The sequence below is a fragment of the Pseudofrankia saprophytica genome, assembly GCF_000235425.2.
Lineage (GTDB): Bacteria > Actinomycetota > Actinomycetes > Frankiales > Frankiaceae > Pseudofrankia > Pseudofrankia saprophytica.
In genome coordinates, this window is the sequence record NZ_KI912266.1 from 550,273 (window position 1) to 605,454 (window position 55,182).

The 55,182-nt window shown below is 71.9% G+C and carries 54 protein-coding genes and 1 tRNA gene (1 of these 55 only partly in view); 30 read left to right on the top strand and 25 right to left on the bottom strand.

The window, feature by feature from the left end; translation table 11 throughout:
• Positions 1-222 precede the first annotated feature (222 nt).
• The 3 genes from FRCN3DRAFT_RS0202400 to FRCN3DRAFT_RS0202410 all read left to right on the top strand — a co-directional run bounded on the left by FRCN3DRAFT_RS0202400 (position 223) and on the right by FRCN3DRAFT_RS0202410 (position 2,851).
• The gene (locus tag FRCN3DRAFT_RS0202400; protein ID WP_007514313.1) at positions 223-873 is read left to right on the top strand and encodes a hypothetical protein; all 651 of its coding nucleotides are present in this window, start codon (positions 223-225) and stop codon (positions 871-873) included.
• A 165-nt stretch (positions 874-1,038) separates the two neighbouring features.
• The gene (locus FRCN3DRAFT_RS0202405; protein WP_027140182.1) at positions 1,039-1,986 is read left to right on the top strand and encodes an aldo/keto reductase; all 948 of its coding nucleotides are present in this window, start codon (positions 1,039-1,041) and stop codon (positions 1,984-1,986) included.
• 307 nt (positions 1,987-2,293) lie between these two features.
• On the top strand, positions 2,294-2,851 hold the full coding sequence (locus tag FRCN3DRAFT_RS0202410) for an O-acetyl-ADP-ribose deacetylase (RefSeq protein ID WP_007514315.1): 558 nt from the start codon (positions 2,294-2,296) through the stop codon (positions 2,849-2,851).
• A 55-nt stretch (positions 2,852-2,906) separates the two neighbouring features.
• Here FRCN3DRAFT_RS0202410 and FRCN3DRAFT_RS0202415 read toward each other — a convergent pair whose 3' ends face one another.
• Entirely contained in the window at positions 2,907-3,731 is an 825-nt protein-coding gene (locus FRCN3DRAFT_RS0202415; RefSeq protein ID WP_007514316.1) for a class I SAM-dependent methyltransferase, read from the bottom strand.
• A 394-nt stretch (positions 3,732-4,125) separates the two neighbouring features.
• On the opposite strand from FRCN3DRAFT_RS0202415, the gene mshA reads away from it, so the two are divergent.
• Together mshA and FRCN3DRAFT_RS0202425 are read left to right on the top strand one after the other, a co-directional pair.
• Positions 4,126-5,502, top strand: coding sequence for a D-inositol-3-phosphate glycosyltransferase (gene mshA / locus FRCN3DRAFT_RS0202420; protein ID WP_007514317.1), 1,377 nt, complete (start codon positions 4,126-4,128; stop codon positions 5,500-5,502).
• 121 nt (positions 5,503-5,623) lie between these two features.
• Positions 5,624-6,139, top strand: a complete 516-nt coding sequence (locus FRCN3DRAFT_RS0202425; RefSeq protein WP_027140183.1) for a type III secretion system chaperone family protein — start codon at positions 5,624-5,626, stop codon at positions 6,137-6,139.
• A gap of 13 nt (positions 6,140-6,152) precedes the next feature.
• On the opposite strand, the gene FRCN3DRAFT_RS0202430 is transcribed toward FRCN3DRAFT_RS0202425, so the two are convergent.
• Complete coding sequence (locus FRCN3DRAFT_RS0202430) at positions 6,153-6,707, bottom strand: nitrobindin family protein (protein WP_007514319.1); 555 nt, start codon at positions 6,705-6,707, stop codon at positions 6,153-6,155.
• 893 nt (positions 6,708-7,600) lie between these two features.
• Here FRCN3DRAFT_RS0202430 and FRCN3DRAFT_RS0202440 point away from each other — a divergent pair.
• The 5 genes from FRCN3DRAFT_RS0202440 (at position 7,601) to FRCN3DRAFT_RS0202455 (ending at position 10,070) form a co-directional block, all read left to right on the top strand.
• A complete protein-coding gene (locus FRCN3DRAFT_RS0202440) occupies positions 7,601-8,212 on the top strand; it encodes a thioredoxin family protein (protein WP_035925904.1) in 612 nt (203 codons plus the stop codon).
• 112 nt (positions 8,213-8,324) lie between these two features.
• Positions 8,325-8,402, top strand: coding sequence for an Ms5788A family Cys-rich leader peptide (locus tag FRCN3DRAFT_RS57550; RefSeq protein ID WP_425343331.1), 78 nt, complete (start codon positions 8,325-8,327; stop codon positions 8,400-8,402).
• A gap of 116 nt (positions 8,403-8,518) precedes the next feature.
• Positions 8,519-8,938, top strand: a complete 420-nt coding sequence (locus FRCN3DRAFT_RS0202445) for a DUF4395 domain-containing protein (protein ID WP_007514321.1) — start codon at positions 8,519-8,521, stop codon at positions 8,936-8,938.
• Complete coding sequence (locus tag FRCN3DRAFT_RS0202450; protein WP_007514322.1) at positions 8,935-9,768, top strand: sulfurtransferase; 834 nt, start codon at positions 8,935-8,937, stop codon at positions 9,766-9,768. Before FRCN3DRAFT_RS0202445 ends, FRCN3DRAFT_RS0202450 begins: the two co-directional genes overlap by 4 nt.
• A gap of 2 nt (positions 9,769-9,770) precedes the next feature.
• Entirely contained in the window at positions 9,771-10,070 is a 300-nt protein-coding gene (locus FRCN3DRAFT_RS0202455; protein WP_007514324.1) for a DUF1416 domain-containing protein, read from the top strand.
• A 142-nt stretch (positions 10,071-10,212) separates the two neighbouring features.
• On the opposite strand, the gene FRCN3DRAFT_RS54740 is transcribed toward FRCN3DRAFT_RS0202455, so the two are convergent.
• The 6 genes from FRCN3DRAFT_RS54740 to FRCN3DRAFT_RS0202485 all read right to left on the bottom strand — a co-directional run bounded on the left by FRCN3DRAFT_RS54740 (position 10,213) and on the right by FRCN3DRAFT_RS0202485 (position 14,330).
• Positions 10,213-10,425: a hypothetical protein gene (locus tag FRCN3DRAFT_RS54740; RefSeq protein WP_007514325.1), complete on the bottom strand. Its 213-nt coding sequence runs from the start codon at positions 10,423-10,425 to the stop codon at positions 10,213-10,215.
• Between the two features lie 215 nt (positions 10,426-10,640).
• Positions 10,641-11,003, bottom strand: coding sequence for a DsrE family protein (locus FRCN3DRAFT_RS0202465; protein WP_027140184.1), 363 nt, complete (start codon positions 11,001-11,003; stop codon positions 10,641-10,643).
• A 47-nt stretch (positions 11,004-11,050) separates the two neighbouring features.
• A complete protein-coding gene (locus tag FRCN3DRAFT_RS0202470; RefSeq protein ID WP_007514329.1) occupies positions 11,051-11,815 on the bottom strand; it encodes an LmeA family phospholipid-binding protein in 765 nt (254 codons plus the stop codon).
• Between the two features lie 10 nt (positions 11,816-11,825).
• A complete protein-coding gene (locus FRCN3DRAFT_RS42265; protein WP_007514331.1) occupies positions 11,826-12,842 on the bottom strand; it encodes a hypothetical protein in 1,017 nt (338 codons plus the stop codon).
• Between the two features lie 230 nt (positions 12,843-13,072).
• Positions 13,073-13,336 carry a MoaD/ThiS family protein gene (locus FRCN3DRAFT_RS0202480; protein WP_007514333.1) on the bottom strand — a complete coding sequence of 88 codons (264 nt, stop codon included), beginning with the start codon at positions 13,334-13,336 and terminating at the stop codon, positions 13,073-13,075.
• Between the two features lie 7 nt (positions 13,337-13,343).
• Positions 13,344-14,330 (bottom strand): alpha/beta fold hydrolase, encoded by a 987-nt coding sequence (locus FRCN3DRAFT_RS0202485; RefSeq protein WP_106410358.1) that lies wholly within the window; start codon positions 14,328-14,330, stop codon positions 13,344-13,346.
• A gap of 95 nt (positions 14,331-14,425) precedes the next feature.
• On the opposite strand from FRCN3DRAFT_RS0202485, the gene FRCN3DRAFT_RS0202490 reads away from it, so the two are divergent.
• Both FRCN3DRAFT_RS0202490 and mshD read left to right on the top strand, forming a co-directional pair.
• Positions 14,426-15,172, top strand: a complete 747-nt coding sequence (locus tag FRCN3DRAFT_RS0202490; protein ID WP_007514337.1) for a winged helix-turn-helix transcriptional regulator — start codon at positions 14,426-14,428, stop codon at positions 15,170-15,172.
• Positions 15,173-15,304: 132 nt separating this feature from the next.
• Positions 15,305-16,357, top strand: a complete 1,053-nt coding sequence (gene mshD / locus FRCN3DRAFT_RS0202495) for a mycothiol synthase (protein WP_007514339.1) — start codon at positions 15,305-15,307, stop codon at positions 16,355-16,357.
• Between the two features lie 127 nt (positions 16,358-16,484).
• Here mshD and FRCN3DRAFT_RS0202500 read toward each other — a convergent pair whose 3' ends face one another.
• Positions 16,485-16,865 carry an STAS domain-containing protein gene (locus FRCN3DRAFT_RS0202500; RefSeq protein WP_007514341.1) on the bottom strand — a complete coding sequence of 127 codons (381 nt, stop codon included), beginning with the start codon at positions 16,863-16,865 and terminating at the stop codon, positions 16,485-16,487.
• Positions 16,866-17,332: 467 nt separating this feature from the next.
• Between FRCN3DRAFT_RS0202500 and FRCN3DRAFT_RS55790 the strand changes: the two genes are divergently transcribed.
• Positions 17,333-17,926, top strand: a complete 594-nt coding sequence (locus FRCN3DRAFT_RS55790) for a hypothetical protein (protein ID WP_007514343.1) — start codon at positions 17,333-17,335, stop codon at positions 17,924-17,926.
• 112 nt (positions 17,927-18,038) lie between these two features.
• Here FRCN3DRAFT_RS55790 and FRCN3DRAFT_RS0202510 read toward each other — a convergent pair whose 3' ends face one another.
• The 3 genes from FRCN3DRAFT_RS0202510 to FRCN3DRAFT_RS0202520 form a co-directional block, all read right to left on the bottom strand.
• Positions 18,039-18,446 (bottom strand): hypothetical protein, encoded by a 408-nt coding sequence (locus tag FRCN3DRAFT_RS0202510; protein ID WP_007514344.1) that lies wholly within the window; start codon positions 18,444-18,446, stop codon positions 18,039-18,041.
• A 206-nt stretch (positions 18,447-18,652) separates the two neighbouring features.
• A complete protein-coding gene (locus FRCN3DRAFT_RS0202515) occupies positions 18,653-19,360 on the bottom strand; it encodes a pentapeptide repeat-containing protein (protein ID WP_035924243.1) in 708 nt (235 codons plus the stop codon).
• A gap of 56 nt (positions 19,361-19,416) precedes the next feature.
• Positions 19,417-20,112: a TMEM165/GDT1 family protein gene (locus FRCN3DRAFT_RS0202520; protein ID WP_007514348.1), complete on the bottom strand. Its 696-nt coding sequence runs from the start codon at positions 20,110-20,112 to the stop codon at positions 19,417-19,419.
• Positions 20,113-20,696: 584 nt separating this feature from the next.
• Between FRCN3DRAFT_RS0202520 and FRCN3DRAFT_RS0202525 the strand changes: the two genes are divergently transcribed.
• Positions 20,697-21,551 (top strand): TylF/MycF/NovP-related O-methyltransferase, encoded by an 855-nt coding sequence (locus FRCN3DRAFT_RS0202525; protein ID WP_007514350.1) that lies wholly within the window; start codon positions 20,697-20,699, stop codon positions 21,549-21,551.
• A 93-nt stretch (positions 21,552-21,644) separates the two neighbouring features.
• Here the strand turns inward: FRCN3DRAFT_RS0202525 and efeB are convergent, their stop codons facing one another.
• Both efeB and efeO read right to left on the bottom strand, forming a co-directional pair.
• Positions 21,645-22,928, bottom strand: a complete 1,284-nt coding sequence (gene efeB / locus FRCN3DRAFT_RS0202530) for an iron uptake transporter deferrochelatase/peroxidase subunit (RefSeq protein WP_007514351.1) — start codon at positions 22,926-22,928, stop codon at positions 21,645-21,647.
• Between the two features lie 161 nt (positions 22,929-23,089).
• Positions 23,090-25,318 (bottom strand): iron uptake system protein EfeO, encoded by a 2,229-nt coding sequence (gene efeO, locus FRCN3DRAFT_RS50950; RefSeq protein WP_051466110.1) that lies wholly within the window; start codon positions 25,316-25,318, stop codon positions 23,090-23,092.
• A gap of 328 nt (positions 25,319-25,646) precedes the next feature.
• Between efeO and FRCN3DRAFT_RS42275 the strand changes: the two genes are divergently transcribed.
• Entirely contained in the window at positions 25,647-25,901 is a 255-nt protein-coding gene (locus FRCN3DRAFT_RS42275; protein WP_131803354.1) for a hypothetical protein, read from the top strand.
• A gap of 130 nt (positions 25,902-26,031) precedes the next feature.
• Here FRCN3DRAFT_RS42275 and FRCN3DRAFT_RS0202550 read toward each other — a convergent pair whose 3' ends face one another.
• The gene (locus tag FRCN3DRAFT_RS0202550) at positions 26,032-27,729 is read right to left on the bottom strand and encodes a hydantoinase B/oxoprolinase family protein (RefSeq protein ID WP_035924245.1); all 1,698 of its coding nucleotides are present in this window, start codon (positions 27,727-27,729) and stop codon (positions 26,032-26,034) included.
• Positions 27,730-27,790: 61 nt separating this feature from the next.
• Between FRCN3DRAFT_RS0202550 and FRCN3DRAFT_RS0202555 the strand changes: the two genes are divergently transcribed.
• The 6 genes from FRCN3DRAFT_RS0202555 to FRCN3DRAFT_RS57005 all read left to right on the top strand — a co-directional run bounded on the left by FRCN3DRAFT_RS0202555 (position 27,791) and on the right by FRCN3DRAFT_RS57005 (position 35,484).
• A complete protein-coding gene (locus FRCN3DRAFT_RS0202555) occupies positions 27,791-29,242 on the top strand; it encodes a dipeptidase (protein ID WP_007514357.1) in 1,452 nt (483 codons plus the stop codon).
• A gap of 249 nt (positions 29,243-29,491) precedes the next feature.
• Entirely contained in the window at positions 29,492-32,512 is a 3,021-nt protein-coding gene (locus FRCN3DRAFT_RS53815) for a WD40 repeat domain-containing protein (RefSeq protein ID WP_198535929.1), read from the top strand.
• A 201-nt stretch (positions 32,513-32,713) separates the two neighbouring features.
• The gene (locus tag FRCN3DRAFT_RS57555) at positions 32,714-33,460 is read left to right on the top strand and encodes a MerR family transcriptional regulator (RefSeq protein WP_425343316.1); all 747 of its coding nucleotides are present in this window, start codon (positions 32,714-32,716) and stop codon (positions 33,458-33,460) included.
• Positions 33,461-33,592: 132 nt separating this feature from the next.
• Positions 33,593-34,039: a MerR family transcriptional regulator gene (locus tag FRCN3DRAFT_RS0202575; RefSeq protein WP_007514361.1), complete on the top strand. Its 447-nt coding sequence runs from the start codon at positions 33,593-33,595 to the stop codon at positions 34,037-34,039.
• Between the two features lie 5 nt (positions 34,040-34,044).
• Positions 34,045-34,407, top strand: a complete 363-nt coding sequence (locus FRCN3DRAFT_RS0202580; protein WP_007514362.1) for a cupin domain-containing protein — start codon at positions 34,045-34,047, stop codon at positions 34,405-34,407.
• Positions 34,408-34,755: 348 nt separating this feature from the next.
• Positions 34,756-35,484 (top strand): helix-turn-helix domain-containing protein, encoded by a 729-nt coding sequence (locus FRCN3DRAFT_RS57005; protein WP_007514363.1) that lies wholly within the window; start codon positions 34,756-34,758, stop codon positions 35,482-35,484.
• On the opposite strand, the gene FRCN3DRAFT_RS42295 is transcribed toward FRCN3DRAFT_RS57005, so the two are convergent.
• On the bottom strand, positions 35,422-36,057 hold the full coding sequence (locus FRCN3DRAFT_RS42295; RefSeq protein WP_007514364.1) for a DUF6328 family protein: 636 nt from the start codon (positions 36,055-36,057) through the stop codon (positions 35,422-35,424). The two genes, FRCN3DRAFT_RS57005 and FRCN3DRAFT_RS42295, sit on opposite strands and share 63 nt — an antisense overlap.
• An 84-nt stretch (positions 36,058-36,141) precedes the next feature.
• Here FRCN3DRAFT_RS42295 and FRCN3DRAFT_RS0202595 point away from each other — a divergent pair, with 84 nt between their 5' ends.
• Together FRCN3DRAFT_RS0202595 and FRCN3DRAFT_RS0202600 are read left to right on the top strand one after the other, a co-directional pair.
• Positions 36,142-36,624 (top strand): DUF1003 domain-containing protein, encoded by a 483-nt coding sequence (locus tag FRCN3DRAFT_RS0202595; RefSeq protein WP_035924249.1) that lies wholly within the window; start codon positions 36,142-36,144, stop codon positions 36,622-36,624.
• 212 nt (positions 36,625-36,836) lie between these two features.
• Positions 36,837-37,670, top strand: a complete 834-nt coding sequence (locus FRCN3DRAFT_RS0202600; RefSeq protein ID WP_007514366.1) for an SDR family NAD(P)-dependent oxidoreductase — start codon at positions 36,837-36,839, stop codon at positions 37,668-37,670.
• A 64-nt stretch (positions 37,671-37,734) separates the two neighbouring features.
• Here the strand turns inward: FRCN3DRAFT_RS0202600 and FRCN3DRAFT_RS0202605 are convergent, their stop codons facing one another.
• The 4 genes from FRCN3DRAFT_RS0202605 to FRCN3DRAFT_RS0202620 form a co-directional block, all read right to left on the bottom strand.
• Positions 37,735-40,200 carry a [protein-PII] uridylyltransferase gene (locus FRCN3DRAFT_RS0202605; protein WP_007514367.1) on the bottom strand — a complete coding sequence of 822 codons (2,466 nt, stop codon included), beginning with the start codon at positions 40,198-40,200 and terminating at the stop codon, positions 37,735-37,737.
• 231 nt (positions 40,201-40,431) lie between these two features.
• Entirely contained in the window at positions 40,432-40,773 is a 342-nt protein-coding gene (locus tag FRCN3DRAFT_RS0202610; RefSeq protein ID WP_007514368.1) for a P-II family nitrogen regulator, read from the bottom strand.
• A 40-nt stretch (positions 40,774-40,813) separates the two neighbouring features.
• Positions 40,814-42,370: an ammonium transporter gene (locus FRCN3DRAFT_RS42300; RefSeq protein ID WP_084174300.1), complete on the bottom strand. Its 1,557-nt coding sequence runs from the start codon at positions 42,368-42,370 to the stop codon at positions 40,814-40,816.
• 268 nt (positions 42,371-42,638) lie between these two features.
• A complete protein-coding gene (locus FRCN3DRAFT_RS0202620) occupies positions 42,639-43,982 on the bottom strand; it encodes an ammonium transporter (RefSeq protein ID WP_007514370.1) in 1,344 nt (447 codons plus the stop codon).
• A 504-nt stretch (positions 43,983-44,486) separates the two neighbouring features.
• On the opposite strand from FRCN3DRAFT_RS0202620, the gene FRCN3DRAFT_RS0202625 reads away from it, so the two are divergent.
• Positions 44,487-45,542, top strand: coding sequence for a C40 family peptidase (locus tag FRCN3DRAFT_RS0202625; protein ID WP_232793894.1), 1,056 nt, complete (start codon positions 44,487-44,489; stop codon positions 45,540-45,542).
• Between the two features lie 81 nt (positions 45,543-45,623).
• On the opposite strand, the gene FRCN3DRAFT_RS0202630 is transcribed toward FRCN3DRAFT_RS0202625, so the two are convergent.
• Complete coding sequence (locus FRCN3DRAFT_RS0202630) at positions 45,624-45,848, bottom strand: DUF3039 domain-containing protein (RefSeq protein ID WP_007514372.1); 225 nt, start codon at positions 45,846-45,848, stop codon at positions 45,624-45,626.
• 169 nt (positions 45,849-46,017) lie between these two features.
• On the opposite strand from FRCN3DRAFT_RS0202630, the gene FRCN3DRAFT_RS0202635 reads away from it, so the two are divergent.
• Both FRCN3DRAFT_RS0202635 and FRCN3DRAFT_RS0202640 read left to right on the top strand, forming a co-directional pair.
• Positions 46,018-46,707: a metal-dependent transcriptional regulator gene (locus tag FRCN3DRAFT_RS0202635; protein ID WP_007514373.1), complete on the top strand. Its 690-nt coding sequence runs from the start codon at positions 46,018-46,020 to the stop codon at positions 46,705-46,707.
• A 188-nt stretch (positions 46,708-46,895) separates the two neighbouring features.
• Positions 46,896-46,971: transfer RNA gene (locus tag FRCN3DRAFT_RS0202640), tRNA-Arg, on the top strand.
• A gap of 639 nt (positions 46,972-47,610) precedes the next feature.
• On the opposite strand, the gene FRCN3DRAFT_RS0202645 is transcribed toward FRCN3DRAFT_RS0202640, so the two are convergent.
• From FRCN3DRAFT_RS0202645 to FRCN3DRAFT_RS0202660, 4 genes are all read right to left on the bottom strand, one after another.
• Positions 47,611-48,048, bottom strand: a complete 438-nt coding sequence (locus tag FRCN3DRAFT_RS0202645) for a nuclear transport factor 2 family protein (RefSeq protein WP_007514374.1) — start codon at positions 48,046-48,048, stop codon at positions 47,611-47,613.
• A 13-nt stretch (positions 48,049-48,061) separates the two neighbouring features.
• Positions 48,062-48,802, bottom strand: coding sequence for an SDR family NAD(P)-dependent oxidoreductase (locus tag FRCN3DRAFT_RS0202650; protein ID WP_007514375.1), 741 nt, complete (start codon positions 48,800-48,802; stop codon positions 48,062-48,064).
• Between the two features lie 378 nt (positions 48,803-49,180).
• Positions 49,181-50,473: an amidohydrolase family protein gene (locus FRCN3DRAFT_RS0202655; protein WP_007514377.1), complete on the bottom strand. Its 1,293-nt coding sequence runs from the start codon at positions 50,471-50,473 to the stop codon at positions 49,181-49,183.
• 125 nt (positions 50,474-50,598) lie between these two features.
• A complete protein-coding gene (locus FRCN3DRAFT_RS0202660) occupies positions 50,599-51,816 on the bottom strand; it encodes a CaiB/BaiF CoA transferase family protein (RefSeq protein ID WP_007514379.1) in 1,218 nt (405 codons plus the stop codon).
• 256 nt (positions 51,817-52,072) lie between these two features.
• On the opposite strand from FRCN3DRAFT_RS0202660, the gene FRCN3DRAFT_RS0202665 reads away from it, so the two are divergent.
• The 4 genes from FRCN3DRAFT_RS0202665 to FRCN3DRAFT_RS0202680 all read left to right on the top strand — a co-directional run.
• Positions 52,073-53,272: a cytochrome P450 gene (locus FRCN3DRAFT_RS0202665; protein WP_007514381.1), complete on the top strand. Its 1,200-nt coding sequence runs from the start codon at positions 52,073-52,075 to the stop codon at positions 53,270-53,272.
• A gap of 133 nt (positions 53,273-53,405) precedes the next feature.
• Complete coding sequence (locus FRCN3DRAFT_RS0202670; RefSeq protein WP_007514383.1) at positions 53,406-54,149, top strand: SDR family NAD(P)-dependent oxidoreductase; 744 nt, start codon at positions 53,406-53,408, stop codon at positions 54,147-54,149.
• A complete protein-coding gene (locus FRCN3DRAFT_RS0202675; RefSeq protein ID WP_007514385.1) occupies positions 54,146-54,916 on the top strand; it encodes an SDR family NAD(P)-dependent oxidoreductase in 771 nt (256 codons plus the stop codon). Before FRCN3DRAFT_RS0202670 ends, FRCN3DRAFT_RS0202675 begins: the two co-directional genes overlap by 4 nt.
• Positions 54,917-54,995: 79 nt before the next feature.
• Positions 54,996-55,182, top strand: the 5' portion of a protein-coding gene (locus tag FRCN3DRAFT_RS0202680) for a TIGR03621 family F420-dependent LLM class oxidoreductase (protein WP_007514387.1). Its footprint extends 779 nt past the window's final position; 187 of the gene's 966 nt are visible here — the first part of the coding sequence; it begins with the start codon at positions 54,996-54,998; the stop codon falls past the right edge of the window.

Here is a 55,182-nt window from a genome sequence, read left to right on the forward strand (position 1 = left end):
CCGCCGCGGGCGGGCCCGGCGGTGTAGGCGAGGAATCCTCGGGGAAGGCCTCGCCGACGACGGCCCCCCAGCCGTAGCTCGGTGAGCGCCCGGCTCGCCGACGTCCGCCTTCAGATCACGGTGTGTCCCGACTGACCCCGAAAAGTGGTGCACCGCCCCTAGGACGACAACAGCAGACACATACGCGGCGGGACCACCGGTCCTGCTCGCGGAGGAGGTCAGATGGCTACCGAACGGACCACGTCCACCACGTCCACGGCCAAGACCAGGCGCACCAGCACCGCGGCGTCGCCGAAGTCCTCGGCCAGCGGCGGCGCGAGGAGCGCGGGCGGCACGACGCGCGGCACGGGCGCCGGCGCCTCCACCACGACGCGCGGCGCGGGCGCCTCCGCCACGACGACGGCCTCGAAGACCGCGCCGGACCAGCGCCGGGCCCAGCTGTCCGAGGTCCGCAAGCCGCTCTACGCGTACGTCGGCGCGGCGGACCTGGCCGTCGAGAAGCTGCGCGCCCTGCCGGCCACGGCCAGCACGGAGGTGCGTCGGCTGTCCGACCGGGTCGGCGAGCTGACGATCGAGGCGGCGAAGGTCCCGACCCAGGTCGGCACCACGGTCCGCGGTCTGCCGGAGACCGTCGGTGCCCAGCTGTCGGGTCTGCAGGGCCGGGCCACCCAGCTCTACAACGCGTGGGCGAACCGCGGCGAGAAGCGGGTCACCGAGATCCGCCGCAACCCCACCACCGAGGAGGCGGTCACCCGGACGAAGACCGCGGTCAGCCGCACCAAGGCGGCCAGCACGTCGGCTCGCCGGGCGGCGGACGCCGTCAGCAAGGCCGCCGTCAGCCAGGCCCCGCTTCCCCGCCGGACGACTCGCTAGGACGTCCTTGGGGCGAGGCGCGGGAGCGCCTCGCCCCAAGGCTCGCCGGCCTCGTGGGCGGGCGGTGGGCACGTCTTGCCATCCCGAGGCGACGGACGATCGACCGGGGTGGGAATCGCCGGACCGGGCGCCAGGCGGTCGTGGTCCGGGTGTTGTATGGCCGTCATGCGCTACCGTCCCTTGGGCAACTCGGGCCTGTTGGTCTCCGTCGTCGGTCTCGGCTGCAACAACTTCGGGTCGAGAGTCGACCTCAACGGCACCCGCGCCGTCGTCGACGCCGCGATCGAGGCCGGCATCAACTTCTTCGACACTGCCGACACCTACGGCAACAAGGGCGGCTCGGAGACCCTGCTCGGGCACGTGCTGCGGTCCCGCCGGGACGAGGTCGTGCTCGCCACCAAGTTCGGCAACGACATGGCCGGCGTCTACGGCCCGGACTATGGGGCACGCGCCTCGCGCCGTTACATCCGCAAGGCCGTCGAAGGTTCGCTCAGCAGGCTGCAGACCGACTACCTCGACCTCTACCAGCTGCACAACCTCGACGGCGTCACGCCGATCGAGGAGACGCTCGAAGCCCTCGACGAGCTGGTCAAGGAAGGCAAGATCCGCTATGTCGGGTCCTGCAACCTCGACGGCTGGGAGGCCGCGGACGCCGAGTGGACGGCGCGAGCCTCGGGCCGCACCCGGTTCATCTCGGCGCAGAACCACTACAACCTGATGGAGCGTGGCGTCGAGGCCGAGCTGGTGCCGGCGGCGCTGAAGTACGGGATCGGCGTCCTGCCCTACTTCCCGCTCGCCAACGGAATCCTGACCGGCAAGTACACCCGCGACGAGCCGCCGGCGGCCGGTACCCGGATGGCCGGCCGGCAGGACGAGCTGACCGACGAGGTCTTCGACCAGGTCGAGGCCCTGGAGACGTTCGCCAGGGAACGGGACCGTTCGCTGCTCGACGTGGCGATCGGCGGCCTCGCCGCGCAGCCCGCCGTCGCCTCCGTCATCGCCGGGGCGACCAGCGCCGCCCAGGTCCGCGCGAACGCGACGGCCGGCGCGTGGCAGCCCCGCGCCGACGACCTGGCCGTCCTCGACAAGATCGCCCCCACCTACCGGGGGTGACGCTGGTTCGCTCCGCTTCTGGTTCGCTCCGTGCGGGCACGGCGCTGAGCCGCATGGTCACCTCTCGTGTGACCGAGTGACATCGCGCGAGCGCCCGCCGGCTCGTCGGCGGAAAGGCACGCCGGTGGGCGCCGCGCACCACCCAGCCTGCCCACGCCCGGCGTCACGAAGCCGCGTCCACCGGGTGAACCGCCGCGGGCGGCCCCGCGGCGCCGGCCTCGCGACGCCACCCTCGCTGGCCTTGGCCACTCGGTCACGTGCGCGGCGAGAACAATCGAGCCAGGTCCTGATGGGAGGAGCGGCTCGGATGAGCTCGTCGACGGCCAAGGTCACGTTCGTACACGGCGACATCACCCAGCAGCAGGTCGACGCGATCGTCAATGCGGCGAACTCGTCGCTGCTCGGCGGTGGTGGTGTGGACGGCGCGATCCACTGGGCCGGCGGCCCGGAGATCCTCGCGGCCTGCCGACGGCTGCGGGAGACCGAATACCCCAAAGGTCTGCCAGCGGGCGGCGCGGTGGCGACGACGGCCGGCCAGCTACCCGCCAGGCACGTCATCCACGTGGTCGGCCCGGTCTACTCGACGCGTGCGGACCGTTCGACGCTGCTGCGCTCCTGCTACGTCGAGGCGATCCGCGTCGCGGCGGCCCTGGAGGCCCGCACGATCGCGTTCCCGGCCGTGAGCACGGGCGCCTTCGCCTGGCCGTTGGCCGACGCCGCCCGCATCGCGGTCGGGGCCGTTGTGGAAACCCCGTCGTCCCTCGAGGAGGTTCGTTTCGTCCTCTTCACCCGCGCCGCCCTCCGAGCCTTCGAGTCCGCCTACTCCCTGAGCCGGGCCCGGCCCCGGACCCAGACCGGTGAGTGACCTGCCGGTCGCCAAGATCGAGCCGCGGGCTGGCGCTGTCGTTCCCCGCGGCGGTTCAGGCGGCGGGCGGCGGCCAGGGAAGGGTCAGCTCGCCGAGGCGCCAGCGGCGGGGGGTTCGGTGGATCGCCCAGCCATCGGCGCGGAGTGTCGATACGGCCTGGGACCAACGGGTTCGAGGGCCGAACGGGGCATAGCTGGCGGCGCGGTCCCACGCGGCGTCGAGAGCGATGAGCAGCGCGTGGATGGGCTCGCCGGGGGTGTTGCGGGCGATCAGGGCCTTGGGGAGCCGCTCAGCCAGCTCGGACGGGCGTTCGAGGCTCGGCAGGTGCGCGGAGAGTGTCAACGTCCCCGGGCCTTCGGCGGGCAGCGCGAACCAGCAGGCGCGGCGGCCGATCTCGTCGCACGTGCCCTCGACGAGCAGGCCGCCGGGGGCGAGGCGGGACCGCATGGTCCGCCAGGCGGGCTCGACCTCGGGCTCGGCGTACTGGCGCAGCACGTTCATCGCCCGGATGACGAGCGGGCGCCGGCCGGCGAGCTCGAACCCGCCGCGGGCGAAGACGAGGCCGGGCGGACGGGCGGCGGTCTGGGCGGCGGCGACCCGTTCCGGGTCCAGCTCGAGGCCGAGCACCCGCACTGGTGGGCAGATGGCGCGTAGCCGGTCGTAGAGCTCGACGGCGGTGACCGGCGACGATCCGTACCCGAGGTCGACGACGAGTGGGTCGGCCGCGGCGCGCAGCCGCGGCGCCTGGGTTCCCGCCAGCCAACGGTCGACCCGGCGCAGCCGGTTCGGCGCGGTCGTGCCCCGGGTCGGCAGGCCGAGCGCGCGGGCCCGGCCCGCCGCCAGCCGCGGGGGCCGCTGCCCCGGCGCCGTCGCCGTCACCTCCCCACCTTGACAGACGGCACCGGCCCGGTTGGTCGGTACTGTCCTGCCTCCGCCCGCCCCGGGCCGGTACGGGGATGACCACCGGCGTTCAGGGGGATACAGGTTGCTGCTGGCGCCGCGGTCGGGCGATGGACATGCGCCAACGTGAGGAGGATCGCGCCGCCCAAACCAGCGGGAGTACCGGTACAACCCGCCTAAGGTGGGCAGTCGGCCTCGTGGGACGGTCACCGCGGCTGGTCGCCCCGGGCGCCGGGAAAGACCCGGGCATGCCCGGCCAGACACGCACGTTGCAACTTCCGGGTCAGCAATATCCGAGTAACAAAGCGCCGAGACGGTCCTACAGCGGGGCGATGCCCGTCGGCCGGTTCGCGGTACGTGCGTGGAGGTGGTCGTGCAGCTGGTCGCAGGCGGAGGCGAACCGTCCCCGGCCCACCAACGGCACGACCGGTGTCCCGTACCCCGCCGGGTCGCGATGCTGTCGATGCACACCTCGCCGCTCGAGCAGCCCGGCACGGGCGACGCCGGCGGGCTCAACGTCTACGTCGTCGAGCTCTCCCGCCAGCTCGCGGCGCTGGGCACCGAGGTCGAGGTGTTCACCAGGGCGACGAACAGCGGCCTGCCCCCGGTGGCGCAGCTCCATCCCGGCGTGACGGTCCGGCACGTGCCGGCCGGCCCCTTCGAGGAGATGCAACGGGCCGAGCTGCCCCCCTTGATATGTGCCTTCACCGCGGACGTGCTGCGCGCCGAGGCGGAGCGGGAGCCCGGCTGGTTCGACCTGGTCCACGCGCACTACTGGCTGTCCGGCCAGGTGGGGCTGACTGCGGCCCGCCGCTGGGGCGTCCCGCTCATCCACACCGCGCACACGCTCGCGAAGGTCAAGAACCGCTCGCTGGCCGCCGGGGACCTGCCAGAGCCGACGGCCCGGGTGCTCGGCGAGCAGGAGGTGGTCGCCGCCGCGACCCGGCTGGTGGCCTCGACCACGGAGGAGGCCCGCCATCTCGTCGAGCTCTACGGGGCGGACCCACACGCGGTCGACGTCGTCGCGCCCGGCGTCGATCTGGAGGTCTTCCGGCCCGGTGAGCAGGCCGCGGCACGCCGACGGATCGGGCTGCCGAAGGACGGTCACCTGTTGTTGTTCGTCGGACGCATCCAGCCGCTGAAGGCCCCCGACGTGCTGTTGCACGCCACGGCCGAGCTGCTGCGCCGCGACGGCCGGCTGCGTGAGTCGCTCACCGTCGCCGTGGTCGGCGGCCCGAGCGGCAGCGGGCTGGACCGGCCGGACGCGCTGGTCAAGCTCGCCGCCGACCTCGGCATCTCCGACGTCGTGCTGTTTCGCCCCCCGGTGCCACGTGCCGAGCTCGCCGACTGGTTCCGCGCGGCCACCGCCGTCATCGTCCCGAGCCACAGCGAGAGCTTCGGGCTGGTCGCGATCGAGGCGCAGGCCTGCGGCACGCCGGTGGTCGCGGCCGCCGTCGGCGGGCTGCGCACCGCCGTCGCCGACGGGCAGTCGGGGGTACTCATCGGCGAGCGCGATCCGGCGGCCTACGCGGACGTGCTGGCGAGGCTGCTGGCCCAGCCCGGCTGGCGGCGCCAGCTGTCGACCGGCGCCCGGGCGCACGCGTCCAGCTTCGGCTGGTCGGCGACCGCGACGGGCGTCCTCGCCGCCTACGGCGCCGCCCTCTCCCCCGCGCCGGGCGTCCCGGCGCCGATGCCCATGCCGGTGACCCGGTCGCGCGGACGGCGCAGGCTGACGGGTAGCGCACACTGAGCGGCCGGCGGCGCACACTGAGCAACACGCCGAACGTCGAGTGGCTCACGTCCGGCGAAGCACGCCGCTGGCAACGAGGACCGGCAGTATGAGCGGTCGAAACCAGGGAAGGTTCTCGGTCATGACCGTGACATCTGTGGGCACAGTGGGGCGGATCGACGAGGCGGAGCGCGCCCGGCTGGACGGAGTGATCAGAGACGCGCTCGACGATCTGGGGCTGGCCTACGAGCACCCCGGGGTCGGAACGTTCCTGGTCACGCTCGAAGGCGAACACAAGCTGCGGACGATGACCTGGCTCGTCGTCCAGGACCACACGCTGCTCGTCGAGGCGTTCTTCATGCGCAAGCCGGCGGAGAACGTCGCCGGGACGTACGGGTTCCTGCTCAGCCGGAACGCCAAGACCTACGGCGTGCACTTCTCGATCGACCGGATCGGCGACATCTTCCTCACCGGCCAGGTGCCGCTGACGGCGGTCAACGCCGACGAGATCGACCGGCTGCTCGGCTGCGCCGGCACCTACGCCGACGACAACTTCGACCCGGCGATCGCGCTCGGCTTCACCCAGGCGATCGCCCGCGAGAAGGCCTGGCGCGCCAAGGTGGCCGCCGAGGCCCGCGCCGCCCGCGCCCAGGAGTAGAGCGGTCCCGCGGTCAGACCTCGACCTTTTGCAGGCGGGCGGAGAGGTGAGGCTGAAGCGGCTTGCCGCCGGCCTCCATGTCGATCGCGTAGGCGAGGTCGCCGCCCTCGACGATGCCGTAGAGCCGGACCGAACGGGTGACCTCGCGGGCGGTGGCGGTTCGCACGACGACGTTCGAGTCGAGCTCGATCCTGGTGCCGCTCAGCGTGCCGACGTAGATCTCGGCGATGCCGAACGGGTGAGCGAGGGACACCTCGACGATCTTGCTTCCGGGCTTGTCCGGGTCGTCCTGCAGCCGCCAGAAGCCGGTCTCGGTGGCCAGCGGGCTCCCCGGCTCACGGCCGTCCCGCGGCTCGTCGGCCCACCAGGTCGTCGACGCGTAGGCGAGCGCCGGCCGGCCGGTCGACAGGAAGGTGATCTCCTGCTCGTAGCGGAAGTCCGGCAGGTCCTCGTAGCCCCCGACACCCGAGCCGTGCCAGGTCCCAATCAGAAACGCCAACGGCGCGAGGCTGGGATGCAGGTCGGGGACCGACGTCCCGCTCGGCGCCGGGCCGGTCGTGCTCGCCACCTGGTTCTCCTCGCGTCACGGCGCCTGTTGGCGGCATTTCCTGGCCTGCCCTACGGGCAGGATTGCATCCTGTTCGGGCAGGTCAGCGTTGGCCCTGGTAGAGCCGGTAGGCCGCGTACATCGAGCACCACCCGATCAGCAACGCGACCGCCGCCAACAACCCTGTGAACACGTACTGCACCGCTCTACTTTATGGTTCGCTCCGTGCGGGCACGGCACTCCGGCCCCGTACTCGCTTCGCAAGCCCCGGGGTCGGTGCAGAAGGTTGTTCCTGGTTCGCTCCGTGCGGGCACGGCCCTCCGGCAGCCCGCTCGCCTGGCGGCTCGCGGGCTACCTCCGGGCCGTGTCCTCCTGCGCTCACGGGCGCTCCGGCGACCTCGCTGCGGCTTCCCCACTTCGCTTCGCTCGTGGGGAAGCCTCCGCGAGGTGCGCCTCCGCGCCAGCTCGGTTGCGATCCGCTGTACCTCGCCAACCCGAAACCACGGCGCTCGTAGGGGCACTTCGCTTCGCTCGTGCGGTCTTCGCCTCCACGAGCGCAGCGACGTGGCCCCTACAGATGGGCCTGTTGCGGTTTGGTGACGTTCAGCGGCGGGTGACCGTGTGGGCGCGGAGGCGCGCCTCGCGGAGGCCCGGCCCCGGAGCGGAGCGACCGGGGCCGGGCCGCAGCGAGGTCGCCGGAGCGCCCGTGAGCGCAGGAGGACGGCGCGCGGAGGTCCCGTGGGAGCGAAGCGAGTACGGGGCCGGAGCGCGCCGCCCGCACGGAGCGAACCAATGTCACAGCGAACCAGCAACAACCTTCCGCACCGACCCCCGCTGGACCATGTCGACCGGGAACGACGCTCGTACGGGCGTTGCCGGGAATTCGGGTGGGACCGGTGGTCATTGTGGGTGTCGTGACGGGACTGTGGGTGCTGGCGGCGGCTGTGGTCGTCGCGACCGCGATCGGAGTGACGTTGCGGCGCCGCGATGGCCGCTTCCGCTCGTCTCATGCCGCGCGGGTCGACGCGCCGGCGCCGGGTGGGGCGGGTGATCTGGCTATGCCCGGTGGCTCGGAGCGGGACGGGACCGCCCCGGAGCCGGTCGGCCTCGATGCCGGCTCCGCTGTGACGGCGCCTGGCGGGACTGCCGCGGTCGAGGATCAGCCGGTGGAGCCTTCGTCGGGGTCGCTCGCGGCGGAGCTGGCGGCGCTCGGAGGGCGGGCCGGGCAGCGGGCGACGCTGCTGCAGTTCTCCACCGCGTTCTGCGCGCCCTGCCGGACGACCCGGGCCGTGCTGGCCGACGTGGCCCGGATCGTGCCGGGCGTGGCGCACGTCGAGGTCGACGCGGAGGCCAACCTCGAGCTGGTCCGCCAGCTGGGGATTCGCCGGACGCCGACCGTGCTGGTGCTCGACGCCGCCGCACGGGAGATCAGCAGGGCGAGTGGTGCGCCGCCGGGCCGAGCGGCCGTGATCGCCGCCCTGGGCCCGCTCACGACCGGGACCGAGGCCGACACCGCCGGGTGGTGACGACCTCACCCCACCCCCGTGCGATCGCCGCGGTGGTCTTCTGGAAAAATCACTCGATTCGGGCCGCAACCGTTAACACCTGCGTGACGTTCGCTGCTAACGTGGCACCGTTATGTTCTCGACACATCTGATCAAGCGCCGCGCGGTCGACCTGTGCCGCGTGGGCAGCTGCTTGTGTCGACTTTCCTGATTGGGCGTTAGCCCGGGCATGTCCGCGATCGGCCGACTGGCCGGGCGGGCACTCGCCACCGCGCCGGCTGATCTGGCCTCACCCGCCTCTGCCCCGCCTATCAGGAGAAGATCCCTGTGGTTGATCCCAGAGGTCTGCGGTTCGCCGCGACCATCACCGCGCTCGTGCTCGCCGTCGCCCTCATCACCGGCAGTCCGTGGGTGTTGCTCGCTCAGCTGGTCGTCTTCGCCATCGGCGCGGTCGGCGGCGTGCGCCGCGCGCCGTACGCCCTGGTCTTCCGGCACCTGATCCGGCCGCGGCTGGGGCCCCCGGCCACCACCGAGGACCCCGCTCCGCCCCGGTTCGCCCAGGCCGTCGGGGCCGTCTTCGCCGCGGTCGGCGTCGTCGGATTCCTGACCGGGCTCGACGCGCTGGGATATGTGGCGACGGCCTTCGCCTTCGCCGCCGCGTTCCTGAACGCCGCGTTCGAGTTCTGTCTCGGCTGTCATCTTTTCTTGTTCATCCGATCCATCAACGCGAGAGGAGCCCGCGCATGAGCCGCGAGCAGGCGCTGGTTGACGCGACGTGGGCCGAGGCGCACCTGACCGACCCGTCGGTCGTGTTCGTCGAGGTCGACGAGGACGTGTCCGCCTACGACAAGGGCCACATTCCGGGCGCCGTCCGGCTGGACTGGAAGTCCGAGCTGCAGGACCCGATCATCCGTGACTTCGTCAACAAGGAGGCCTTCGAGGCCCTCCTGTCCGGCAAGGGCGTCTCGAACGACCAGACCGTCGTGCTTTACGGCGGCAACAACAACTGGTTCGCCGCATACGCCTACTGGTACTTCAGCCTGTACGGCCACGCCGACGTCCGGCTGCTCGACGGTGGCCGCAAGAAGTGGGAGCTCGACAGCCGCGAGCTGACCACCGAGGTCACGGCCCGGCCGGCGACCCAGTACAAGGCCAAGGAGGCGCGCACCGACATCCGCGCCTTCCGCGACGAGGTCATCGCCGCGATCGGTGAGAAGGCGCTCGTCGACGTACGGTCGCCTGACGAGTTCGCCGGCAAGCTGCTCGCCCCGGCGCACCTCCCGCAGGAGCAGTCGCAGAAGGCCGGGCACATCCCGACGGCGAAGAACATCCCGTGGGCGAAGACCGCCAACGAGGACGGCACGTTCAAGAGCAACAACGAGCTCACCGAGCTCTACAGCGAGGCCGGTGTCGACCTCTCCAAGGAGATCATCGCCTACTGCCGGATCGGTGAGCGCTCCGCGCACAGCTGGTTCGCGCTGCACGAGCTGCTCGGCCTGCCGGGCGTGAAGAACTACGACGGCTCCTGGACCGAGTACGGCGCGCTCGTCGGCGTGCCGATCGAGAAGGGCGCCTGAGCATGTGTGGAGCTATCGCCGGCGGACCGTCGACGGAAGGAATTGACGTGGCCAAGGAAACCGTGATCCAGGGAATCGTCGTCAAGGGCGGCGAGCCGGTGTCGTCCGGCTACGCGCGGCTGCTCGACGAGGGCGGCGACTTCACCGCCGAGGTTCCGCTCTCCGCGACCGGCCAGTTCCGGTTCTTCGCCCGCCCGGGCACCTGGACCGTGCGGGCGCTGGTGCCAGGCGGAAGCGGCGAGCAGAAGGTCTTCGCCCGTCAGGGCGAGCCGGTCGACGCCCGCGTCGAGGTAGCGGCATAACGCCAGGCCGGGCATGAGGCGGCCAGGCCGGTCCTGATTCCGGGTCGGCCTCCTGGCCAGGTTTGTGACGAGAAGCGCGAAGGCGGCAGAGGGAGACCTCCGCCGCCTTCGTCGCGTTTCACGGAAAACCGGCGAAGTTTGCCTAGCTCGGGCGGCGTGGAGCGGGGATCGAGGGTGGGCCGGGCGGGGCGGCGAGAACCATCGGACGGACCGTGAAATGTCGCATCTCGTTGTCGACGGCGAACGTGGCGGCGGCGCCGCGATTGGGAAAGGGCGCGACCACCTGCCGGACGTCCTGGCGTCCGGCGCCGTCGTACTGAATAACCGCGTACAGACTCTGCGCCTCGGACATCATATGATCATCTAACCTCATCCACACAAAGTCACGGGATGAGTACGGAGTGCCCCTGTAGTGGTCCGCGGTCCAGCACGGCGCCGGTCCACGGACACTCGGCGCCCGCCGGTAGCCCAATGCCCACCAGCAGACGAGTGCCCGCCGGGTGCCCGATGCCCCGCCGGGTGCCCGATGCCCTGCCGGGTGCCCGATGCCCTGCCGGTAGACGAGGGCCGTCAGTAGACGAGGGCCTGGGCGCCGTCCTCCATCACCTCGGCCACGAAGGTGGCCGCGCCCGCGATCCTGATCCCGTCGATGACGTCGTCTGGGCCGATCGAGCGGCGGGCCGCGCACTGCGTACACAGCGTCACCCGACCGGCCGCGAGCACCGCGTCGAGAAGGTCGGGCAGCGGTGCCGCTTCCGGCAGGCTGAACTCGGCCGCCCGGCCAGGCAGCGCGAACCAGGCCGACTCACCGGTCAGCCACAGCGACACGTCCACCCCGCTGCTGGCGGCCACGGAGGCGACGGTGAACGCCTGTGAGCAGCGCTCCGGCGCGTCCATCCCGGCGGTCACCTTGATGACGAGCGATCGAGTCATGCGACCAGTTTCCACCGGCGTCGTCCTTGCACCGACGTCGCCGCGCACTAACCCGCTGGCGACGGCGCCGTCGTCGGGGTACCGGTCGGGATCGTCGTCGTGTCGAGGATGACGTGCTCGCCCGCGGCGCTGAAGCGCATGCGGTCGGGCAGGACGTTGACCGCCGTCAGCTTCAGGTTGAAGGGCAGCCCCTCGATCGGGACCCTGATGGTCAGCAGCTTGATGATCTCGTCGTGCCACGCGGGCGGGAGCGCCGAGGTGACGCTGTCGGCCAACTCTCGCGGGGTGAAGGTGAAGGCGGCCGGCTCCACGCCGATACTCGCCGTGCCCTCCACCGGGTAGTCCGTTCCGAACACGTTCGCCGTGCCCTTGATCCGGATTGCCGAGCCCGCCGGAGCGACCGTCAGCTTCATGCCCTGAGTGGCCAGATAGGCGTTGAGGTCGGGGTAGGTCACCTCTACGTCGGCGTCCAGGCTGTCGACCGGGATCTTCTTGACGTCGCCACTGATGACGTCGGACAGCGGGATGTGCACGCCGTCCAGATGCGACCGCACCCGATCGACCCGCAGGCCGTTCTGGACACTGCCGCGCACGTCGATGTCGATGTCCTGGTAGTCGCCGCGCAGGACCTGGGGCAGGAACAGCGCGCCGCCGATGGACACCGACGGTTTCGTCGGCAGGTTCTGGCTGCGTTGCGCCTCGGTCGCTATCTGGCCGGAAACCACCCGGGCCGCGACCCTGTCCCCAATGAACAACAGCACCAGGAGAACGACGACGACACCGACTGTGATCCGAATTGCCCGACTGCCCACCGGATCATCCTTACAGATGCCGTCCGACCAGATAGATGAGCGGTGCCGCGATGGTCAGTGGAGCCACCGCCGCGAGCAGCGCGGTCGCGACTGGCTTGGTCGCGAGCGGGCCGACCCGAACCCCGCCCGACAGCAGCGGTGTGCCTGGTGAACGCAGGTCCGCGAGCGCTCCGACACCGACCCGCCGAGCCCATGCGCCCAAGCCCTCGGACGCCGTGGCCGACCGCGCGGGCGGGTCAGGCCGCGTCTTGTCCCTCGGCGCAACCGCTGCGTCGACCGGCACTGCCGCCGACTCGGATGAGGCGACGACCGCCGAGGGCGCGCCGGCCCGGGCGATCAGCACGCCCATCACCGCCGCGGCGAGCGCGCCGGCAGCGGCGAGCAGCGCGCCCGAGCCGGCCGCCAGCTCGTCCGTATACGCACCGTAGGCCGCGCCCAGCCCGGTACCGGCGGCGAGGCCAAGCCCGCCGGCCACCAGCGTCCCAGCGCCCAGCAGGCCGGTCAGCCACGCGACGAGCACCGCCCCGCCAGCGCCGGCCAGCCCGATGGCGACGAGCAGCTCACCCGGCGCGGGCGCCCCCGGCTGAGCCCGCAGCGCGAGCAGCCCGGCGAGAAACGCCACCAGGGTGCCGCCACCGAGCGCGGCCGCGAGCTCGGCCGTCACCCGGGCCCGGGCCGGCGCGTCCGCCGCCGGCGGCGTGGAGGCGTCCGACGTGGCGGGGATGGCACCGGCGCGGCGGCGGCGGACCAGCTGGTAGACGATCACTACGGCGATCCCGGCACCGACGATGCCGGCGAGGCTGCCGAGGTCATGGTGGGCGGCGCCGAGCACCGCGCCGTCGGCGGTGAGCGCCGCCGCCGCGAGCAGCAGCACCGTCGGCCGGGAGGCCCGGAGCACGGCGACCCAGGCCCAGCCGAACACCAGCTGTTCGACGAGCAGCACGGCAGCCAGGGCCGGAGTGCCTGCCATCGCCGCAGCGGCCGGGAGGGCGGCGGCCAGCGCCGCGCCGAGCAGCGCGGCCGTCACCCACCATCCGCCGTCGCGGGCGGCCCGCTTCGGGGCCCGAGCTGGCAAGGCCGACGAGTCCGGGAGCGGTGGGTTCGATGAGGGCTCGACGCCCGCCGATCCGGCGGGCGCGCAGGTCCGTGGATCGCGGGCACGCACCCCCTCATGCTGTCACGTCACCCGCTGGCAGCCTGCCCGACATCCTCGATGATCATCAGCGGGCGGCGGTTGGCGGCGGCCGGCCGGTACCGTCAGCCACCGGCGAAGGGCGGAAGCGCCTCCACGACGCTGCCCGGGCGCAGGGCCACCGTCGCCGGGTCGCGCCGGCCCGCGGGCTGCTCGTCGACGAGGAACGAGCACCGGGTCAGCACATCGGCGAGCCGCTGGCCGTGCCGGGCGACGGCGGCCTCGATCACCGCGGCCAGCGTGTCGGCCATCAGGCACTCCTCGGTCACTCCAGCCGCGTCCCGCGCCGCCGCCCAGTACCGAACGGTAACTTCCGCCACACCCGACACGATTACCTCACCCATCCGCCATAGGAACGACGCGGTGAGCCGCGCCGTGGTTGGACGGCGCCCCGGGCCGGTTGCCGATATGTTTCACAGGGGTTTCCCAGGGGTTATCGACGCTGAATACGGAGTCCTGCCGGTGGCCGTCCAGAAGATATGGGAGATACCTCCCGACCCGGTCGACGAGTCCTGGCACGGCCCCCGTTTCCGCGTGCCCGAAACCAGGAACGATCCAGAGCCGGGCCCGTGGCCCGGCGGCCGCGGCGAGCGCCCGCGGATGGTCCAGAGTGAAGTATCCGTCCAGATCGCCATGCACGATCAGTACCGGGACCGAGGCCGCCTGGCCGATCAGGTCGACGGGCGCCGACGGACGCTCGGTGGCGAGCGTCGGCCAGGGCCGCGACGAGATCCGTACTCCGAAGACCGTCCTCGCGACCAACCGCCCGGCCCTGGTCTCCGCCATCCAGAGGATGCGCCGAAGCGGAGCGGTGTCACGCACGAACCATCGGCTGGTCGCGCTGATCGTGACCACGGCGTCCGGACGATGGCGCAGTCGATGCCCGTACACGGGCGCTCGCGAGCTCGCGAGCGCCGCCTGCCGGACCACCGCCGCGCCGCCCATCGACCAGCCGACGGTCACGACCCGCTCGTACCCGAGCCGCCTGGCCTCACCGACAGCCGCGTCCACGTCGAAGACCTCGCGGTCGCCGAACGTACAGGCACCCGTCGACCTGCCGTGACCACGCGTCTCGACCATGAGCACGCCCGCGTGCCACCGCAGGCCCTCCGCCACGGACCGTACGGCTGGTCGGCGGATCGTCCCGGAGAAGCCCGCGACCAGCACGACCGCTGTTGGCGGGGTGACGGACCCCACCAAAGAGCCCTGATCGAGAAATGCAGTGGCCAGGATCTCAGCATCGGCCGTCGGAAGAAGCCGGTAGACGGTGGGAGCGCGGTGGAGCACTCCGCTATCCTCCTCACGTACCGATGTGCGTTTCATGCCCATGACGGTCGTGAGACGCCCGGGTTCGGTAACACCGCTCCACTTGGGTCGACGCTGCCCCACCACCATCCGCCGCACATGGAGGAGTCGTCTTGAGCGTCGTCCTTTTGCTCACCAACGCCCCAGGTCCGTCCGCCGAGTCGTTCCCATCGCTGGGGCTGCTCACCCACACCGTGCGTGTCGCCCCGCTGGAGGCCAGCGCCCTGCTCGACGCCCCGCCGGTCGACGTTATCGCCGTCGACGGCCGCCGCGAGCTCGTCATCGCCCGTGGTCTCTGCCGCCTGCTGCGCACCACCGGCCTGACCACCCCACTGCTCGCCCTGGTCACCGAGGGCGGCCTGGCCGCCGTGTCCGCGGACTGGGGCGTCGACGACGTGGTACTCGACACGGCCGGCCCGGCGGAGGTCGAGGCCAGGCTGCGGCTCGCGATCGGCCGGGTGGCCGCCGCCGGCGGCACCGCGGAGGCCGGCGTCATCCGCTCGGGTGACCTCTCCGTGGACGAGACGACCTACTCGGCGAAACTGCGCGGCCGGCCCCTCGAGCTCACCTTCAAGGAGTTCGAGCTGCTCAAGTACCTCGCCCAGCACCCCGGCCGGGTCTTCACCCGCGCCCAGCTGCTGCAGGAAGTCTGGGGCTACGACTACTACGGCGGTACCCGCACGGTGGACGTCCACGTCCGCCGGCTGCGCGCCAAGCTGGGCGCCGAGCACGAGTCGATGATCGGCACCGTGCGGCACGTCGGCTACAAGTTCGTCGCCCCGCCGATCACTCCGTTGCCCGACTCGAACGCCGCCGGGCGCGTCGAGCGCGACGAGCTGCGCACCCCCGAGCGTGTCTGAGCCAGTCTGAGAAAGCTCGCTTCGCGACCGTGGTTTTGGGGCGCGCGGACGTCGCGCGCCCCAAAAGCACGGTCGTCTTAGGTTGCTTGCTCGACGGGTGCGCGGCGCCATCCGGGTGGTTACCGTCTGCCTGTGACGTCTTTGGGCTGGTCGGACAGTTTGACGGCGGCCGAGTCCGCCGAGGTGAACTCGGTCGTCGCGGCCGCGCACGCCGCCGATGGTGTCGGGCCGGTCTCCGATGACGTCGCCCTGACGGTCCGGCCAGGGGCGGGCCCGACGCCAGGCCGGTTCCACCTGCTCGCCACCGATCCGGCCGCTGGCGGGTCGGCCGCGAGCTCGGCCGCGAGCGACGTGACCGGTTATGCGCACCTCGCCCACGCTGGTGACGGCGCGTGGGAGGCGGAGCTGGTCGTCCGCCCGGACCGGCGGCGCCGGGGAGTCGGGTCCGCCCTCGTCGAGGCCCTCCTCCAGCGTGCGGCCGGCGAGTCATCGGCCGAGGTCGCGGCGCCCGCGAGCCCGGCGACCCTGAGCCTCTGGGCGCACGGCGACTCGGCGGCCGCGGCCGCGCTCGCGGCGCGCGTGGGGTTCGAGCGTGGCCGAGTGCTGCTGCAGCTGCGCCGTCCGCTCGTCGCCGACGCGGGGTCCGCCCAGGACGAGCCCGCCAAGGACGAGCTACCCGAGCCGACGTGGCCCGCGGGCGTGACCGTGCGGGAGTTCGAGCCGGGCCGCGACGAGCAGGCCTGGCTCGCGCTCAACGCCCGCGCGTTCGCCAGCCACCCTGAGCAGGGCCGCTGGACCGAGCAGGACCTGCTGCCGCGCGAGGCGGAGCCCTGGTTCGATCCGGCGGGCTTCTTCCTGGCCGAGCGGGACGGCGAGCTGATCGGGTTCCACTGGACGAAGGTGCACGCCGAGGATCCGGCCCCGCCCGGCGGTCGGCCCGGACAGGGCCAGGCGCCTGCGGTCGGAGAGGTCTACGTCGTCGGGGTCGACCCGGCGGGCGCCGGCGGAGGGCTGGGCCGCGCGCTGACCCTGGCCGGGCTGCGCTACCTGCGCGGCCGCGGCCTCGCCACGGTGATGCTCTACGCCGACGAGGACAACGCCCACGCGGTCCGGATGTACGAACGCCTTGGCTTCACCCGTTACGCCGTCGACGCGCAGTACCGCCGGCACGTCGCCGTCAGCTGACCTCCCGGCCGGCCGCCACCAGCCGCGGCGTCACGCCAGCCACGCGACCCACGCAGGCCACGCCAGCCCGGGACGCATGCCAGTCAGGCATGACGGCGGGGCCTTCCCGCGGCGGCGTCCGTTCGGGTTACTCGTCGCGGAAGGCCGCGCGCGACGCGGCGGCCGCGGCCGCTGCCGTCGGCCGCTCGCCCACGCCGCCCTCGACGTCGAGCACCGTGGTCAGGTTCGTCACGTGCAACAGGCGCCGGGCCATGTCGTTGAGGTTGCGCAGGATCAGGCGACCGCCGGTGGAGCGCTGCCGCCGGTGGGCGTAAAGGATGACAGCCAGGCCCTGCGAGTCCAGGAACCCCACTTCGGTGAAATCAACGACGATCTCGCTGACGCCCGCCATCCGGGCATCCATAAGGGCTTCCCGTAGTGGATCGAGGGAGGAGTAATCGACGTCCCCCTCGGGCCAGATCACGATTGCATGCGGACCCGTAACTTCGACTCGCACTCTCAGGATCATTGCTCCCGCCTTAACGTCCATCCGGGACGTCCCGGCGGACACGCGGCCTCGTCCTGGCGGCGCGGGGAGCGGCCGAAACAGCCTCGCGTCGTGCACGCCCGAACAGGCGCGATCCAGCTACCCGCCTCATCAGCTCATCGCCAAGGAACAACGCTGACTTGGCGATAGCAGATCGGCAGAGCTCCTGGCCCGGGTCACCGTAGTCGTGACGGTGATCAGGTTCGGATACCTCGGTCGGTGACGTAGCGGGATGCAAGGCCCGTCACCGAGCAGCGTCGTACCCCTCCTCGACAGGACTCACACCCCGTCAGCGGAGTTCACCCTTCGTTTTGACGCTCGGTGCACGACAGAAGACCAACCGTCAATCCTCCGCGCCCCGGTTTCGTTTCGGCCGGGCGCGGCCGAGCGCGAAAAGCTCCCCGCCGCGCGGGGTGGGATCAGGCGAGCGCGGGTGCGACCTTGGGGCCATGTGCGATGAACAGGCCCTTGCCCCCCGGCCGGGCGCGCCCACGAAGCCGCTCACGCTCGTGAGCGAGCTCGACGGGAGCGCCGTCACGGTCGGCACCCAGCCGGGCATCGACGACGCGACCCGCGTCGTCGTCCTGCGACTGCAGTCGTCGTTGCTGGATGTCCTCAACGCGGTGTACCTGCTACCCGTGGAGGCCCGGCGACTGGCGGAGGCGCTGTCGTCCGCCGCCGTGCTGGCCGTCACCGCCACCCCCGCGCACCCGGACGGCGGCTCGGACCGTCTCCCGGGAGGGAAGCCGGGTCGGCCCAATCTGGCTGGCACCGAGCCCGCGGACCCGGCGGCCGCGACGGCGAGCGGGGACGGCGTCATTCCGGACGAGAACGACAAGAACTACAAGATCGGCGAGGACGGCGAGGACGGCGAGGACGACGGCCTGGCGATGATGCACACGGTCACGGCCAGCGAAGGGGCGAGCGCCGCCGAGCTGCGCGACGCGCTCGGCACGCTGCCGTCATCCGCGGAGCTGGTCGACTTCGGCGCCGACGCCGACGTCGTCCTGATCTTCGCGACGACGCCACGCGCGAACGCATAGCGAGCCCGCGGGATCCCGAGCGTCACCGAGCGGGAACCCCACAGAAGGATCCCGGGTGCCGGACGGATCCCGAGTGCCAAGGACCGGGGGCCGGGGCCGGGCTGGCGAGTTCCTACGCGGGCTTGGCGGACCCGCGGTCCGGCCCCGCCTGGCTCGCGGCGAGCCGGGCGTCGAGCTCCGCGCGGTCGTCGACCCAGTACGGCCCCTCGTCCTCGACGACGTCCGCCATGATCACATGGTGGCGGCCGGCGTGCCCAGCGGGAAGCAGGCAGGTCAGCCCATCCGCCCGACAGCTCGGGTTCACGACGGTCTTCGGCACCGCCCAGAGCAGCCACACCTCGTCGTCGCCCCAGCCCTGCAGCACGGCCGTGTGGTTGCCCTCGTGACCGCCCTCCAACGCGCAGGTCACCTCATCGGGCACCTCATAGGCGGCACCCGGCACGTCACCCAGCCGCTGCACGATCTCCTCCGGCACCCGCTGCCACTCGCCGCAGGCCCCATCGTCCACGGTCTCACCCATGTCCCGGCTCCCTCGCCCTTCCCGGCGACCTCCGTCGGCCCGGCCGTGCGGCCTCGCAACCTCGATGCCCAGCACCGCCGACCCACTCGACGCACCGATATAAGCACGGGGGCCCTGAGGCCTGGACACCGGGTCGAAACGCTCCGTATGGATAAAGTCACCCATCGAACACAAGAAGGACTTTCCGACCGGACGGCGAGCCAGGCCTAGGCCCGGGACGTCGCCGGGTCCGCGAGGACGGTGATGCCGAGGGCAACGGCGAGCGACGGCGCCAGACCCATGAGGCCGCCGGCGTCGATCTCGGCGCCGGCGAGGCCACTCGCGCCCGTCAGCCGGTCGAACCGGCAGTCGGCAAAGCGGGCCGCGGCGACGGTCGCGCCGGTGAAGTCGGCGCCCGTCAGATCGCAGCGGACGAACTCGACATGGTCGAGCCGGGCACGCGTCAGGTCCAGGCCGGTCAGGTCGCAGCCCTCGAACCGGGAGCGGTGCAACCGGCAGAACCGCAGGGTCAGGCCGTCCGCGCGCACGTCGGTCAGCCGCGCGTCGCGGATCTCGCCGTCCACCCAGACGGCCCCCGAAAGCCGGCCGCCGTCGACCGTCACCCTGGTCGCCGCGCCGCCGTCGACGACGGTGCCGGCCAGCGCGACGTCCCGCACCGCCACGTCCCGCAGAGTCACGCCGGCAAGCTGCCCGCCGACCACCCGCAGCGCGGCCACCCGGACGCCAACCAGCCGGAGGTCACGCCCGTCGCCGTCGCCGGCCTCGGCAAGCAGCTCCGCCAACTCGATCGTCTCCGCCAGCCCCCGACCACCACCACCGCCGCCGTCGCCGCCGCCGGCCGGCCGGGTTGGCTCAGGCGGCAGGTCAGGTACCACCGGAGTCCACGGGTCACTGCGTCGCCGCGTGGTCGCCATGGCATCAGCATCCCGGACGCCGCCGACACGTCTCGGTCTGGCCTCCGCCCCGCGACTCAGCCGCGGATCACGTCGATGAGGCTGAGGATCGCCAGGATCACGAAGGCAGCCGCCGCGATCCTCGTGATGACCTTTACCGGAACGACCCGCAGCAGGCCGCGACCACCGGCGATGGCGATCGCCGCCACCGACCACAGCGCGAGCAACGCGCCAAGCCAGACCGTCACCGGCGAACCGAACCGGGCGGCCAGGTTCGCCGTGGAAATCTGAGTCAGGTCGCCCATCTCGGCCAGGAAGATGACGGTGAACGAGGTCGCCGCCACTCGCCAGAAGCCACGAGATGCCGGGCTTTCCCGCTCCTCGGAAGCGACCGCGGCCTCGGTGGGTGCCGGTTCACCGGCCGACGGGCGGACGTCGACGGCGCGGCTCTCCTGGATCGAGCCGGCCCCACTGGTCTGGCCGATCTCGTCGGTCTCGTCGGTCTCGGCGCGGCCCTCGCGGTAGACGAGCACGGCGCCGACGGCGAACAGGACCAGCGAGATCGCGTCGACGACGCGGTGCGGCAGCAGCGTGAGCACGCTGCCGGCGGCGACGGCCAGCGTGACGTGCACGAGGAATGCCGCGGCCACCCCGGCCCAGACGTAGAGAGGCCGGTAGCGGCTGCCCATCACAAGGCTCGCGACCATCGTCTTGTCGGGCAGTTCGGCGACAAAAATGATGCCGAAAGTAACGAACGCGGCGGTAAGGCTCACGGCCTGGTCTCTCTTCTCAGGCCGGGCCGGGGGCGCGAGTCCCTTCGACCCGGCACGTGAACCGGATCGAAGGTCTCGTCCACCCGGTCGACCTCAAGATCGACCGGGCCCGACCGCCGGGCCTGCGTCGCCGAGCCTCAGCCGATCAAGATCGGCCTGGCCCGCGACGCCGCCAGTATGTCGACGGCCGGACTGCCTAGCGCCTTGGCGCCAGGCAGTAGGGCTACTCCCCTTCGCCAGCCACCTTACCGGAGGAGCGGAACCAACACTCCGGATCCACGCTTCCGCCGCGGGTCGCCACCTCCGCCGCCAGGCGTTGGGCCCCGCCGCGTCCGACCGCCGGTCCCGCCCACCGCGGCTCGGCAGGCCCGGCCCGGGCCGCCCAGGACCACCCAAGACCGGCGACAGGTGACAGAACCACCGACCCGGACGAAGGATCTCCGCTTTGGCATCCCGTGCCGGTTCGCCGACAACCGGCTGACAGGACCGCTGGCCGCTATGACATCATCGCTCGGCCGAGCCTGCGCGAATATCGCACGGGGGCGCAGCGAGCGGCGTACAGCCCGTCCGTCGAGGAGAGGCGCATGGCTTCCAAGAAACAAGTAAAGGCGTACGCCGACCAGGCTAAGACGACCCTGCGTAAGGCGGTACAGCAGACTGGCTTCGACGTCGTCCGCCGCCGTCCGGGGTTCGACGCCGCCGGCATGGATGCCCTGGCAGTCGCGACCATCCGCGAGACGTCCCCCTACACGATGACCGACCCGTCGAAGGTCTTCGGTCTCATCCAGGCCGTCCGCTACCTGGTGACGAACAAGATTCCCGGCAACATCGTCGAGTGCGGCGTGTGGGCCGGCGGCTCGTCGATGGCGGCCGCGCGCACGCTGCTGCAGCTCGGGGACACCTCGCGCCATCTCTACCTGTTCGACACCTTCGAAGGCATGACGCCGCCGACCGGTGCCGACGTAGCGCCGGACGGGCAGACCGCCGAGCACCTGCTCGCCAACTCCGACCCGGACGACCCGGCGTCAGCCTGGTCGATCGTGCCGCTGGAGCAGGTCAAGGAGAACATCGCACGGATCGGCTACCCCGCCGACAAGATCCATTTTGTCAAGGGCATGGTCGAGGACACGGTGCCTGCCGGCGCCCCGGAGCAGATCGCGCTGCTGCGCCTGGACACCGACTGGTTCGAGTCGACCCGGCACGAGATGGAGCACCTGTTCCCGCGGATCAGCCCGAGCGGGGTGCTGATCATCGATGACTACGGCTGGTGGAAGGGCTCCCAGCAGGCCGTCGACGCCTACATCGCGACCCACCAGATCCCGCTGCTGCTCACCCGCCTCGGCCCGGAGGGCGGCGCGATCGGCGTGGTCCCAGCGACCGGTGCGCTCCCCGCGCTGGCGAAGCCCACTCCGTCATCCGTTGGCGCCCGGGCCTCCTGACGCCGCGCGCCGGCCCGTCCTCGCCGCGCGAAGGGAGGACGGGCCGCTCCGGCGGCGACGCACCAGCGCAGCGCCCACCGCACCGGACACCGCTCAGGTGAACAGGCCGCGCCCCCAGTAGTCGCCGCCGGTGGCGGCGACGCCGGGCGGGACGGCGAAGATCGCGCTGCCCGTGTGCTCGATGTACTCGTTGAGCGCGTCCGAGTTCGCCAGCCGCGTCTGGAGCGGGATGAACTGTTTGCGCGGGTCTCTTTGGAAGGCGATGAAGAACAGGCCGGCGTCCAGGTGGCCGAGGCCATCGCTGCCATCGGTGAACGAGTAGCCGCGGCGCAGGATCGCATGGCCGCCGTTGGTGTCCGGCGAGGCCAGGCGGATGTGCGCGTCCGCCGGGATGACCAGCTCGCCGTCCGCCGTGTGGCCCTTGAGGTCCACGGCGTCGAACTCACCGGTGCGGCCGAACGGCGCGCCGACGACCTTGGTGCGACCGAAGGTGGTCTCCTGCTCGGCGAGTGAGGTGCGGTCCCAGCGCTCGATGAGCATCTGGATCCGGCGGGTCACCATGTACGACCCGCCGGCCATCCACGCGGCGGCGCTCTTCTCATCGTTGGGGGCGACCCAGACGTGCTCGTCGAGCTTGGCCGGCTGCTCGGCGTGGATGTTGTTCGTGCCGTCCTTGAACCCCATCAGGTTGCGCGGCGTCGCCTGGCTGGAGCTGGTCGACGCCGTGCGGCCGAACCCGAGCTGGGACCAGCGGACCGCGACGACGCCCCGGCCGATCCGGGCCAGGTTGCGCACGGCGTGCACGGCGATCTGCGGGTCGTCGGCGCAGGCCTGGACGGCGAGGTCCCCGCCGCAGCGCGCCGGCTCGAGGGCGTCGAGCGGGAAGGCGGGCAGGTCGACCAGCGCGGCCGGCCGGCGGCTGGCGAGTCCGAACCGGTCGACGCCAGCAGCCGTGGTGAACAGGGTCGGCCCGACGCCGAAGGTCAGGGTGAGGTGGCCGGACGCGAGCCCTTCGGCCTCGCCGGTGTCGTCGGGCGGCGCGTCCTGGGCGCCAGCGACGCCGTCGCCGACCGCCTTACCCGCGGCCATGGCGGCCGCGGCCGCCGTCCATTCCTTGAGTACCTCGACCAGATCGGCGCGGCTGTCGGTGACGACGTCGAACGCGGCGAAGTGCAGCCGGTCCTGCGCTGGGGTGGCGATCCCTGCCTGGTGGGCGCCGTGGAACTCCACGAGCTGTTTCCCCGAGGCGGGGACGGCCCCGGTCCCTCCGCTCTTGTCGTCCGAGCAGGCGGTCAGGCCACCGGCAGTGGCGGCGCCTGCGGCCGCGACTCCAGCCAGCCCGAACAGCCCTCGCCGCGACACCCGTGTCCCAGCCACGTTCTTTACCCCTGCTTCCTGTTCCTGCGTCCTCCCGGACGGTGGCACCGCCCGACTTCTGACTAGGCCGCCAGACGGCGCCTTTGTTACGACTGGTCCAGAAAACGCGGTTGGCCGGACCGGCCGCGGATGCCCACTGGCGGGCCGGTCCGGCCGCCCCGCTAGGCCGCGACCGCCCCGGTCAGCTTGGACAGCGGCTCGGCCAGGCCGTCGACCTTGTCGGACAGTGCTCGGACCTGGGTGTCGCTCAGCGAGGTGTAGTCCGCGTAGCCGTCGCCCGACTTGTACGGCTCCAGCGCCTTCTCGACATCGGTCAGGCGGGCGTCGATGGTCTTCGCCAGCTCCGGGTCGGTGTCCTTCAGAACTGGCAGCAGCGGCTCGTACGCGGCCCGGGCACCCTCGACGTTGGCGGCGAAGTCGATCAGGTCGGTGTGCGAGTACCGCTCCTCCTCGCCGGTGACCTTGCTGGTGGCGACCTCGTTGAGCAGCTCGGCCGCGCCGTTGCCGAGCTGGCTCGGGGTGAGCTTCACGTCGGTGACCAGCGTCTGCAGCTTCTTCACGTCGGCGAGCAACTTGTCGGCGACGGCCGGGTCGGAGGTCTTCCCGTTGACCCAGAGATCCTTCTCGATCACGTGGAAGCCGGTCCACTCGTCCGCTGGGACGTCGCCGTCCCGGGCGTCGATCGCCGGATCGAGGTCGCCGAAGCTTTCCGCGACCGGCTCGATCCGCTCGTAGAAGACCCGGGTCGGTGCGTAGAGGCGCTTGGCCGCCTCCACGTCGCCGCTCTTGACCGCCGCGACGAACGTCTCGGTGGCGGTGACCAGCTGACTGGTCTGGCCCTCCACGTAGACGCGGTACTCGCCGACGGCCTCGTACAGCCGCGGGTCGTAGGCGGCGCCCGGGGCGGACGCACCGGGCGCGGCGATGGTGAGCTTCGAGGTCACGCCGTCGCCAGTGGTACTGGTCGGCCGGCAGCGCAGGGTGTAGTCGCCCTCGGCCAGGTCGACGGTCAGGTTGCGCGACGTCCCCGGGCCGACGTTCTCCACCTCGCCGACGGCTTGGTCGTTCGCGCCGATGAAGTAGAGCTCGATCGCCTTGCCGGTGGTGTTCGAGACCTTGAAGGTGTGGGCGCCCGCGGACAGGGCCGGCCCCGAGTAGGCGCATGTGTCGTCGCCGGCGGTGACCACCGAGGCGCCGGCCGCGGTGCCGCCCGTGCCGCCGTCCGAGCCGCCGTTCAGCGCGAAACCGATCGCCCCACCAGCCACGAGCATGCCCACGACCGAGACGCTCAGGACCGGAACCGTCGTGAGCGTCCTACGCCAACCCATGACCTCGTCCTCCTTGGGAGCTGCTTCCTCGCCGCCGTCGGCGGGCTTGCTGGTGTCGTCGTTGCCGGCGGGCGCCGGGATGTCGCGGTGCTGGCCGCTGGGCGAGTCGGTGCTCTGGGTCGGGATGGCGGCCTCGGCGGCCGGGGCGGCGTCTGTCTGGGCCGTGCCCGGCCCGGCCGGAACCGCGCCTGCCTCGGCCGTCGCCTCGGCCGTGGCGGGGGCCGGGGCGGCCGCCGGCTCGGGGGACCTGAACAGGTAGCGGTAGCAGACGTAGATCGCCATGACCGGGACGAGGTAGCCGAGCCAGACGCCCAGCTGCGCCCACGACCACACCGGGCTGATGTTGAAGATGCCCTTGAGCAGCGCGCCGTACCAGCTGCTCTCCGAGATGTGGTCGGAGAGGTCGAACGCGAGCGCCTCGTGGCCCGGCAGCAGGTCGGCCTCCTGCAGGTCACCGACGCCGTAGGCGGCGACACCGGCGGCGACAACGATCAGCGCGCCACCCGTCCAGGTGAAGAACCTGCCGAGGTTGAACGTGAGCACGCGGTTGTAGAGCAGGTAGCCGAGCAGGATGGCGATCAGGATGCCGACGAGCGCGCCCAGCATCGGGCCGACGGTCGAGCCGTTCGTCGAGTCGATCGTCGCCCACAGGAACAGCGCTGTCTCCAGGCCCTCGCGGGCGACCGCGAGAAACGCGGTGAAGACGACGGCGCCCGCACCGACAGACAGTGCGGCGTCCATCTTGCCGCGCAGTTCGCCGGACAGGTTGCGCGCCGTCTTGCGCATCCAGAAGACCATCCAGGTCACCAGCACGACGGCGACCAGCGACAGGATCCCGCCCAGTCCCTCCTGCGCCTTGGTCGACAAGTTCGCGGAGGTGAACGTGAGCGCGGCACCGAAAGCCAGGCTGAGCGCGACCGCCGCCCCAACCCCGAAGGAGAGGTGGGCCATCCGGTCACGCCGGTCGATCTTGACCAGGTAGGCGGCAAGGATGCTGACGATCAGCGTTGCCTCGAGCCCTTCACGCAACCCGATCAGTAGGTTCGGAACGAAGTTGTCCACGCACTCTCCACTGGGCCCAGGTCCCATCCAGTTAGGACCACCTAACTTAAGGCAGGCCGACCTAACTTAGGACTACCTAAGACCTACACGCAAGGGTCCTCCGAACGAGTGCCCACGAGCACCTCGACCAAGACTCACAACAGCTCGACCAGCGCAGGAACGAAAGGCGCGCGGGCGTCCCCACACCCCCACCTCCAGGCGAAGATCGCCTCCGCCAACGGCTAGCGGCCGCACCCCTCCAGGACAGTCGGAACTCACCGCCGACACGCGACCCGAACGGGCGACCACAGCGTTGCCCTCGTCGAACGCATGTGCGAATGTTGGACGCGTGGAAGTGCGGATCGTGATCGACGGCGAGACGTTCGAGCTGCCGGCCGACACGGACCCGGACGGGCTTCGCCGACGCGTCGCCCAGGCGGTCTTCCGCGGCGAGGTCGAGCAGCTGTACCTGGCCGACGGCCACACGATGCTCGTCAACTGGCGCACGGTCAGGTTCGTCCAGATCCGCACCGGCCCGGCCGTGCCCGACCACTCCGGCATCGACACCGCGCCCGCGGCGACCGGTGACCCGCCGGCCCCCTAGACGGACCACGGTCGTGTGGTGGCCGGGGCGGGACCTACGGCCACCTTCCCCCGCACGGCCGTGGTCCCCACTCTCACTCTGATGTCAAAGAAGCGGCCGTGGCGTCATGCCTCCCGGGCCGGGTTGTCTCTCAGGTGGAAGCTGGCTTTCCCCAGCCGCCGCCGCCTGGGGTGTGGACCGTGATCACGGCGCCGGCAGGCAGCGGTCGGCTGGCCTTGGGCGGGAGCGGGTCGCCGTCGACGTCGGCGCGGCCGACGACGCCGGGGCCGCCGCCGGCCGCGCCCTGCGGAGCGTGGCGACGGCGATCGGCCAGCACCGACAGGGTCGCCGGCTCCAGCACCCGGATCGCGCGGACCAGGCCGGCGCCGCCGGCGTGCAGGCCGGCGCCGGCCGTCGTCTCGTCGAGCTCGTAGCGCTCCACCCGCATCGGGTACTCGAGCTCGAGTGCCTCGATCGGGGTGTTGAGCGTGTTCGTCATCCCGACGTGCACCCCGGACGGGCCCGGCCCGCGCGCCGAGCCCCCTGCCCCACCCGCCAGCGTCTCGTAGTACGTCCAGCCGTCGCCGCCGATCACCAGGTTGTTCATCGTCCCCTGGCCCTGCGCGGGCAGGACCGGCAGCGTCGCCGGGTCCTCTCCCGTCTCGGTCGCCGCCGCCGCCGCGCCCGCGGCGGCGGCGGTAGCGGTAGCGGTAGCGGCGGCGACCGCCTGGCCCAGGGCGGCGAGCACGGTGTCGGCGATCCGCTGTGACGTCTCGACGTTGCCGGCGACGACGGCCGACGGACGACGGGCGTCGACCAGCGAGCCAGGCTCGGTGACGACCGTGAGCGGCGCGTACGTGCCGTCGTTCGCCGGCACGTCGTCGGGCAGCAGCACCCGCAACGCGAAGCAGCACGCCGAGCGGGTCACCGCGCGCGGGCAGTTGACGTTGCCCCGGACGGCCGGCGAGGTGCCGGTGAAGTCCACCGTGAGGCCGTCCCCGGCGATCGTCACCGCGACCCGCAGCGGGATGTCGACGTCGTCCGCGCCGTCGCCCTCCAGCTCGCTGGCCGCCTCGTACCGGCCGTCTGGCAGCAGCGCGACCAGCGCCCGGCCGCGCCGCTCGCCGTAGCGCAGCACCTCGGCGAAGGCGGTGAGCACGGTCGCCAGGCCGTGCCGCGCGGCGAGCTCGGCCAGGCGGGTGCCGGCGAGCCGGTTCGCGGCCGCCTGCGCGCGCAGGTCGCCACGGCGCAGGTCGGGGGTGCGCGAGTTCGCGCAGATGAGGTCGAGGATGTCGTCCTGCCATCCGCCCGCCCGGACCAGCCGGACCGGCGGGATGATCAGCCCCTCGGCGAAGATCTCGCGCGAGTCGGCCGGCATCGAGCCGGGCCGCATGCCGCCCATGTCGGAGTGGTGCGCCCTCGTGGCCGCGTAGCCGATGATCTCGCCACCCGGTCCACCCGGCCCACTCGGCCCACCCGGTCCTTCCGACCCGCCCGCGGAGGCGATCGGCGGGATGGTCAGGGGGCTGACGAGGGTGACGTCCGGCAGGTGGTTGCCACCGGTGAACGGGTCGTTGAGCACCCACACGTCCCCTGGCGCCGCGCCGCGCTCGGCGACCACCCGTACCGACTCGTAGAGCGCCCCCAGGTGCACGGGCACGTGCGCCGCCTGCGCGACCATCCGGCCGTCCGCGTCGAACAGCGCCGCCGAGCAGTCCCGCCGCTCCTTGATGTTCGACGAGTACGCGCTGCGGACCAGCAGCGTCCCCATCTCCTCGGCGATCCCGGCGAGCCCGCTCGCGAGCACCGACAGGGTCACCGGGTCCAGCCCGGCCGGCACCGCGTCCATCTCCCCAGCGTGGCAGCTCCCCGCCCGGCGCGGGCCGTGAGGGCCGTGGTCAGATGAGGCCATGCCAGCCGCCACCCCCGGCGTGCCCGCCGGCCCGTCCACCGGTAGGTCGAACGGTCTGTCCACCCGTGAGCCTCCGGGCGGCGTCTCGGCCGAGCTCGCCGCCGACGTCGCCGGGCGGGTGCGGGCGCTCATGCCGCGTGCCCGCCAGGAGCTCGCCGAGCTCGTCGCCATCCCGACCGTCTTCGACCCCCGGCTCGGGCCGTCGGCCGACTGCGTGCGCGGCGCCGACCTGGTCGCGGACGCGCTGCGCAACGCCGGGCTGCCGGACGTGCGGCTGGTCGAGACGCCGGACGGCTCGACGGCGGCGATCGGCCACCGACCAGCGCCTGCCGGCGCGCCGACGGTGCTGCTCTATGCCCACTACGACGTCCAGCCCCCGGGCGACGAGGCGAGCTGGGACAGCCCGCCGTTCACGCTGACCGAGCGGGACGGTCGCTGGTACGGCCGGGGCGCCGCCGACTGCAAGGGCAACCTGATGGCCCATCTCACCGCCCTGCGGGCGGTCGGGGATGCCCCGCCCGTCGGGATCAAGGTCGTCGTCGAGGGCTCCGAGGAGCAGGGCACCGGGGGGCTCGAGCGGTTCGTCGACCAGAACCCGGACCTGCTGACCGCGGACACGATCGTGATCTGCGACTCGGGCAACGTCGCCGTGGGCGTGCCGACGCTGACGACGGCGCTGCGCGGCCTGGTGAGCGCCGTCGTCCGGGTGACCACCGGCACCAGCGGCATGCACAGCGGCATGTTCGGCGGCCCGACGCCGGACGCCCTGCTGGCGCTGGTCGCGATGCTCGCGACGCTGCACGACGAGGCGGGCGACGTCACCATCCCCGGGCTCGCGACCGACGGGGTGTGGAGCGGCGAGCCCTACCCCGAGGAACGGCTGCGCGCCGACGCGCACGTGCTGCCCGGGGTCGGCCTGCTCGGAAGCGGGACCGTCGCCGACCAGCTGTGGGCCCGGCCGGCGCTGACGGTCATCGGCATGGAGGTTCCGCCGCTGACCGGCGCGCCGTCGGCGGTTCAGCCGGCCGCCGCGGCCCGGCTGAACCTGCGGGTTCCGCCGGGCGTCGATCCGGAGGCCGCCTATGGGCTGCTCGCCGAGCATCTGCGCGCGGTCGCGCCGTGGCGTGTCCAGGTGGAGGTCGAGTTGGAGGGATCCGGCGCGTCGTTCCGCGCCGCGACCGACGGGCCCGGCTACCGGGCGATGACGGCGGCGCTGGCGACGGCCTACGGGCGGCCGGTCACCACGGCGGGGCAGGGCGGCGGGATACCGCTGTGCAACACGTTCGCGCGGACCTACCCGGACGCTGAGATCATGCTGGTCGGCGTCTCCGAGCCAGCCTGCCTCATCCACGCCCCCAATGAGAGCGTCGCCCCCAGCGAGATCGAGCAGATCGCCCTGGCCGAGGCGCTCTTCCTGCTCGGCCATCCAGCGAAAGCAGGGAGATCATGATCGGGGCGGGGCGAATAGCACGATCACCCCGTAAAATGAGCAACCCAGCTCCGCGCCTGGCATCGCACGGTGCCATTCTTGGGGGTCATGGAATCGCGGGGGGATGAGGCCACGTTGGCCATGCCCTCGGAACCCCCGCCGGTGACGGCCCCGTCCGGGGAGCCACAGTCCGCGAATCCCGCGCCCGTCGACCAGTTGTCCGCCCAGCCCGTGCCGCCCGCGCTCGCGCCGGCCACTTCCCCTGAACCCGTGGTGACCGAGACCCCGACGACCGCGACCCCGGCGCCCACGACCGAGCCCGCGACGACCGAGGCCCGGCCCGGCCCGCCGACCCCGCCGGCCGGAACCGAGACCGGAACCGAGACTGAGACCACGCCCGCGGCGCCAGCCCGCCAGCGGGCCCCCCGGCGCGCGCCGGCCAAAACGGCGGCCGCCAAGGGCCCGACCGTCTCGCAGACCGCGTCCACAGGCGCCACGACCACAGGCGCCACGACCACGGACGCCACGACCACGGACGCCACGACCACGGACGCCACGACCACGGAACCGTCGAGGCCGAAGACGACCCGCACCCGGTCGACGCGTAGCCGGACCAAGGCCACACCCGCCGCGACGGCCAGGCAGTTGCCGCTGCCGGACCCCACGGCGGCCGATCCCACGGCGGCGGACCCCACCGCCGCTCCCGCGCCGGACAGACCCGCCCAACAGGCCGGCCCGGGCATGACGAGGTTCGCCGACTCGACGCCGGAGCCGGCCGAGACGCGGGTCTCCCCCCAGCTCGGTCCGACGGGCACGGGGGATCTCAGCGAGCTGATCCGGCTGCTGATCCCGGATGACCCGACGACCGGCCCGGTCCCGATCCCGGCGCCGGCCCCGGACACCGGCCCGCTGATCCTGCCCCCGATCTACGGCCCGTTCCTGATGCCGATGGCCGGCGAGACGGGGTCACACACCATTCCGCTCGCGTACCGGGGATGGGACGCCGAGGACACGTCTGGCTACGCGCCGGACGACGCCACCGCGCCGGTGAACCCGGAAGGCGCGGACCAGGGCAGCCGGGGCACGGCGCCAACCGGTGGGAGCGCCACCGGCGAAACCACCACCGCGGCCGCGGAACGGCCCACCGCCCCAGCCGCCGCGACGCGGGCGGACGGGGCCGCCGAGCCCCGCGGCGTCGCCGAGCCGGACGGGGCCACTGAGCCGGACGGGGCCGCCGAGCCGGACGAGGACGGGTTCACGGTCGTCGGGGTGTTGGCGCACCGGCGGCGCGGATGGCGCTGGATGCGCTGGCTGTTGGCGTTCCTGCCGCTGCCCGCGCGCCGTTCACCGGCGGGGCGGGGGCCGTTCTCGCGGCACTGGCCACGGGCGTTGCGCTGGTCGCTGGACATGAGCTGGGAGCGGGCGTTGCGCCGGCCGGGGCTCCGGCGCTGGCTCCCCGCCGTGGACTGGGAGGAGACCATGGGCCGGCCGCCGGCCCGGCACCTGCTGCCCGCGCTGATCTGGCCATCGGCTCCGCCTGGGCCAGCGGTGCGGCGCTGGCCGACGGTCGAGCGCTCGCCGTCCCGGCCGGGCTGGGCCAGGGGTGACGTCGACCGACGGTTCACGCCGGTATACGCGGTGGCGTTCTCACCGGACGGGCGGCGGCTGGCGACGGCGAGCGGCGACGGCCGCGTCCGGCTGTGGAACGTCGACGACCCGGGCGCGCCCACGCGGCTGTGGGAGGTCTCGACGAGGTTCGCGGCCGGGCCGGTCGTGGCGTTCTCCCCCGACGGCGCGTGGCTGGCCACCGGCCACGACAGCACCAACGCGGTGCTCTGGGAGATGAGCGAGCTGGCCGGGCCCGTCCCGCGCGCGTTGCTCACCCATCCCGGCGGCCTGACCGGGGTGCACTTCTCGGCGGACGGGCGACGGCTGGTCGCCACCTTCGCCGCGGAGGCCGCCCGGATCTGGGACATCACGGACCCCACTCATCCGCGCCCGCTGGGCCGCGCGGGCGACTCGCGCCTGGTGCGCGCCGCCGCGATCTTCCCGGACGGGCGCTGGCTCGCGACCGCGGGCGAACGGGTCGAGTTCTGGGAGGTCTCGGCCACGCCGGTGCGCCGGATGCACCTGGCGGCCGGCGAGGGCCCGCTGTTCGACGTGGCGGTGGCGCCGGACGGCCGGACGATGGCGGTGGGACGCCTCGACGGCACCGTCGACCTCTGGCACACGATCGACCCGTCGGCGCCGGCGCCGCGGGCCTCGATCGACGCGCACGCCGGCTGGATCACCTCTGTCACCTTCGGCGCGGACAGCCGGTGGCTGGCCACCGTGAGCGCGGAGCACGTCGCGCTGTGGGACCTACGGGACCCGACCGCCGCGGTCGGGCGGACGCGCGCGCGCCTGCCGGTGACCGCCGTCGCGTTCGCTCCCGGGCGCGGCCTGCTCGCCGTCGCGAGCCTCGACGGGTCGGTGGCCCTGCTGCGCCCGACGACGCCGGTCTCACTGGAGCGGGACACACGGCCGGCCCAGGCTCATGAGCCGGGCGGCGCGAACGGCCACGCGGCGGTGCGCCCTGACGAGGCATGGGCCGTCGAGGCGACCGACACCGAGAAGACGGAGATCACGGCCGATGTCCGGCCGCTGACGACCCTCGGGCCGACCGGGGACGCGCCGGTCGACGCCGGCATCGACCTGCCGGGCACGCGCCGCCGTGGGCGCCGGACGAACGGCGGGGCGGTGGTGGTCGGGGGGGCCACGATCGGCCTGAGCTGTCTGCTCGTCTTCGGTCACCAGCTTGGGCTGCCTCCGGCGCTGCTGTTGATCGTCGGACTGATCGTCGTGTTGGCGCTGGTCGCTGCGCTGGGGGTGGCGCTGGCGGCGGCCGTCTGGGCGCCGATGGCTGCCGGGCCGCGCCGGGCCGCCGGCGCGGACGGGTCGGTCAGCCGGTCAGCCGGCCGGCGAACACGCGGTGCGCATACCCGCTCGGCGAGCCGGCCGCGCCGACCGGGGTCGCGGACGGCGGTCGACGGCCCAACGACGGCGACGGCGACGGCGACGGCGACGCGAACGAATCCGACGGAGCTGACCGAGCCGACCGAGCAGCGGCCGAGCGCGGGCACGGATCCGCTGAACGCCACGCTTCCGCTCGACCTCGCCGGCCTGGATGACATCGACATGGATGTCGTCGGGACCGAGGACGACGGCCTCGGTGGCCGGGTGGGCGCCGGGTCCGAGGGTGCCGCGACGGCCCCCCAGCCCGTACCCGAACCGACGCGTCCGACGTCATAGGCAACGTTCCCATCACCCAAAGAACCCGGGCCGGCTATCCGGGTCACCTACGCTGCGTGGCTCCGGCGGTTCCTGGCCGGCGGAGCGGCCCGAAGAACCGTTTCGACCTGGCGCGGCCGATGTGCCCGAGCTGAGCCAACTGCCGTAAAGTCACCGGTGAGACCACCGGTCTTCGGCATTCGGATACTCGACAGTGAGGTGGTGGCAGCCTTGTTCACCGCCCGGCGGGATCCGGATGCGTCCGCGAAGGGCACGGCCCAGCGGGCCACAGCGCCCACGGAGGCCACGGCACTCACAGAGGTCGGGACGCCGGCGGAGGCCACGGCGGCCCCGGTCACCGTCCTCCAGATCGGGGACGTCGCTCGGCAGGTAGGTCTGTCCCTGCGCACGGTCCGCTTCTACGAGGAGGCCGGGCTGCTCACCCCGGTCGGTCGGACCCAGGGTGGCTTCCGTCTCTACGACGAGGACGCCCTGGACCGGTTGCTTCTGATCAAGCGTATGAAGCCGCTCGGCTTCACGCTGGAGGAGATGCGCTCCCTGCTCGCGGTACGTGACGAGCTTCGCGTGCCGGACCTGACGGCGGACCGCCAGCACGAACTGCGGGAGCGGCTGAAGACCTGGGCCGTGCTGGCGGAGGAGAAGCTCGCCGATCTGCGGGCGCGTGCCGGGATCGCCGCGGACTTCGTCGCCGGCCTGCACGACGACGCGTCCCGGCTGCCCGAAGTCACGGACGACTCCGATGTCACAGACGACCCCGATGTCACGGACGATCTCACGGACATCGTCACGCGCTCCGGCGCCGTCGACACCGCCCCCATCACCGGGGACAGTGCCACGACCTGCGACGATGGCGGTAGTGGCGGCGCGGCGCGCGCCGTCACCGCCCACCGCTCAACCGCACCCGAGCACGACGCGCCTTCGACCGAGACGAGCCCCGACCGGACCTGACCGTCCGCGCCGCCGGCGCGCCGCCGCGAGCGGTCGCCGATCGACGCGGAACGGACGCCGAGTGCCCGCGCGCTCGGCCAGCGGCACCCGCCGAGCCCACCCGTCCCGCCTCCAGCATCGATAAGGGTTCAGTTGTCCAGCACGCATAGCATCCCGTCCGCCGCCAACGCCGGACGCGAGGTTTACCCGATCGGCGACGTAGCGGACAAGGTCACCCTGTCGTTGCGCACGACGCGCTTCTACGCCGAAGCCGGCCTGCTCGCCGCCGTCGCCGAGGACGGGGCCGGGGCACCGCTGTACGACGAGGAGGCCGTCGACCGTCTCCTCCTGGTCAAGAAGATGAAGCCGCTCGGCTTCGCCCTCGAGGAGATGCGCGCCCTCATCGACCTGCGCGACGAGGCGACGAGCGCCGGCACTCCTCCCGAGCGGCGGGAGGAGCTGCTCGACCGGCTTCACACCTGGGTCACCCTCGGCGAGGAGAAGCTGCGCTCGCTCGAGGAGCAGGTCCGCATCGCGGAGTCGTTCCTGCACGGCCTGCACGACGACGCTCACCGCGCCCGCCGCGCGGCCGGCGAGTAGTCCGCATGCCGACCTTCATTCAGAAGCCGACCATCGTCGAGGCGGCGGGCACCCTACCGAAGATCATCCGGGAGTACGTCGGCAAGGTGAACACCGGTTCGTCCGGTGTGAGCATCGCGCACATGACCAGCCCGGGGGGCTGGGAGGAGCCGGGCCAGCGGCCCGAGTTCGACGAGTACACGCTGGTGCTGCGCGGCACGCTCACCGTGGAGCACTCCGGTGGCGTGATCGAGGTCGGTGCCGGTGAGGCCGTCCACACGGCGGCCGGTGAATGGGTGCGGTACAGCACTCGCGGCGCCGACGGCGCCGACTACATCTCGGTCTGCCTGCCCGCCTTCGCCCCCGACACCGTCCACCGCGACGCCTGAGGCGGCCCCGCGGCAGACGCTTTGCGCCCGCCGCCGGGTACCGCCTGTCGGGCGCTGAGCGCCCTCCCACGTGGTTCCGGGTCGAGGCCTGTGACGGTGGCTGGACCGAGTCGGGGCTGGCGAGGTGGCTTGTTTGGCGCTGCGCTGATGCGCCGTCACCTCCGGTAGCAAGTTGCGCTTACTGGTCTGGAGTGTCGGCGTCGGGGCCGCGGCGGGCAGGGCGCCGACTACGATCGGGGGGAACCGCCGCGGCGCCCTCCGGCCGACCGACTGAACAGCTGGCCGACCGACTGGTTGGATGGCTCCGAAGGGCGAGCAAGACGGGCTGGCGGCGGCGGGAGGCGACGGATGACGGAATCGAGCGAGTCACCGCCACTGCTGCGCCGACTCGTCGGAGACGTGCTGCGCGACTACCGGATGGGCCAGGGTCGGACGCTGCGTGATGTGGCGGTCGCCGCGCGGGTATCCGTCCCGTACCTGTCCGAGGTGGAGCGGGGCCGCAAGGAGGCCTCCTCCGAGGTGCTCGCCGCGGTATGCCGCGGCCTGGACATCCGGCTGAGTGACCTGCTCGAGCAGGTGCGCCGCGAGCTGGTGGAGCGCGAGCCCAGCGCGGAGTCCCGGCAGGAGTCCCGCCAGGAGCCGTCGCGGGTGCCGGTTCGGCCGCTGGCCGGTTCGAAGGCGCCCACTCGCCCGTTGGCGGGCGCGAAGGCGCCGGCCGCCAGGCCGGCCGCGCCGGCGCGGCCGGTGTCCCCCACGGTCCCCAGCCGTCTCGTCCGCGCCGCCGACCAGGCCATCCCGACTCCGCCATCCCCGTCGGGCCCGACCTGCCAGCTCGGTGCCGCCTACACCCCACCGGCCCGGGCGGTCCGCCCGCTTCGGCGTCGTGGCCGCTACGGGCCGCCGGGCGGTCTCGGTCCCCGCCGGGCCCTGGCACCGATCGTTCCCGCGCCGCCGGGCCGGCCGCCCGCCCGGGCGGCCCTGTCCGGACGCGGGCATGCTGCTCGGCCGGCGGGTCTACGCGGTGTCGTCCCGGTCCGCGTGCCCGCCCGCGTCGTGGGGCACCGCGTCTGGCTTTGACGCCGTCTGCATCCGCGTGTCCGCCTGTTTTCTGATGATCCCGGGGATGACGGCCCAGAGCAGGACAAGGACCAGAAACGTCAACGCACCGGCGATGATCCCGGCAAGCGAGCCGATGACGACGTCGAAGATGAGGGTGACGACGCCGGCGACGGCGAGCGCGAGCAGCGCCAGTCCCGCCTGCGCCATTGCGTTCGCCGCCTGGATGAGCAGTTCCTTCTGATGGCGGCGGAACACCGCCCGATGCAGGCTGACCGGCATCAGCAGAAGGCCCGTCGCCGCGACCGCGAGCAGCACGACGACCAGGTAGAGCGTCCGCTGGACCGAGCTGAGATCCGAGAATCTCGGCTGGAACGGAAGCGCCAGCAGGAAGGCCGTCAGCAGCTGCACGCCCGTCTGCGCGACGCGGAGCTCCTGTAGCAGCTCCGTCCAGTTCCGGTCCCGCCGCTGATCCAGCGTCTCGCCGGGGCGGAGACCCACGTCGTCGATCGACGGGGTGTCCTGACCGCTCGCCGCCGGGTCTCCGGCCCGACCGGCGGCCGTGGGCGACCGGCCGGCTGATCGCTCGTTCATGTCATCCCCTCTTTCCCGCCGCCGGCCGGAGGCGAATCCTTGGCGCCGAACCGCCCCGTCTGCCCGGCTTGCGAGCATGGGAACGTGACGCACACACCGGACACCGCGGGCGCCAGCTCGCCGCCGCACAACGGCAAGACTCATCCCAAGGTCGTTAACGAGCGAATGCTGCTCGCTGTGGGGCGGACCGGCCAGGAACGGTTCGCCGACGCCGTCACCGCCTTCGCCGGCTCGATGTCCTTTGTCTACCTCCATGTCGGCTGGTTCACCGCCTGGATCCTGCTCAACCAGGGCGCTTTCGGCGAGCGGATCATCTTTGATCCGTTTCCATACGGCCTGCTGACGATGATCGTCAGCCTGGAAGCGATTTTCCTGTCGACGTTCGTCATGATCAGCCAGAATCGGGACACCCGCCGTCAGAACGTGCGCGCGGATCTGGACTACGAGACCAACGTGCGGTCCGAGGTCTGGTCGGCGCACATCGGCCGGCAGCTGGGCATCGACCCGGTCATGGTCGAGACCCGCGTCCAGGAGATCCTCCGCCGAAGCGACGCCCCCTCGCCCTGACGCCCCGGGACACCCGGACACCCGCACCCGCACCCGCATCAGATATCCGGACGCCCACCGAAGCCGGCCGGGCGGCGATTCGCCATACCTGGCGCAACCGCGCGTCCGCGGCCAGCTCCGGTCGCTTGCTTCGGGCATTTCGGGCTGGCAGGCTGGCATCTTGATCACCGGATTGTGACGTCGGCCATGCCAGGAAGCGAGGGGACGACACGATGAGCGGTCAGACCGAGGGGAACGGACGGGTCGCGGGCAAGGTGGCCCTGGTGACCGGCGCCGCGTCCGGGATCGGCCGGGCGGTGACCCGGCAGCTCGCCGCCGAAGGCGCGCGGATCGTCGCGGCGGACATCGACGAGACGGGCTTAGGCAAGCTGACGGCGGAGCTCGGCGAAGAGGTGGTCGCCGCCATCCGGTGCGACGTCACCGCCGAGGAGGACGTCGCCGCGGCCGTCCAGCTCGCGGCCAGCCGGTTCGGCGGTCTCGACATCGCGGTCGCGAACGCGGGCGGGGGCACGGTCGGGGAGATCCCCGACCACGACTACGCCGAATGGCGCCGGATCGTCGATCTCTGCCTGAACAGCGCCTTCCTCACCATCAAGCACGCGGGTGCCGCGCTGCGCGCGGGCGGCCGCGGCGGCTCGATCGTCGCGATGGCGAGCCTCAACGCGGTCCAGCCCGGCCGGGGCATGGGCGCCTACTGCGCGGCGAAGGCCGGCGTCGTCGCGCTCACCGAGGTCGCGGCGCTGGAGCTGGGGCGGCACGGAATCCGGGTGAACGCGGTCGCGCCGGGCCTCGTGCGCACCTCGCTCACGACGCCGCTCTGGGACGTCCCCGGGGTCGTCGAGGAGTACGTCGAGAACGCCCCGCTCGGCCGGTTCGCCGAGCCCGAGGAGATCGCGAACGTCGTGCTCTTCCTCGCCTCGAGCGAGGCCTCCTATGTCTCCGGCAGCCTCTACAGCGTCGACGGCGGCGCCCGCACCCGCCGCTATCCGGATGTCATCGCCGCCTTCGAACGGCTGCAGGCTCCGTCGCCCTCGCCCGCCAACTAGTTCGCCGGTCCGCCAGCCGGCTACGCCGGTCGACGAGCCGGCTCCGCCGGTCCGCCCGCCGGCCTCAGGCCTGCGCGGGCGGCGCGGTGGAGTCGGTGGCCAGTGCGGTCAGCACGGCGTCGGCGACCTCGCGGCGGCGGGTCTCGCCGACGACGTCGGCGCCGTCGGATTCCTGGATGTAGAAGGCGTCGACGACGTCGAGACCGATCGTCGCGACGATCGCCGTGCGCACGTCGACGCCGACCTCGGCGAGCGCCAACACGATCCGGAACAGCACCCCGGCCCGGTCCGGGGCGCGCACCTCCAGCACCGTCCTCGTCCCGGAGTCGTCGAACGTCGCCCGCGGCGCCCCCGGGGTGTACCACGGGCGGCGGGTCGCGTAGGCCTCCTCACGAGCCGCGAGCTGGCCGCCCACGTCGAGCCGGCCCTCGAGCCCGCGGCGCACGTCGGCGAGCAGCCGGCTCGCGTCCGGCTCGCGTCCGTGCCGCCCGGCGACGGCGGCCTGCAGCAGCGCCCGGCCGTTCGCGCCCCGGGCCGAGGCGCGCCGGACGTCGAGGCGGTTGAGCGCGAGCACCCCGGCCGTGACGGCGAGCAGGCCCACATGGTCCGGCGCGAGCACGACGATCTCGTACATGCCTTCGTCGGGCAGGCCATTGACCTGGACGAGGTGCTCGTCGGGCAGCTCGAGCAGGGCACGCTGCCGGTCGGTCAGCTCGCCGGGGTACGGCACCGGCCCACCGCCGAGGACGGCCAGCGCGCGGGTGACCAGGTCACCGATGAGGCGGGCCTTCCAGGCGCTCCACGCCGTGGCGCCGGTCGCCTGGGAGTCGGCCTCGGTCAGCTTCTGCAGCAGGATGAGCACCTGGGCGCTGCCGGCCGCGGCCGCGACCGCCTCGATCGTGGCCGGGTCGTCGATGTCGCGGTGGGTCGCAGCGTCCGGCAACAGCAGGTGATGGCGAACCATCGCGATCAGCACGTCCACGTCGGCCGGCGGCAGGCCGAGGCGCGGCCCCAGCTTCTCGACGATGACGATGCCGGCATCGGTGTGGTCGCCGGGGTAGCCCTTGCCGATGTCGTGCAGGAGGGCGCCGAGCAGCAGCAGGTCGGGCCGGTCGACGTCGCGGGTGTGCTCGGCCGCCCGCGCCGCCGCCTCCATCAGGTGCCTGTCCACGGTGTAGCGGTGGTACGGGTTGCGCTGGGGCCGGCTGCGTACCGCCGCCCACTCCGGCAGGATCCGGGTGAGCAGGCCGACCTGGTCGAGGGACTCCAGCACCGGCACGGCCTTGTCGCCGGCGGCGAGCAGCGCGACGAAGGCGTCCCGGGCGGCGTCCGGCCACGGGTCCGGCAGCGGGGGGGTCTCGCGGGCGAACCGGTCGACGGCGAACCGGCCCAGGGGGATGCCGGCTCGGGCGGCAGCGGCCGCGGCCCGCAGCACCAGCGTCGGGTCGGCGGCGGGGTCCGCGTCCCTGGCCAGCAGGACCTCGCCGTCCTGCTCCACGACGCCGGCGGCGAGCGGGCGGCGTATCGGCTTGTGTGAGCGCCAGCGCGACCGGGAGCGCAGCGCCGCGGACACCCGGTCCCAGGTGCTGTCCCACGTCCAGGAGACCGTCCGGCCGGCATCGGCGATGGCGTGCGCGAGAGCGAACGAGTCCGGCTCCCCGAGCGCGCCCGGCCTGCCCAAGTCGGCCAGCTCGCCGGGCTGGGTGGTCTGGGCGGGTTCGCGATCGTCGCCGGCCTCGGCCTCGGCTGGGCTGGCTCGGTAGCCGAGTGCCTCGGCGACCGAGGTGCCGTCCTGGAGCAGCAGCCGGTCCTGGTCGCGGCCGGCGGCGAGGCGGCGGACCTCGCCGCGGACGTCGAGCAGCAGCCGCTGGGCCGCGAGCACCCGTTCGCCCGGGGTCTCGGCGACCCAGGCGGCGGCGAGCGCGCGCAGCGCCTGCACGTCGCGCAGCCCGCCGCGGGACTCCTTGAGGTCGGGTTCCAGCAGGAACGCGACCTCTCCGCACCGGCGGGCGCGTTCGGCGTGCAGTTCGGCGAGCTCGGGCAGCCGGCGGCTGGCCTTGGCGCGCCAGCGGGTCCGCACGGCCTCGGCGAGCCTGGCCGTGAGTGCCTCGTCACCGGCGACCAGGCGGGCGTCGAGCAGGCCGAGGGCCGCCTTCAGGTCGCCGTCGGCGACGGCGACGGCCTGCTCGACCGTGCGGACGCTGTGGTCGAGGCCGACACCGGCGTCCCAGACCGGGTACCAGATCCCGTCCGCGACGGCGGCGACGGCCCGGTCGCCGCGCCGGCCGTCGTGCAGCAGCACGAGGTCGAGGTCGGTGCCGAAGGCCGGTTCGCCGCGGCCATAGCCACCCACGGCGAGCAGGGCGACGCCGGTGCCCGGCTCGCCGAACAGGGCGCGCAGCGCGGCGTCGGCGCTCTCGGTGAGCGCGGCCCGCAGCGGCGCTCCGGTCAGATCCGGGAACGCACCGTCCCGCCCGCGCAACGCCGCGAACCCGGCAGCCACGTCCACCCCGTACTCCCCGTGCTCCACCGCGCGCCCACCTCCAGATCCGTCATACAAGTCAGATCCTTGCGCGACGGACGCCTGTGCCGCTCGTCAACGGGGACGGCGGTGGGCGCCGTCGCATCGCGACGAGCGGACAAGGCGGGGGCAGGCCGGTCCCGGCCCGCCCCCGCCCATCACGGTCGCACTACCGAAGCAGAGGAGGAGCGATCAGACGTCTCGCGATGTCACATCCGGAGGCTCCGGCGCTCCCCGGTGCTACAGGGCGTCGGAGCCACGCTCGCCGGTCCGCACACGGACGACCGTCTCGACGGGAACCACCCAGACCTTGCCGTCGCCGATCTTGCCGGTCTGCGCCGCGCCGGTGATCGCGGTGACGAGGTCCTCCACGGCCTCGTCGTCGACGACAACCTCGATCTTGATCTTCGGGACGAAGTCGACCTTGTACTCGGCGCCACGGTAGACCTCCGTGTGCCCCTTCTGTCGACCGTAGCCCTGAACCTCAGAGATAGTCAGTCCGTGCACACCCAGGGTCTCCAGCGCCGCCTTGACGTCGTCGACCTTGAACGGCTTGATCACCGCGGTGACAAGCTTGGTCATTACTTTTCCTCCTCTTTTTGTCAGGCCTGTGTCCCCTCACTCAGGCCTGCGTCCTCTCGGGTATCTTGACCGAGTTGACGGCGGCGACGCTACCGTCATCGCCAGACAAAGTGAACCAGTTCGCGTCTTCTTTTCGCCACGAACGATCAGTCTCGGTCGACTTCCCCTCCCCGTCGTTTCGGGAGGGCCGAAGGATTGACTTGAACCGCGCGACGAGCGAACGTTCCGAGCGCCGGGTCCGAACGGCGGCGAGCGCACGGCCGACCTGCCCGCCAGGATTCCCCTGACGTTCGCCTGGGCCGGCCACGGCCTTCCTGACCGCCAGCGCGAGAACCAGCGTGACGGCCGCCGAGTAGCCGACCGTGGACACGACCGCCAGCGCCTGCCTGCCGAGCAGCCCCCACGACCCCCCGTAGACGAGGCCCTCGTTGATCGAGCCGCCGGTGTCCGCCGTGGCGAACACGCCGACGAGCAGGGTACCCAGCACGCCGCCGACGAGATGCACGGCGCCGACGTCGAACACGTCGTCGATCCCGGCCCTGCCCGTGAGGGCCGTGGTGAGAGCGCAGGCGACCCCGCCGAGCGCCCCGATCGCCAGGGCCCCCAAAGGTGACACGAAACCGCTCGCGGGGGTGATGGCGACCAGCCCGGCGATGGCGCCGGACGCCGCGCCGACCGGGGTCGGCAGGCCGTCCCTGAACCATTCGACGAGCACCCAGCAGGTCATCGCGGCGGCCGCGGCGAGCTGGGTGTTCAGGAACGCCCAGCCGGCGAGCTGGCCCGAGCCGAGCGCCGAACCGGCGGTGACCCCGAACCAGCCGACCCAGACGATGCCGGCGCCGACCAGGGCCAGCGGCACGTTGTGCGGCAGTCCGCTGGAGACGCCCAGCCGACGCCTGGGTGCCGCGGGTCGCGCTGTGGCCGCGTCGGCCGCGTCGGCCGCGAGACGCCTTCTGCCCCGCCACAGACGTCGCCAGCCGGGGGGCGGGCCGAGCACGGCCGCGAGCACGACGCCGGCGGCGCCGGCGCTCGCGTGGATGGTGGTGCCGCCCGCGAAGTCCAGCGCACCGAGCCGGAACAGCCAGCCGTGCGGGCTCCACACCCAGTGCGCGACCGGCGCGTAGACCAACGCCAGCCACAGCGTGACGAGGACGGCGAGCGCGCCGAGCCGGAGGCGGCCGGCCGTCGCGCCGGTGACCAGCGTGGCGGCGATGAGCGCCAGCATCAGGTGGAAGGTGAGGACGACCACCGTCGGGGTGCCGCCGCCCTCGGCGGTGTAGGGCGCCGTCACCGGGTCGCCGAGGTGGCGCAGCGCGAACGCGCCGAGGCCGCCCCATATCCCGTTGTCAGCGGGCCCGAACGCGATCGTGTAGCCGACCAGTACCCACAGCACCGTGCCGACCCCGACGCAGATCAGGCTCTGCGTCAGAACGCTCAGGATGTGGTGGACCCGGGCCAGGCCGCCGTGGAAAAGAGCGAGGCCGAATACCGCGAACATCGCCAGCGCGCAGCTCACGAGCAGCCAGGCGCCGTTCGCGGCCAGGTGCGCATCGACGATCGCTCCGTGCAGCCGCGGATCAACGATCTGCGCGTTCATGTGCCTCCCCCGGTCCCGCGCCAGCTCCGGCAGCATGCCCGGGGGTGTGCGCGACCCCCTCACCGGGTACCCAAAGGACATGCGGCCAGGTATCGGGACGCGCCGGGCAGTCGGCGCGAATCATGCCTGGACGCGACCAGGTCGCCACAAGAAGGTGGGGGTGTGCCGGCCGCAACCGACACACCCCCACCCTCCGTGCTGTGTACCTACCGGGGCTGCGAGCTGGACTCCTTCACCCCGGTCAGGCTCGCGACGCCGGCCCGTGGGTTCAGGCCTGCGCCTCTTCAGGCACCTTGACCGGCGCGACGGTCGTCGAGGCGGAACCCGCCCCACCGATCGAGCTGAACCGGTACGCGGTCTCGCCGTGCTGCGCCTCGTCGAGGCCGATCTCCTCGTGCTCGTCACTGAGACGACCGTTCAGGACGTACTTGACGAACAGGGCGAGGATCGCGGTACCGGCGGCCGAGTAACCGACCGTGGCACCGACGGTCAGCGCCTGGTAGCCGAGAACGCTCCATGGACCGCCGTAGAAGATGCCGTCCTTGCCGGCCGCGTTCACGTCGACGGTGCCGAAGAAGCCGATCAGCAGGGCGCCGAGAACACCACCGACCAGGTGGACGGCACCGACGTCGAGCGCGTCGTCGATCCCGACCTTGCCCTTGATGGAGGTGGCCAGGGCGCAGATGGCACCGGCGATGGCGCCCACCGCGATGGCGCCCATCGGCGAGACGAAACCACAGGCCGGGGTGATGGCGACCAGACCGGCGACGGCACCGGAGGCAGCACCCAGGGTGGTCGGCTTGCCGTCACGCAGCCACTCGACCGCGACCCATGCGAGCAGGGCCACACCGGTGGCGATCTGCGTGTTCAGGAACGCCCACGCGGCCAGCGAGCCGGAGCCCAGGGCCGAACCGGCGTTGAACCCGAACCAGCCGAACCACAGGATGCTCGCGCCGAGGACGACGTACGGCACGTTGTGCGGACGGAAGTCCCCACCCGGCCAGCCCTTGCGGCGACCGAGCACGAGTGCCAGGACGACACCCGCGGCACCGGCGTTCGCGTGGACGACCGTGCCGCCGGCGAAGTCGAGCGCGCCCTTCTTGAACAGCCAGCCGTTCACGTTCCAGACCCAGTACGCGACCGGCGAGTAGATCAGGATCGACCACAGGGCGATGAAGACGACGAACGCGCCGAACTTCAGACGGTCCGCGCTCGCGCCGGTGATCAGCGCCGGCGTGATAATCGCGAACATCATCTGGAAGACGATGAAGACGACGGTGTGTACGCCGCCACCCTCGGGGTTGTACACGGCCGTGACGTGGTCGCCGATGCTCTGCAGCGCCGCGAAGTCGAAGCCGCCGAAGAAGCCGTTCGTCGCCGGCCCGAAGGCGATGCTGTAGCCGACCAGCGTCCACAGCAGCGTCACGATGCCGATGCAGAAGAAGTTCTGCATCAGCATGCCAAGGACGTGCTTGGTGCGGACCATGCCACCGTAGAAGAACGCGAGACCCGGCGTCATGAAGAGCACCATCGCCGCGCTGGCGAGCAGCCAGGCGTCGTTGGCAGACAGCCCCGCGTTAGTGACAGCGTCCGTTAGTTCCTGTTGGGACATATCTCTCCCGTCGTTCTTCCCCCCGCGCGAGCGGCCGCGCGGACTACGTCCACCGGTTCGCTGCCCGCGGCACTCGTCCCGGATCCTCCGGTGTCGAAGGTTCTTCACGGCGTGTTCCAGGCCAGTGACTGCCCTGTTTCTTGTGTGTGAATTCGCCAAATTGGGCGGTTCGTGGTCGACTCGGGTGTGCCAACTGTGGGTACCTCGGAACCCTCCGTGTCCCCCGGCGCGGATGCGTGACCACACAACTTCAGACAGTTACTGTGACGCGCCGTGCGCACCACGCCGTCGGAGGGCTCCCATAGGGGCAGTGGTCTGTCTCGGAGTTCACCGAGGACAAAGAATTGGCTCGAACGCGCCGGGTATCCGCCCACTCGGCGCGGCCGATCGTCCGGCGCCCGGGTGTCGCTGGGTTTCCTGATCTCCGGATGGCTGATCCTTGCTCCCGGTGTGGCCCCGGTGTGGGCTAATCCCGTCGCTCCGGCGCCCGGCGGGGGTGCCTCGGTGGGAGGCTCCTCGACGGGGGACGACGACGGCGGCTCGTCCGAGACGATCGACGGGATCATGGCCCAGATCGCGGCGGCCCGCGGCGAGCTGGCGGATCTCGACGCCAAGCTGACGGAAGCCACCGAGGCGTTCGACGCGGGTCGGATCCGGCTCGGCAAGGCGAGGGCCGCGGTCGACGACGCCGAAGCCCGCGTCGACCGGGCCGATACCGCGGTGCGGGACGCCGTCGCGGAAAGGCGGGGGCTCGCGGCATCCGCGTACCGCGCCGGCGGACTGGACACGCTCTCGGCGATCCTCACCGGCGACCCGGGCAGCGTGCTGGACCGGGTCGGCGCGCTGAACGCGCTGGGCCGCCGGGCCCACACCGCCGAGAGCCGGGAACGGCTCGCCCGCGTCGACCTGACCGAGGCCCGCACCACCGCCCGCACGACGCTCGCGGACGCGCAGAGCGCCTTCGACGCCGTCACCGACCAGAAACGGATCATCCAGGCATCGGCGGGCCGGCAGCGCACCCTGCTCGACGGTCTGGTGGCCAAGCAGGCCGACCTGGAGCGTCAGGCCAGGGAACGGGAGGCCGCGGCGCAGCGGGCGCGGCAGCAGGCCGCCGCCGCCGAGGCGGCGCGGATCGCCCAGGCCGCCGCCGCCGAGCAGGCGAGGCTGCGTCAGCAGTCCGGCCTGGTCCAGCAGGCGAGCGACGCCTTCGCCGCCGCGCCGGTCGCCGTCGCCGAGGCGTACCGGCAGATCGGCAAGCCGTACGTGTGGGGGGCCGAGGGGCCGGACGCGTTCGACTGCTCGGGCCTGACGCAGTGGGTGTGGGCCAAGGCCGGTGCCCAGCTCCCGCACTACACCGGTGACCAGTGGAACGCGGGCCGGCACGTGTCCCGCGACCAGCTCATCCCCGGTGACCTGGTCTTCTTCAACGCGGCGCTGGACCACGTCGGCGTCTACATCGGCAACGGCCAGATGATCCACGCGCCCCACACCGGCGCCGTCGTCCGCGTCGAGAACGTCTGGTGGTCCAGTTTCCAGGGGGCCGTCCGCCCCGCCGGCTGAGCCAGCCTGGCCCAGCCCAGCCTGGCGCCAGCTCGGCCCGACGGCGGGCGGAGCTCGCGACAGCCCCTACGAACTACCCGACTACCCGAACTCCTCGGCCAGGTCGACGAGCTCCTTGCAGCGCGGGCAGACCGGGAATCGCTGGGGGTCCCGGACTGGTTCGAACTTGTACCCGCACAGAGCGGTCACCCGACCGCCCTCGATGGACGCGCGGACGATCTCCTCGCGGCGGGCGAAGTGGGCGTGGTCGTCCCCCTCGCCGGTACGCGTGTCGGACGTCTCTGGCCGGATCTGCGTCGTGCTCACCCGTCGAGTGTAGGTCGCGACGGCTGGTTGGCCACCCTCTGGGCGGCCGGGGCCGGAGCACGGGCAGGACACCCGCACCCGGGGGACCGATCGGCACCCTCGACGCGGCCCACACGGCTCTTGCCCCGGCCGATGGCGGCGTACTCTTAGGAGCGGACGAAGGAGACCGGTGACTGCACTGATCGACAGTACCGAGATGTACCTCCGTACCCTGTATGAGCTACGGGAAGAGGGCATCCCGCCGCTACGCGCGCGCCTGGTGGAGCGGTTGCACGTCAGTGCTCCGGCCGCCAGCGAGTCGACGGCCCGGCTGGCGCATGAGGGGCTCGTCTCCCTCGCCGAGGACCGGACGGTTCAGTTCACCGAGAAGGGGCTCCTCCGGGCCACCGCGGTGATGCGCAAGCATCGGCTCGCCGAGCTGCTACTCACGAAGATCATCGGTCTCGACTGGGCCCTGGTCCACAACGAGGCCTGCCGCTGGGAGCACGTGATCTCCGACGAGGTCGAGGCCCGGCTGACGGTGATCCTCGGCGATCCCAAGCGATGCCCGTTCGGGAACGAGATCCCACCGCCCACCGACCAGCTCACGGGCGGCAACGGCAACCCGACCAGCCTCCTCGCCAGCGCGGACCTCGCCGGTGGCAAGAGCAGGCCGGTCACCGTCGGCTGGATCTCCGAACGGCTCCAGGCTCATGAGGGCACGATGAGGCGACTGCACGAAAACGGGATCATCCCCGGCGCCCCGATCGTCGTCGAGTCCCACGGCGACCTCGTCAGCATCCGCCAGGAGACCGACGCGCCCTCCGAGATCGACCGCCGCACCGCGTCCCTCGTCTACGTCGACCCGCTCCTGACCTGACCTCCGCCGGCGAGGCACGAGCCCCACGGCCGGCCCGTGCTTCCCGAGGTCGCGTACGGAACGACCGTAGAGTCCGGCGTGGAACGACCTTGCCCGCGAGTCGCCGCCCAGGCGGCGTACTCTAGTTTGGTCGCTGCGGACCTGTGATCATCCCACCCCGGATGATCTGCGGCCGCGGAGACCGCCAAGCCCTCGTAGCTCAGTGGATAGAGCGACCGCCTCCTAAGCGGTAGGCCGCAGGTCCGATTCCTGCCGGGGGCACCAAAGAACGATCTTCATCGCGCTATTCGCGTTATTCGTGCTGGTCACACTAGGTGAGCAATATTGCGTCCTAACCCTGCCGCTCACCCTCAGGCGCGCCGACCGGCGCCTCTACCAGCGGTTTCGCACATCGCAAGCCGCCGTAGGTCCGAGCCCTCCGGGGTAACAGCCCCGTCAGTCCAATCGCGCCAGCTTCGGGTTCGAGCCCCAACCGGACCACCATATTGCCGATCATGCGTCCGACCTACACAAATGCGGCTTACGATCTATCGCTTTGAACCCCCGACGAATGGATCGGTACTGGTCAGGGCTGCGGTGGCCGGTTCGAGCCTCGCCCGGACGACCATGTTGCGGCCATGCGAACCCTCCGCCTCGCCGAGGTGCCGGCGGCTGCGACGTCGGAGGACACCCGCGGTCGCCACACGGCGGGCCGCCGGGCCAGGATCGAGAACGTGCCGGGGCAACCTGTTCGTTGATGGCTTGCGTAGGGGTGATGGGGACGGTCACCCCAGAGGCCACCGATCGTTGTCGTGGCCCTGGGCCGGAGCCACCGGTTGGCGTGAGCCGGCAGCCCCGGTCGAAGGCCTCTGAGCGGCCGGCGCGACGCGCCGTCTCTCGCGCCGCGTCCTGGCCGCGATGCGGTCAGGAAAGATCGACGTGCAGGCGGTGCAGGCGCACCTCCTGGATGCGCCAGCGGCCGTCAGACCCGCGGCGGTACTTCTCGTGATAGTGGCCGTAGCCTCGCAGCGTGGCCTTCAGGTCGGTGCGTGAGGCGTCGGTGAACATCTGGACGTAGTCCTCCATCGCCCAGATTCCGGTGGCCGTTTCCGGTCCGGTGACCGCGATCTCCGGCATGTGGCCGTGGTGGGCGCTGATGCACTTGTCCAGCTGTCGGCTCATCGTTCCGACGAAGTTGTCGCGTCCGGCGAAGGTCACGTCTGGCACGTCGGCTACCCAGACAGTGACGTCCTCGGTGAAGACGTCACGCCACTCGTCCCACATCTTGGTGTCCATCAGCCGGAAGTACCGCGCCTTGAGCTGCTTGATCTGTTCGATGTCGGCCATCTCTGCGAGGTCCATGCCTGCGCTCCTCTCAACGAGCCGTGTAACCGCCGTCGACGGCCATGGCCGTGCCGGTGACGAAGGAGGACTCGTCGCTGGCCAGGAAGAGTGCCGCGGCGGCCAGCTCGTCCGGCATTCCCCACCGGCCGACCGGGGCTGGTGGCACCAGATCCGCGGGCGGGGCCGAGTCGTCCGTCGCTCCTGCCTGGCCCGTCCAGGTAAGCCCGGGGCAGAGCGCGTTGATCCGGATACCCTTCTTGGCGTAGTCGAGGGCTGCGGACTTCGTCATCTGCACGACGGCGCCCTTCGACGCGGAATACAGAGAAAGGCCTTTCCACCCGACGAGGCCGCTCGCCGACGCCGTATTTATGATCGAACCGCCACCCGTCGCCAACATGGCCGGGATAGCCTTCTTCATTCCGAGATATACACCCTTGACGTTCACGGCCATGATGGCGTCGAAATAGTCGTCGGTCGTCTCGGCCAGTGGGAGGACCGGGCTCGATACTCCCGCGTTGTTGAAGATGACGTCGAGCCGGCCGAAGCGTTCCACCGCAATCTTCACCATGGCCTCCACCTCGGCGGCGGACGTCACGTCGACATGGGCCGCGACGGCCGCCTCGCCCATCGCCTTGGCCGTCAGCGCCTCCCGCCCGCTCACGTCCGCGCACACGACGCGCGCGCCTTCCCGCGCGAAGAGGAATGCCGCCGATCGGCCGATACCGGAACCGGCGCCGGTGACGATGGCGACTTTGCCGGATAACTTGCCCATGCTTCTACTCCGATTTCCTCTTCCGGCGGCGCCGGCGACACGCCCGGAGGCGCGCCGCCGTGCGCCGGCCTGATTGGAATGCCGTCTTGATCTGTCGGAACAGGCACGCTCACTGTCCCGCAGGCGTGCGTCCGGCCCCGTCCGCTTCCGTTCTCCTGGACATCCGGCTCCTTCATCGGAGCCCAGCAGTCGCTCGGGGCGAGCGATAGCGTCGCCGCGAGCCCACCGTCCTGGCCAGCCCCGGGATGTGGCCCGGGCAGTGGAGGTCAGCGCCTCGTGCCGGTCGGTGCATCGTGACGAGACAGGAGGCGGTGGTTGGCAGGTCGGCGTACGTCGCGACGCCGGGGCGTGCCGCGGCCCGCCAACTGGCGACCGCCCTCAGCGTCCAGCGGCCATCGAGTCCCGCTGGGCCGTGTAGGCGGCGAGGCGTTCGGCCGGGTCGATCTGATGGTGGCTGAGGGCGCGGATGGAGACGTCGTGGCCGTCGGCGTGCGCGCGGAGCGCGCCGACGGTGGCCTGTTCGCGTGGGATGTGGGCGAACGGGTCGAACGAGTACCAGCGCATGGCGTTCTCGTGGGTCATCTTGTTGATCTCGTGATCGGGTACGCCGAACGTCTCCATCGTGGCGTGGAGTTCCTCGGGGGCGCCGGGCCACATGGAGTCGCTGTGGGGGTAGTCGCACTCCCAGGCGATGTTGTCGATGCCGATCTGGTCGCGCATCTGGACGCCGGCGGGGTCGGAGATGAAGCACGTCAGGAAGTGCTGCCGGAAGATCTCCGAGGGGAGCTTGCCGCCGAAGTCCTGCAGCGTCCAGGTGGCGTGCATGTCGAAGGTCCGGTCGACGCGCTGCAGGAAGTAGGGAATCCAGCCGGTTCCGCCCTCGGACAGGGCGATCCGGATGTCCGGGAAGTCCTTGAGCACCCGGGACCAGAGAAGGTCGGCCGCGGCGGAGACGATGTTCATCGGCTGCAGGGTGATCAGGACGTCCGGCGGCGAGTCGGGCGCGGGCACGGCGAGTTTGCCGGAGGAGCCGATGTGGATCGACAGGACGGTGCCGGTGTCGCAGCAGGCCCGCCACAGCGGGTTCCAGTAGGGGTCGTGGAAGCTGGGGTAGCCGAGCGTCGCCGGGTTCTCGGTGAAGGTGAGCGAGTGGCAGCCCTTGGCGGCGACCCGGCGGACCTCGGCGGCGCAGAGCTCCGGGTCCCAGATGGCCGGGATCGCCATGGGGATGAACCGGCCGGGGTGGGCGCCGCACCATTCGTCGATGTGCCAGTCGTTGTAGGCCTGGACGAGGGCGAGGGAGAACTGCGGGTCGTCGGTCGCGAACAGGCGGGCGGCGAAGCCGGGGAACGACGGGAAGTTCATCGAGGCGAGGATCCCGCCGGCGTTCATGTCCTTGACCCGTTCGGCGGCGTCGTAACAGCCGGGGCGGATCTCGTCGAGCCCCTGCGGTTCGAGTCCGTATTCGGACTTCGGCCGGCCGGCGACCGCGTTGAGCGCGACGTTGGGGATCATGGTGTCGCGGAACTTCCACATGTCTGCGCCGCCCTCCAGGCGCACGATCCGCGGGGCGTCGTCGGTGTACTTCGCCGGGAGCCGGCCCGTGAACATGTCCGGGGGCTCGATGACGTGGTCGTCGACGCTGATCAGAATCAGGTCGTCCTTGTTCATGGCGGTCCTCTCCGTCGTGGGTCGCCCGGGCCCGTGGGTCGCCGTCCGCGATGTCCCGGGATCGCGAAGCCCTGGAGATGTCGGGGCGGCGGCCCGCGGGCCGTGCGTCGTTCTTTCGGCCGTGCTCAGGCGACGACTCCGCGGACCTTCAGGTCGATGACGGTGTCCCAGTCGAGGCCGAGCGCGGCGAGGAGGTCGTCGCCGTGCTCGTTGAACTGGGGTGCCCGCTTCGCGGGTGTGGGCTGTTCGTCGAAGTGGACGGGCGCGGCGACGAGCCGGAACGGCGCGCCGGCCGCCGTGTGGCACTCCTGGATGTAGCCGTTGGCGACGGTCTGTGGGTCGTCGACCGCCTGCAGGGTGTCCTGGACGACCGTCCACTGGCCCGCGAAGTCGGCGAGTGCGACCCGCCACTCGTCTAGCGTGCGGCTGGCGAACGCCTCGGTGAGGATGTCGATCGCCGCGCCGCTGTTGGCCGCCAGGGACTCGTGGTCGGCGAACCGGGGGTCCGCCGCGAGTTCCGGTCGGCCGATGACGTCGCACAGCGGCGGCCAGTACCTGGTCGCCTGCAGGCAGCACAAGGCCAGCCAGGTGCCGTCCTTGGTCCGGTAGTTCATCACCAGCGGGTTGGCGCGGGTGGCCGCGACCGGTGGCGGCTTCCACGGCATGTTCAGTTGCATGGACAGCGCGATCGCGGCGCCCATGGCCCACATCCCGGTGCCCAGCAGGGAGACGTCGACGACGGTGGCCTCACCGGTGCGTTCCCGGTGGTACAGCGCGCCCATGATGCCGCCGGCGATGGTCATCGCGCCGAGCGAGTCCCCGAACGCCGGTCCCGGTGGCACCGGAACGTGGCCGTACTCCGGCTGCATGACGCCGACGGCGAGGCCGGCGCGGGACCAGAAAGCCAGCGAGTCGTACGAGCCCTTGTCCGCGTCCGGTCCGCGCTCGCCCTGACCGGTCCCACGGACGTAGATGATGTTCGGGTTGGCCGCGCGGATGTCCTCAAGGTCGATCTTCAGCTTGGCTCGGACGCCCGGCAGCTTGTTGGTCAGGAACACATCCGACTGCGCCGCCAGCCGGTAGAGGACATCCAGGCCCTCCTGGGAGGTGAGGTCGAGACCCAGGCTGCGCTTGCCCCGGTTCGAGTGCTCGAGCAGCACATGGACGTCGGAGGAGATGGTCGCGACGCCGGTGGACCCGAGGGCGCGCATCGCGTCACCCCGCTCGACGTGCTCGATCTTGACGACGTCCGCGCCCCAGTCGGCCAGCAGCGCGGACGCCGCCGGGACGAACGTGTGCTCGGCTACCTCCAGGACGCGGACGCCCTGCATCACCGCGGTCATCGCGATTTCTCCGCTCTGCGACTGATGAGATCCCGCTCGGGTGAGCTCGGCTACCGGCGGTCGGGAGCCGTCGTGGACGCGTGTGCGCGCTGTGCTCGGGTGGTGGCGTCAAGCAAAACGGAGCTTCCCCAGCCCATGGGCCTCCTCCGCCCTTGAGGAGCGGGCGAAGGTCCGCTTGCTCCTCGGAACTCCGACCTGTACGAACGTAGGGCACGATGCTATACGTTCGTACAGAGATGTCCAGGGAGGCCAGGCAGTGGGCGCAGGCGACCTCTACTACGACCCGTACGACGTCGAGATCGACGCGGATCCGTACCCCGTCTACCGGCGGCTGCGCGACGAGGCGCCGCTGTACCACAACGAGCGCCTCGGCTTCTGGGGCCTCAGCCGCTACGAGGACGTCGTCGCGGCCCTCAAAGACCTCAAACGCCTGACCTCGACGAAGGGCGACATCCTCGAGGTCGTCATGGCCGCGCCCGTCATGCCGCCGGGAATCTTCATCAACGAGGACCCGCCGCTGCACACGATCCACCGCGCCCTGGTCTCCCGGATGTTCACGCCGAAGAAGATCAAGGCGCTGGAGGAGAAGATCCGGGCTTTCTGCGCGGCCTGCCTGGACCCGTTGGTGGGTGGGGACAGGTTCGACTTCGTGCTCGACCTCGGTGCCGAGCTGCCGATGCGCACGATCGGAATGCTGTTCGGCATTCCCGACTCGGAGCAGCCGTCGCTACGGTCGACCGCCCAGCGGGCCCTGCGCAACCAGCCGGGCAAGCCGCTGCCGGTCACCAAGGAGAAGTACTTCGACGGCGGGAACTACGGCGAGTACGTGAAGTGGCGGGTCGACAACCCGTCGGACGACATCATCACGGAGCTGCTCACGCTGGAGTTCACCGACCTGTCGGGGACGGTGCGCACGCTGACCCGGAAGGAGGTTCAGATCTTCGTCGGCGTCATCGCGGGGGCTGGCGTCGAGACGACCGGCCGCCTGTTCGGCTGGATAGGCAAGGTGCTGGCCGAGCATCCCGACCAGCGCGCCGAACTGGTCGCCGACCCGACGCTCATCCCGCGCGCGGTCGAGGAGCTGCTGCGCTACGAGCCGCCCGGTCCGCATGTGGCCCGCTACGTCACCGAGGACGCCGAATTCCACGGGCAGACGGTCCCGGCAGGCAGCGCGCTGCTGCTCATGCTCTCGTCGGCCAACCACGACGAGCGGCAGTTCCCCGACTCCGAGCGGTTCGACATCCATCGCGACTTCGGTCAGCACGTGACGTTCGGCCACGGCGCGCATTTCTGCCTCGGTTCGGGGCTGGCTCGCTTGGAGGGGCGCATCGCCCTCGAGGAGGTCCTCAAGCGGTGGCCTGACTGGGAGGTCGACCTGTCCGCCGCCCGCCGCGCGCCCACCTCGACGGTCCGGGGCTGGGACTCCATGCCCGCCCTCATCGGCAGATCAGTGTGATCAGGGTCCACCGCCCGAACTCGTCGGCGCGCCTGCTACCGGAGCGGCGCGTGCCGGCGGATGACTTTGCGATCGCTGATCCTGCTGCCTACGCGGGCCGGCGGGAAGCCCTGTACTGAAAGGGAACGGTTACATGACACGAGTGGCTGTCGTCACCGGCGGCGGATCGGGGCTTGGCCTGGCGATCTGCCAGCACCTGGCGAATGCCGGGCACCGGGTGGCGGTCCTTGACCTGGACGGCGCCGCTGCCAAGGAGGTGGCGGAACGACTGCGCGCCGTGGGAGCGTCGGCGACCGCGGTCGAGGTCGACGTCGCGGACCGCGCGTCGGTCGACGCGGCGTTCGACCGGGTGCGCGCCAAGCTCGGGCCTGTCGGGGTCCTCGTGACCAGCGCGGCGATCTCCGGGTTCACCCCGTTCGAGGAGATCTCCCTCGAGCTGTGGGACCGGTTCGTGGCGGTGAACCTCACCGGCACCTTCCACTGCATCCAGTCCGCGATCCCGGACATGGCGGCGGCCTCCTGGGGCCGCATCGTGACGATCTCGTCGGCGGCGGGCCAGACGGGCACCGCCCGACAGGGCCACTACTCGGCCACCAAGGGCGGCGTGATCGCCCTCACCAAGACCGTCGCACTTGAGTACGCGGCCAAGGGGATCACAGTGAACACGATTCCGCCGTTCGCCGTGGACACCCCGCTGCTGCGCGGCCAGCAAAGTGGTCGGAATCTGCCGAAGACCGAGGTCATCGCCCGGATGATCCCAGCGGGCCGGGTGGGGACGCCTGACGACATCGGCGCGACGTGCGCCTTCCTGTGCTCGGAGGCCGCTGGCTACATCACCGGCCAGGTCATCGCCGCCAATGGAGGTGCGGTCCTGTGAACGACAGGTTCTCGCTGGCGGGAAAGGTCGCCGTCGTGACCGGCGGCGGCACCGGGATCGGCCGCGGCTCGGCGCTGGCGCTGGCCGAGCACGGCGCGGACGTCGTGCTGTCCGCCCGCCGCCTGGAACCGTTGGAGTCGACCGCGAAGGAGATCGAAGCACTGGGCCGGCGCGCCATCGCCCTGCCGGCCGACGTGACGAGCGCCGAGGAGTGCCAGCGGATCGTCGACGCCACCGTCGCCGAGTTCGGCCGGCTCGACATCCTCGTCAACTGCGCCGGCGGCGCGGAGACCAAATCGATCAGAAAGTGGACCGAGGACGAGTGGCACCAAGTCCTGGCGCTCAACCTCGGCTCCGTCTGGTTCCTGTCCCGCGCCGCGTCCGTCCCGATGCTCGCGGCCGGTAGGGGCGCGATCGTGAACATCTCCTCAGGTGCGAGCCTGCTCGGCATGCCGCAGGCCGCGCCCTACGGCGCGGCCAAGGCCGGGGTGAACAACCTGACGGCCTCGATGGCCGCCGCCTGGACCCGCAAGGGCATCCGCGTCAACTGCATCGCCGTCGGAGCGGTCCGGGCCGCGACACTGACCGACGACGCGGCCCGCTACGGGCTGGACCCGGAGGCGATCGGCCTGATGAACGGCTCCGGCCGGCTCGGTGAACCCGAGGAGATCGGCAGCGCCGTGCTGTTCTTCGCCTCCGACGCCGCCAGCTTCTGCTCCGGCCAGACCCTCTACGTCCACGGCGGCCCCGGACCCGCAGGCATCTGACACGACCGTCCGGCACACACCGCGCCGAGCCGGAGAGCGACGGCCTCCGGCCCATGGGGCGACCACCCAGGTGAGGGCAATGACCACAAGACCGTTTCGTTTCGCCGTCCAGGGGACGCGGGCGACGTCCGCGCGCGAGTGGTACGACCTCGCCCGCAAGATCGAGGACCTCGGATACTCGACGCTGTTCGTCGCCGACCACTACGTCGGGCCCGGCCCGGCGGCCCGAGCGTGCAGCCTGCCACCTCAGCACCTCGCGCCGATCG

What these genes read in the sequence shown, in the direction of transcription:
- FRCN3DRAFT_RS0202620 (WP_007514370.1), bottom strand. Translation starts at nt 43,982, where the DNA reads ATGTCCCAACAGGAACTAACGGACGCTGTCACTAACGCGGGGCTGTCT.
- FRCN3DRAFT_RS42295 (WP_007514364.1), bottom strand. Translation starts at nt 36,057, where the DNA reads ATGAACGAGCGATCAGCCGGCCGGTCGCCCACGGCCGCCGGTCGGGCC.
- FRCN3DRAFT_RS0202425 (WP_027140183.1), top strand. Translation starts at nt 5,624, where the DNA reads ATGACCGTGACATCTGTGGGCACAGTGGGGCGGATCGACGAGGCGGAG.
- FRCN3DRAFT_RS0202515 (WP_035924243.1), bottom strand. Translation starts at nt 19,360, where the DNA reads ATGGCGACCACGCGGCGACGCAGTGACCCGTGGACTCCGGTGGTACCT.
- FRCN3DRAFT_RS57005 (WP_007514363.1), top strand. Translation starts at nt 34,756, where the DNA reads ATGACGGAATCGAGCGAGTCACCGCCACTGCTGCGCCGACTCGTCGGA.
- FRCN3DRAFT_RS0202555 (WP_007514357.1), top strand. Translation starts at nt 27,791, where the DNA reads ATGCCAGCCGCCACCCCCGGCGTGCCCGCCGGCCCGTCCACCGGTAGG.
- FRCN3DRAFT_RS0202670 (WP_007514383.1), top strand. Translation starts at nt 53,406, where the DNA reads ATGACACGAGTGGCTGTCGTCACCGGCGGCGGATCGGGGCTTGGCCTG.
- FRCN3DRAFT_RS54740 (WP_007514325.1), bottom strand. Translation starts at nt 10,425, where the DNA reads ATGATGTCCGAGGCGCAGAGTCTGTACGCGGTTATTCAGTACGACGGC.
- FRCN3DRAFT_RS0202510 (WP_007514344.1), bottom strand. Translation starts at nt 18,446, where the DNA reads ATGGGTGAGACCGTGGACGATGGGGCCTGCGGCGAGTGGCAGCGGGTG.
- FRCN3DRAFT_RS0202500 (WP_007514341.1), bottom strand. Translation starts at nt 16,865, where the DNA reads ATGATCCTGAGAGTGCGAGTCGAAGTTACGGGTCCGCATGCAATCGTG.
- FRCN3DRAFT_RS0202465 (WP_027140184.1), bottom strand. Translation starts at nt 11,003, where the DNA reads ATGACTCGATCGCTCGTCATCAAGGTGACCGCCGGGATGGACGCGCCG.
- FRCN3DRAFT_RS0202450 (WP_007514322.1), top strand. Translation starts at nt 8,935, where the DNA reads ATGAGCCGCGAGCAGGCGCTGGTTGACGCGACGTGGGCCGAGGCGCAC.
- FRCN3DRAFT_RS55790 (WP_007514343.1), top strand. Translation starts at nt 17,333, where the DNA reads ATGTGCGATGAACAGGCCCTTGCCCCCCGGCCGGGCGCGCCCACGAAG.
- FRCN3DRAFT_RS0202455 (WP_007514324.1), top strand. Translation starts at nt 9,771, where the DNA reads ATGTGTGGAGCTATCGCCGGCGGACCGTCGACGGAAGGAATTGACGTG.
- FRCN3DRAFT_RS0202655 (WP_007514377.1), bottom strand. Translation starts at nt 50,473, where the DNA reads ATGAACAAGGACGACCTGATTCTGATCAGCGTCGACGACCACGTCATC.
- FRCN3DRAFT_RS0202410 (WP_007514315.1), top strand. Translation starts at nt 2,294, where the DNA reads ATGAGCTCGTCGACGGCCAAGGTCACGTTCGTACACGGCGACATCACC.
- FRCN3DRAFT_RS0202525 (WP_007514350.1), top strand. Translation starts at nt 20,697, where the DNA reads ATGGCTTCCAAGAAACAAGTAAAGGCGTACGCCGACCAGGCTAAGACG.
- FRCN3DRAFT_RS0202400 (WP_007514313.1), top strand. Translation starts at nt 223, where the DNA reads ATGGCTACCGAACGGACCACGTCCACCACGTCCACGGCCAAGACCAGG.
- FRCN3DRAFT_RS0202645 (WP_007514374.1), bottom strand. Translation starts at nt 48,048, where the DNA reads ATGGACCTCGCAGAGATGGCCGACATCGAACAGATCAAGCAGCTCAAG.
- FRCN3DRAFT_RS42300 (WP_084174300.1), bottom strand. Translation starts at nt 42,370, where the DNA reads ATGAACGCGCAGATCGTTGATCCGCGGCTGCACGGAGCGATCGTCGAT.
- FRCN3DRAFT_RS0202580 (WP_007514362.1), top strand. Translation starts at nt 34,045, where the DNA reads ATGCCGACCTTCATTCAGAAGCCGACCATCGTCGAGGCGGCGGGCACC.
- FRCN3DRAFT_RS0202550 (WP_035924245.1), bottom strand. Translation starts at nt 27,729, where the DNA reads ATGGACGCGGTGCCGGCCGGGCTGGACCCGGTGACCCTGTCGGTGCTC.
- FRCN3DRAFT_RS0202660 (WP_007514379.1), bottom strand. Translation starts at nt 51,816, where the DNA reads ATGACCGCGGTGATGCAGGGCGTCCGCGTCCTGGAGGTAGCCGAGCAC.
- FRCN3DRAFT_RS0202485 (WP_106410358.1), bottom strand. Translation starts at nt 14,330, where the DNA reads ATGAAACGCACATCGGTACGTGAGGAGGATAGCGGAGTGCTCCACCGC.
- FRCN3DRAFT_RS0202610 (WP_007514368.1), bottom strand. Translation starts at nt 40,773, where the DNA reads ATGACCAAGCTTGTCACCGCGGTGATCAAGCCGTTCAAGGTCGACGAC.
- FRCN3DRAFT_RS0202650 (WP_007514375.1), bottom strand. Translation starts at nt 48,802, where the DNA reads ATGGGCAAGTTATCCGGCAAAGTCGCCATCGTCACCGGCGCCGGTTCC.
- FRCN3DRAFT_RS0202600 (WP_007514366.1), top strand. Translation starts at nt 36,837, where the DNA reads ATGAGCGGTCAGACCGAGGGGAACGGACGGGTCGCGGGCAAGGTGGCC.
- FRCN3DRAFT_RS0202405 (WP_027140182.1), top strand. Translation starts at nt 1,039, where the DNA reads ATGCGCTACCGTCCCTTGGGCAACTCGGGCCTGTTGGTCTCCGTCGTC.
- FRCN3DRAFT_RS57550 (WP_425343331.1), top strand. Translation starts at nt 8,325, where the DNA reads ATGTTCTCGACACATCTGATCAAGCGCCGCGCGGTCGACCTGTGCCGC.